This is a genomic window from Aliiroseovarius sediminilitoris (genome assembly GCF_900109955.1).
Taxonomy (GTDB): domain Bacteria; phylum Pseudomonadota; class Alphaproteobacteria; order Rhodobacterales; family Rhodobacteraceae; genus Aliiroseovarius; species Aliiroseovarius sediminilitoris.
On record NZ_FOJB01000001.1, the window covers coordinates 1587777 to 1645447 of the forward strand.

At 59.3% G+C, this 57671-nt stretch carries 51 protein-coding genes and 1 tRNA gene (2 of these 52 cut by a window edge); 28 read left to right on the forward strand and 24 right to left on the reverse strand.

Annotated features, from left to right (window positions below; all coding sequences use genetic code 11):
- On the reverse strand, window positions 1–564 hold the 5' portion of the coding sequence (locus BMY55_RS07855; protein ID WP_091432185.1) for a LacI family DNA-binding transcriptional regulator. The gene continues 477 nt to the left of window position 1, outside the view; the window shows 564 of its 1041 coding nt (coding positions 1–564); its start codon is at window positions 562–564; its stop codon lies beyond the left edge, outside the window.
- Window positions 565–868: 304 nt separating this feature from the next.
- Between BMY55_RS07855 and BMY55_RS07860 the strand changes: the two genes are divergently transcribed.
- The 6 genes from BMY55_RS07860 (at window position 869) to prfB (ending at window position 8423) form a co-directional block, all read left to right on the forward strand.
- Window positions 869–2221 (forward strand): ABC transporter substrate-binding protein, encoded by a 1353-nt coding sequence (locus tag BMY55_RS07860; protein WP_091429704.1) that lies wholly within the window; start codon window positions 869–871, stop codon window positions 2219–2221.
- An 83-nt stretch (window positions 2222–2304) separates the two neighbouring features.
- Entirely contained in the window at window positions 2305–3300 is a 996-nt protein-coding gene (locus BMY55_RS07865; RefSeq protein WP_091429706.1) for a carbohydrate ABC transporter permease, read from the forward strand.
- Window positions 3297–4433 carry a carbohydrate ABC transporter permease gene (locus tag BMY55_RS07870; RefSeq protein ID WP_091429708.1) on the forward strand — a complete coding sequence of 379 codons (1137 nt, stop codon included), beginning with the start codon at window positions 3297–3299 and terminating at the stop codon, window positions 4431–4433. Before BMY55_RS07865 ends, BMY55_RS07870 begins: the two co-directional genes overlap by 4 nt.
- A 3-nt stretch (window positions 4434–4436) precedes the next feature.
- Window positions 4437–6095: an alpha-amylase family glycosyl hydrolase gene (locus BMY55_RS07875; protein ID WP_091429710.1), complete on the forward strand. Its 1659-nt coding sequence runs from the start codon at window positions 4437–4439 to the stop codon at window positions 6093–6095.
- Window positions 6096–7205, forward strand: coding sequence for an ABC transporter ATP-binding protein (locus BMY55_RS07880; RefSeq protein WP_091429712.1), 1110 nt, complete (start codon window positions 6096–6098; stop codon window positions 7203–7205).
- 90 nt (window positions 7206–7295) lie between these two features.
- Window positions 7296–8423 carry a peptide chain release factor 2 gene (gene prfB / locus BMY55_RS07885; protein ID WP_091429714.1) on the forward strand — a complete coding sequence of 376 codons (1128 nt, stop codon included), beginning with the start codon at window positions 7296–7298 and terminating at the stop codon, window positions 8421–8423.
- On the opposite strand, the gene BMY55_RS07890 is transcribed toward prfB, so the two are convergent.
- The gene (locus BMY55_RS07890) at window positions 8424–9170 is read right to left on the reverse strand and encodes a lytic murein transglycosylase (protein ID WP_177179379.1); all 747 of its coding nucleotides are present in this window, start codon (window positions 9168–9170) and stop codon (window positions 8424–8426) included. It abuts the gene before it with no gap.
- Between the two features lie 261 nt (window positions 9171–9431).
- Here BMY55_RS07890 and BMY55_RS07895 point away from each other — a divergent pair, with 261 nt between their 5' ends.
- On the forward strand, window positions 9432–10220 hold the full coding sequence (locus BMY55_RS07895; protein ID WP_091429718.1) for a DUF2189 domain-containing protein: 789 nt from the start codon (window positions 9432–9434) through the stop codon (window positions 10218–10220).
- 90 nt (window positions 10221–10310) lie between these two features.
- Here the strand turns inward: BMY55_RS07895 and BMY55_RS07900 are convergent, their stop codons facing one another.
- From BMY55_RS07900 to bcp, 4 genes are all read right to left on the reverse strand, one after another.
- Complete coding sequence (locus BMY55_RS07900) at window positions 10311–10823, reverse strand: bactofilin family protein (RefSeq protein WP_091429720.1); 513 nt, start codon at window positions 10821–10823, stop codon at window positions 10311–10313.
- Window positions 10813–12117 carry a M23 family metallopeptidase gene (locus BMY55_RS07905; protein WP_091429721.1) on the reverse strand — a complete coding sequence of 435 codons (1305 nt, stop codon included), beginning with the start codon at window positions 12115–12117 and terminating at the stop codon, window positions 10813–10815. Before BMY55_RS07905 ends, BMY55_RS07900 begins: the two co-directional genes overlap by 11 nt.
- Before the next feature lie 203 nt (window positions 12118–12320).
- On the reverse strand, window positions 12321–13193 hold the full coding sequence (locus BMY55_RS07910; RefSeq protein ID WP_091429723.1) for a ferritin-like domain-containing protein: 873 nt from the start codon (window positions 13191–13193) through the stop codon (window positions 12321–12323).
- Window positions 13190–13672: a thioredoxin-dependent thiol peroxidase gene (gene bcp, locus BMY55_RS07915; protein WP_245744683.1), complete on the reverse strand. Its 483-nt coding sequence runs from the start codon at window positions 13670–13672 to the stop codon at window positions 13190–13192. Before bcp ends, BMY55_RS07910 begins: the two co-directional genes overlap by 4 nt.
- A 117-nt stretch (window positions 13673–13789) precedes the next feature.
- Here bcp and BMY55_RS07920 point away from each other — a divergent pair, with 117 nt between their 5' ends.
- The 5 genes from BMY55_RS07920 (at window position 13790) to lpdA (ending at window position 22148) form a co-directional block, all read left to right on the forward strand.
- On the forward strand, window positions 13790–17455 hold the full coding sequence (locus BMY55_RS07920) for an AsmA-like C-terminal region-containing protein (protein ID WP_143064307.1): 3666 nt from the start codon (window positions 13790–13792) through the stop codon (window positions 17453–17455).
- A gap of 61 nt (window positions 17456–17516) precedes the next feature.
- A complete protein-coding gene (gene queA / locus BMY55_RS07925; protein WP_091429728.1) occupies window positions 17517–18578 on the forward strand; it encodes a tRNA preQ1(34) S-adenosylmethionine ribosyltransferase-isomerase QueA in 1062 nt (353 codons plus the stop codon).
- Window positions 18579–18679: 101 nt separating this feature from the next.
- Window positions 18680–19927: an MFS transporter gene (locus BMY55_RS07930; protein WP_091429730.1), complete on the forward strand. Its 1248-nt coding sequence runs from the start codon at window positions 18680–18682 to the stop codon at window positions 19925–19927.
- 70 nt (window positions 19928–19997) lie between these two features.
- Window positions 19998–20588, forward strand: coding sequence for a DUF924 family protein (locus BMY55_RS07935; protein ID WP_091429732.1), 591 nt, complete (start codon window positions 19998–20000; stop codon window positions 20586–20588).
- 150 nt (window positions 20589–20738) lie between these two features.
- Complete coding sequence (gene lpdA, locus BMY55_RS07940; protein ID WP_091429734.1) at window positions 20739–22148, forward strand: dihydrolipoyl dehydrogenase; 1410 nt, start codon at window positions 20739–20741, stop codon at window positions 22146–22148.
- Window positions 22149–22219: 71 nt separating this feature from the next.
- Here the strand turns inward: lpdA and BMY55_RS07945 are convergent, their stop codons facing one another.
- Together BMY55_RS07945 and BMY55_RS07950 are read right to left on the reverse strand one after the other, a co-directional pair.
- On the reverse strand, window positions 22220–22648 hold the full coding sequence (locus tag BMY55_RS07945; RefSeq protein WP_091429736.1) for an SRPBCC family protein: 429 nt from the start codon (window positions 22646–22648) through the stop codon (window positions 22220–22222).
- Entirely contained in the window at window positions 22641–22964 is a 324-nt protein-coding gene (locus BMY55_RS07950; RefSeq protein ID WP_245744684.1) for an ArsR/SmtB family transcription factor, read from the reverse strand. Before BMY55_RS07950 ends, BMY55_RS07945 begins: the two co-directional genes overlap by 8 nt.
- A gap of 361 nt (window positions 22965–23325) precedes the next feature.
- On the opposite strand from BMY55_RS07950, the gene uvrA reads away from it, so the two are divergent.
- On the forward strand, window positions 23326–26208 hold the full coding sequence (gene uvrA, locus BMY55_RS07955; RefSeq protein ID WP_091429740.1) for an excinuclease ABC subunit UvrA: 2883 nt from the start codon (window positions 23326–23328) through the stop codon (window positions 26206–26208).
- A 57-nt stretch (window positions 26209–26265) separates the two neighbouring features.
- On the opposite strand, the gene BMY55_RS07960 is transcribed toward uvrA, so the two are convergent.
- Entirely contained in the window at window positions 26266–27282 is a 1017-nt protein-coding gene (locus BMY55_RS07960) for a Fe(3+) ABC transporter substrate-binding protein (protein WP_091429742.1), read from the reverse strand.
- An 81-nt stretch (window positions 27283–27363) separates the two neighbouring features.
- Entirely contained in the window at window positions 27364–28209 is an 846-nt protein-coding gene (gene mazG, locus BMY55_RS07965; RefSeq protein ID WP_245744685.1) for a nucleoside triphosphate pyrophosphohydrolase, read from the reverse strand.
- A 54-nt stretch (window positions 28210–28263) separates the two neighbouring features.
- Here mazG and BMY55_RS07970 point away from each other — a divergent pair, with 54 nt between their 5' ends.
- The 3 genes from BMY55_RS07970 to BMY55_RS07980 all read left to right on the forward strand — a co-directional run bounded on the left by BMY55_RS07970 (window position 28264) and on the right by BMY55_RS07980 (window position 31104).
- Window positions 28264–29427: a M20 aminoacylase family protein gene (locus tag BMY55_RS07970; protein ID WP_091429745.1), complete on the forward strand. Its 1164-nt coding sequence runs from the start codon at window positions 28264–28266 to the stop codon at window positions 29425–29427.
- Between the two features lie 80 nt (window positions 29428–29507).
- Window positions 29508–30470 carry an agmatinase gene (speB, locus tag BMY55_RS07975; RefSeq protein WP_091429747.1) on the forward strand — a complete coding sequence of 321 codons (963 nt, stop codon included), beginning with the start codon at window positions 29508–29510 and terminating at the stop codon, window positions 30468–30470.
- Window positions 30471–30654: 184 nt separating this feature from the next.
- The gene (locus tag BMY55_RS07980) at window positions 30655–31104 is read left to right on the forward strand and encodes a DUF1499 domain-containing protein (RefSeq protein WP_177179309.1); all 450 of its coding nucleotides are present in this window, start codon (window positions 30655–30657) and stop codon (window positions 31102–31104) included.
- Here BMY55_RS07980 and BMY55_RS07985 read toward each other — a convergent pair whose 3' ends face one another.
- Complete coding sequence (locus BMY55_RS07985; protein WP_245744686.1) at window positions 31105–31401, reverse strand: hypothetical protein; 297 nt, start codon at window positions 31399–31401, stop codon at window positions 31105–31107.
- A 70-nt stretch (window positions 31402–31471) separates the two neighbouring features.
- Here BMY55_RS07985 and prfA point away from each other — a divergent pair, with 70 nt between their 5' ends.
- The 3 genes from prfA (at window position 31472) to BMY55_RS08000 (ending at window position 34203) form a co-directional block, all read left to right on the forward strand.
- A complete protein-coding gene (prfA, locus tag BMY55_RS07990; RefSeq protein WP_091429752.1) occupies window positions 31472–32527 on the forward strand; it encodes a peptide chain release factor 1 in 1056 nt (351 codons plus the stop codon).
- Window positions 32524–33384, forward strand: coding sequence for a peptide chain release factor N(5)-glutamine methyltransferase (gene prmC / locus BMY55_RS07995; protein WP_091429754.1), 861 nt, complete (start codon window positions 32524–32526; stop codon window positions 33382–33384). Before prfA ends, prmC begins: the two co-directional genes overlap by 4 nt.
- 252 nt (window positions 33385–33636) lie before the next feature.
- Window positions 33637–34203: a DUF4167 domain-containing protein gene (locus BMY55_RS08000; protein WP_091432189.1), complete on the forward strand. Its 567-nt coding sequence runs from the start codon at window positions 33637–33639 to the stop codon at window positions 34201–34203.
- Between the two features lie 135 nt (window positions 34204–34338).
- Here BMY55_RS08000 and gpt read toward each other — a convergent pair whose 3' ends face one another.
- Complete coding sequence (gene gpt / locus BMY55_RS08005; RefSeq protein ID WP_091429756.1) at window positions 34339–34842, reverse strand: xanthine phosphoribosyltransferase; 504 nt, start codon at window positions 34840–34842, stop codon at window positions 34339–34341.
- A 12-nt stretch (window positions 34843–34854) separates the two neighbouring features.
- Complete coding sequence (gene fabI, locus BMY55_RS08010) at window positions 34855–35673, reverse strand: enoyl-ACP reductase FabI (RefSeq protein WP_091429758.1); 819 nt, start codon at window positions 35671–35673, stop codon at window positions 34855–34857.
- 156 nt (window positions 35674–35829) lie between these two features.
- Between fabI and pdxH the strand changes: the two genes are divergently transcribed.
- From pdxH to BMY55_RS08040, 6 genes are all read left to right on the forward strand, one after another.
- Window positions 35830–36435: a pyridoxamine 5'-phosphate oxidase gene (gene pdxH, locus BMY55_RS08015; RefSeq protein ID WP_091429761.1), complete on the forward strand. Its 606-nt coding sequence runs from the start codon at window positions 35830–35832 to the stop codon at window positions 36433–36435.
- 114 nt (window positions 36436–36549) lie between these two features.
- Window positions 36550–37089, forward strand: coding sequence for a cold-shock protein (locus BMY55_RS08020; RefSeq protein WP_091432190.1), 540 nt, complete (start codon window positions 36550–36552; stop codon window positions 37087–37089).
- A gap of 1 nt (window position 37090) precedes the next feature.
- Window positions 37091–37591, forward strand: a complete 501-nt coding sequence (locus BMY55_RS08025) for a DUF192 domain-containing protein (protein ID WP_091429763.1) — start codon at window positions 37091–37093, stop codon at window positions 37589–37591.
- An 80-nt stretch (window positions 37592–37671) separates the two neighbouring features.
- Window positions 37672–37748: transfer RNA gene (locus tag BMY55_RS08030), tRNA-Pro, on the forward strand.
- Between the two features lie 809 nt (window positions 37749–38557).
- Window positions 38558–42265, forward strand: coding sequence for a vitamin B12-dependent ribonucleotide reductase (locus tag BMY55_RS08035; protein ID WP_091429764.1), 3708 nt, complete (start codon window positions 38558–38560; stop codon window positions 42263–42265).
- Between the two features lie 429 nt (window positions 42266–42694).
- Entirely contained in the window at window positions 42695–42982 is a 288-nt protein-coding gene (locus tag BMY55_RS08040; protein ID WP_143064308.1) for a hypothetical protein, read from the forward strand.
- 100 nt (window positions 42983–43082) lie between these two features.
- Here the strand turns inward: BMY55_RS08040 and ilvN are convergent, their stop codons facing one another.
- The 7 genes from ilvN to BMY55_RS08075 all read right to left on the reverse strand — a co-directional run bounded on the left by ilvN (window position 43083) and on the right by BMY55_RS08075 (window position 49158).
- On the reverse strand, window positions 43083–43649 hold the full coding sequence (gene ilvN, locus BMY55_RS08045; RefSeq protein ID WP_091429766.1) for an acetolactate synthase small subunit: 567 nt from the start codon (window positions 43647–43649) through the stop codon (window positions 43083–43085).
- A 13-nt stretch (window positions 43650–43662) separates the two neighbouring features.
- A complete protein-coding gene (locus BMY55_RS08050; RefSeq protein WP_091429768.1) occupies window positions 43663–45417 on the reverse strand; it encodes an acetolactate synthase 3 large subunit in 1755 nt (584 codons plus the stop codon).
- A gap of 351 nt (window positions 45418–45768) precedes the next feature.
- The gene (locus tag BMY55_RS08055; protein WP_091429770.1) at window positions 45769–46620 is read right to left on the reverse strand and encodes an arginyltransferase; all 852 of its coding nucleotides are present in this window, start codon (window positions 46618–46620) and stop codon (window positions 45769–45771) included.
- A gap of 123 nt (window positions 46621–46743) precedes the next feature.
- Window positions 46744–47232, reverse strand: a complete 489-nt coding sequence (locus BMY55_RS08060) for an RDD family protein (RefSeq protein WP_091429771.1) — start codon at window positions 47230–47232, stop codon at window positions 46744–46746.
- Between the two features lie 95 nt (window positions 47233–47327).
- Complete coding sequence (locus tag BMY55_RS08065) at window positions 47328–47855, reverse strand: DUF2852 domain-containing protein (RefSeq protein WP_091429773.1); 528 nt, start codon at window positions 47853–47855, stop codon at window positions 47328–47330.
- 180 nt (window positions 47856–48035) lie between these two features.
- Complete coding sequence (locus BMY55_RS08070; protein WP_091429774.1) at window positions 48036–48566, reverse strand: cytochrome b; 531 nt, start codon at window positions 48564–48566, stop codon at window positions 48036–48038.
- Between the two features lie 112 nt (window positions 48567–48678).
- Window positions 48679–49158, reverse strand: a complete 480-nt coding sequence (locus BMY55_RS08075; RefSeq protein WP_091429776.1) for a YbaK/EbsC family protein — start codon at window positions 49156–49158, stop codon at window positions 48679–48681.
- Window positions 49159–49290: 132 nt separating this feature from the next.
- Between BMY55_RS08075 and BMY55_RS08080 the strand changes: the two genes are divergently transcribed.
- Together BMY55_RS08080 and BMY55_RS08085 are read left to right on the forward strand one after the other, a co-directional pair.
- Complete coding sequence (locus BMY55_RS08080; RefSeq protein WP_091429778.1) at window positions 49291–52092, forward strand: [protein-PII] uridylyltransferase family protein; 2802 nt, start codon at window positions 49291–49293, stop codon at window positions 52090–52092.
- Window positions 52093–52123: 31 nt separating this feature from the next.
- Window positions 52124–52396: a hypothetical protein gene (locus BMY55_RS08085; RefSeq protein WP_091429779.1), complete on the forward strand. Its 273-nt coding sequence runs from the start codon at window positions 52124–52126 to the stop codon at window positions 52394–52396.
- Between the two features lie 54 nt (window positions 52397–52450).
- On the opposite strand, the gene BMY55_RS08090 is transcribed toward BMY55_RS08085, so the two are convergent.
- From BMY55_RS08090 to cobA, 4 genes are all read right to left on the reverse strand, one after another.
- Window positions 52451–53155 carry a class I SAM-dependent methyltransferase gene (locus BMY55_RS08090; RefSeq protein ID WP_091429781.1) on the reverse strand — a complete coding sequence of 235 codons (705 nt, stop codon included), beginning with the start codon at window positions 53153–53155 and terminating at the stop codon, window positions 52451–52453.
- A 160-nt stretch (window positions 53156–53315) separates the two neighbouring features.
- On the reverse strand, window positions 53316–54542 hold the full coding sequence (locus tag BMY55_RS08095; RefSeq protein ID WP_091432192.1) for an MFS transporter: 1227 nt from the start codon (window positions 54540–54542) through the stop codon (window positions 53316–53318).
- 78 nt (window positions 54543–54620) lie between these two features.
- Entirely contained in the window at window positions 54621–55904 is a 1284-nt protein-coding gene (locus tag BMY55_RS08100) for a cobyrinate a,c-diamide synthase (RefSeq protein ID WP_091429783.1), read from the reverse strand.
- Window positions 55904–56773, reverse strand: coding sequence for a uroporphyrinogen-III C-methyltransferase (cobA, locus tag BMY55_RS08105; RefSeq protein WP_091429785.1), 870 nt, complete (start codon window positions 56771–56773; stop codon window positions 55904–55906). The genes BMY55_RS08100 and cobA overlap by 1 nt, the downstream gene beginning before the upstream one ends.
- A gap of 97 nt (window positions 56774–56870) precedes the next feature.
- Between cobA and BMY55_RS08110 the strand changes: the two genes are divergently transcribed.
- A protein-coding gene (locus BMY55_RS08110; protein WP_091429786.1) for a cobalt-precorrin-5B (C(1))-methyltransferase crosses the window boundary here: on the forward strand, window positions 56871–57671 show its 5' portion. 252 nt of this gene lie beyond the right edge of the window; the window shows 801 of its 1053 coding nt (coding positions 1–801); the start codon lies at window positions 56871–56873; its stop codon lies off the right edge, out of view.

Below are 57671 nucleotides of genomic sequence, written 5' to 3' on the forward strand. Positions count from 1 at the left end.
CCCGTTGACCAGGGCGATACGCCGATGCCCCAGATCCAGCAGAAACTCTGTTGCCCGCTGAAAGGCGCGCTTGTTGTTCACATCCACCCAGGCATAGGCCGCGTCCGTGTTGGAGCTGCGCCCATGCACGACATAGGGCAGCCCTAACGCGTTCAAAAGTGGTATGCGCGGGTCGTTCAGGGTGGGGGCGTGCAGGATGATGCCGTCCACATTCCGTTTGGTCAGGAAACTGCGATAGGCATCGTCTTCATCCGCATCCGGGACAACAGACAGCAACATGTCATATCCGTTGCGGGAATAGACCTCGCCCGCGCCGGCGATGAAGTCACCGAAGACGGGGTTTACCATTTCATGCTTCGAACTGATGGGGATCACATGACCGATGGCCATGGCGCGGCCAGTTGCAAGAGATCGGGCCCGCGTATTTGGCGCATAACCATGTTCGCGCGCCGCGGCTGCAACCCTTTTTCGCGTGGCTTCCGATACTTCCGGATACCCGTTCAACGCACGGCTGACGGTGGTGGGGGACAAGCCCAGAATATCCGAGAGTTCTTTCAGTGTCATCGTGGTCGCGCAGTGTTCCAAAGCGGTTTGAATATCGTCTACGTTACGCAGATGCGGCGACAGCGTCAAAGGAAGAATTACATTTAACATTGAAAATAAGGAATATCCGCCAAAATTGGTTTGCGCTAACAGCAATGTTGACAGGTGACGATTTCTGCGCGACTTTGAAGCATTCAAAGCGGTTTGGAGGAATGGCGAATCTGTTATCCAACGGTTTTGGTGAATTCATCAGGCGCAGCAGGCGCCGGGGTCGTTTGGACGGCTTCAAAACCTGGGAGGTCCATCTGGGCCATTGGGAGGAATAATGAAACACGTATTTTACGCAAGCGCGGCAGCGTTGGCGCTGACGGCTGGCATGGCGCATGCCGATGGTCATCTGAAATTCGCACCGGGCGAGGGCGCGTTCAGCTGGGACAGCTTCGAGGCCCTGAAATCCATGGATCTGTCGGGCGAGAAGATCTCGATCCTGGGTCCGTGGCTTGGCCCGGACAAAGAGCTGATTGAAAGCGTCATTTACTATTTCGAGGACGCGACTGGTGCGGATGTCGAATATTCGGGGTCAGACAGCTTCGAACAGCAGATCGTCATTGATACCGAGGCAGGCAGCCCGCCCAACATCGCCATTTTCCCGCAACCGGGTCTGGCGGCCGATCTGGCTTCGAAGGGCTTGTTGGCACCATTGCCTGCGGAAACCGCTGATTGGATACGTGACAACTATGCCGCTGGACAAAGCTGGGTTGATCTTGGCACCTATGCGGGCAGCGATGGGACCGAGGCGCTTTATGGCTTCTTCTACAAGGTCGATGTGAAGTCGCTGGTCTGGTATGTGCCGGAAAACTTCGAGGATGCGGGCTATGACGTGCCGCAGACGATGGAAGAACTGAAGGCGCTGACCGATCAGATCGTGGCCGATGGCGAAGTGCCATGGTGTATCGGTCTGGGGTCCGGCGGGGCGACGGGCTGGCCCGCGACCGACTGGGTCGAGGATATGATGCTGCGCATCAACACGCCCGAAGATTATGACGCCTGGACGACGAACGAGTTGCCCTTCGACGATCCCAAAGTGATCGCCGCGATCGAGGAATTCGGCGCGTTTGCGCGCAATGACGCCTATGTGTCCGGCGGGGCCGGTGCGGTTGCGACGACCGATTTCCGCGACAGCCCGCAGGGCCTGTTCGCCTCGCCGCCGCAATGTTACATGCACCGTCAGGCCAGCTTCATCCCGACCTTCTTCCCGGACGGCACCGAAGTGGGCGTTGATGCGGATTTCTTCTATTTCCCGGCCTATGCCGAAAAAGACCTTGGCAAACCCGTTCTGGGCGCAGGCACGGTCTGGGGTGTGACCAGCGATTCCAAAGGGGCGCAAGCCTTCATGGAATTCCTGAAATCTCCGATCGCGCATGAGATATGGATGGCCCAAAAAGGCTTCCTGACCCCGCATAAGGGCGTCAATACCGACGTCTACACCGATCCGACCGTGGCCAAGATGAACGATATCCTGCTGAATGCCGACACGTTCCGGTTTGATGGGTCGGACCTGATGCCTGGGGCCATCGGGACCGGTGTGTTCTGGACAGGCATGGTGGATTACGCGGGCGGCAAAGACGCCGCCGAAGTCGCTGCGTCCATCCAGGCCACCTGGGAGTCGATCAAGTAATCATCTTCGATCGTCGCCCCGGCACCTGAACCGGTGCCGGGGCAACCACTTTACGCACCGCTGGGCGGTGGAAGGAGGGGGCTATGGACCAGTTGCTTTTCGCGGTTTCGACCATCATCGTGGGTGTCTTTGGCTGCGTCGCCTACTTCTATTTCTCGAACATTATTTTGGATCGGGTGTATCCGGCTTCAGGCCCGAACGCAGGGGCCAATATCAACAAGGCCAACGCGATCCGGCCATGGTTGTTCGTTTTTCCCGCACTGTTGGTTCTGGCGCTCTATCTGGTCTATCCGGTGTTCTCGACCTTCTTCCTGTCGATGCGTGACTCGCGCGGCGCATTTGTGGGGGCAGACAACTACACATGGCTGGCGGGGGATGACAAGTTCCGCGAAAGCCTTGGCAACAACCTGCTGTGGCTGGTCATCGTGCCCGCGGCGTCGACCTTTTTCGGGCTGGTTGCGGCCGGGCTGACCGACCGCATCAGATGGGGATCAATCGCGCAGAGCCTGATTTTCATGCCGATGGCGATCAGCTTCGTGGGTGCCTCGGTCATCTGGAAATTCATCTATGACTATCGCGGTGACAATCAGGGCGAACAGATCGGTCTGCTGAACGCGATTGTCGAAGCGTTGGGCGGCACAGCGCAGACCTGGATCACGCTGCCGTTCTGGAACAATATCTTCCTGATGATCATCCTGATCTGGATCCAGACGGGCTTTGCCATGGTGATCCTGTCGGCGGCCCTGAAGGGCATCAGCGAAGAGACCATCGAAGCGGCCTATTTGGACGGCGCAACCGCATTACAGATCTTTTTCAAGATCAAGATCCCGCAAATATGGGGCACGATTGCGGTGGTCTGGACCACGATCACCGTCACCGTCCTGAAAGTGTTCGACATCGTCTTTGCCATGACCAACGGCCAGTGGGGCACGCAGGTTCTGGCCAACCTCATGTATGACTGGATGTTCCGCGGAACCCCGGATTTCGGGCGCGGGTCAGCGATTGTCATGGTGATCATGCTGCTGGTGACGCCGGTCATGGTCTGGAACATATCAAACGCCCATAAGGAGACCCGCTGATGGAAATGGCTGGCACACGATCCCGTCTGACATGGGCGGTCAACCTTTCGGTTGGGTTTCTGGTCCTGCTGTGGATTATCCCGACCTTCGGCCTTCTGGTCAGTTCGTTTCGGGATCGAGACGCGATCTCGACCTCGGGTTGGTGGACGGCTTTGTCTGCTTCGGAGCAGAATGTCATCGTGCGCGCGGATGCGCCGGACAATGCGGTTCAGGAGGGCACCGTCTGGGTCGTGTCGGGCAATGTGTTCGACAGCGGTGCTGGTGATGTCACCGCTTTCGGCATCACCTCGCGCGAGCCCGAGGCCTTTGCCCCCGGCGAGGTCGCGACTCACGCAAGCGGCCAGCAGATAACGGTCGAGTCCAATGGCGACTATCGTATCACCTATGCCGAGCAACCGTCGGGCAATCGCGGACAGCGCCTGTTTGTGCGCGCCGAAAGCCCACCTGGCTTCACGCTGGACAATTACCGGGAGGTGTTGTTTGCCGAAGGCATGGGCAAGGCGCTTCTGAACACGCTGACGGTCACGATCCCCGCGACGATCATCCCGATCCTTGTCGCAGCCTTCGCCGCCTATGCGCTCGCGTGGATGGAAATGCCGGGACGCGCGCTGTTGATCGCGGGCATCGTGGGCTTGCTGGTTGTGCCCTTGCAGGTCGCGTTCATCCCGCTTCTCAAACTCCACAACACCGTCGGGATCGGAAAGGGATATATCGGCATCTGGTTGGCCCATACCGGGTTCGGATTGCCATTGGCGGTGTTCCTGCTTCGAAACTATATGGCCGGGCTGCCGGGCGAGATCATCGAAAGTGCGCGCGTAGATGGCGCCTCTGATTTTGCAATCTTCCGCAAGATCATCCTGCCGCTCAGCTTTCCGGCGTTGGCCTCGTTTGCGATCTTCCAATTCCTGTGGGTCTGGAATGACCTGCTGGTGGCCAAGGTGTTCTTGGGAACCGGCGAGGATCAGGTTGTGATGACCGGGCGCATCGTCGACCTTCTTGGGTCGCGCGGCGGGGATTGGGAAATCCTTGCGGCCTCGGCCTTCGTTTCGATTGCGGTGCCAATTGCCGTCTTCTTCTCGCTGCAACGTTATCTTGTGCGCGGCCTGTTGGCCGGCTCGGTCAAAGGGGGCTGAGACATGAATGCTACTGTCGCGAAATGCGATTTGACCTATCTGGACAAACGGGCTGACTGGTGGCGCGGCGCGGTGATCTATCAGATCTATCCGCGCAGCTTTCAGGATGACAGCGGCGATGGGGTCGGGGATCTGCGTGGGATCACGCGCCGCTTGCCCTATATCGCCAGCCTGGGCGTCGATGCGATCTGGATCTCGCCCTTCTTCACCTCGCCGATGAAGGATTTCGGCTATGACGTGTCCGATTATCGCGACGTGGATCCGATGTTCGGCACGCTTTCTGATTTCGATACGCTGGTTCAAACCGCGCATGGGCTGGGTCTGAAAATTATGATCGACCTTGTGTTGAGCCACAGCTCGGACCAGCACCCGTGGTTTGTCGAAAGCCGTGCGGATCGCGACAATGATAAAGCCAACTGGTATGTCTGGTCCGACGCCAATCCGGACGGAACGCCGCCCACCAACTGGTTGTCGATCTTTGGCGGCTCGGCCTGGACGTGGGACGCGCGGCGCTGCCAGTATTACATGCACAACTTCCTTGTGTCACAGCCCGACCTGAATTTCCACGAACCCGCCGTGCAAGAGGCATTGCTGGACGTGGCGCGCTTCTGGCTGGAACGTGGTGTGGATGGCTTTCGGCTGGATACGATCAATTTCTATACCCATGATGCCAAGCTGCGCGACAACCCCCCGCTGCCACCTGAAAAACGCAACGCTTCGATCGCGCCTGCGGTGAACCCCTATAACCATCAGGAACACCTTTACGACAAAAACCGTCCCGAAACGCTGGACTTCCTGCGCAAGCTGCGCGCGGCGATGGACCCCTATGGTGCCGCCGCCGTGGGCGAAGTTGGCGATGCCCAACGCGGGCTGGAAATCATGGGCGAATACACTGCCGGGGACGATCTGGTGCAGATGTGCTACGCGTTCGAGCTGCTGTCGGGCGATCGTCCGGATGCGGCCAGCATTGCCGATCTGATGGATCATGTCGCGCGAGTGGCCAAGGATGGCTGGGCGTGCTGGGCCTATTCCAACCATGACGTGATGCGTCATGCAAGCCGCTGGAACCTGACCGAAGACGCACAAAAACTGTTTGCGACGCTTCTGATGTGCCTGCGCGGTTCGGCCTGTATCTATCAGGGTGAGGAACTGGGGCTGACCGAGGCAGAGCTGTCCTTTGATGATCTGCAAGACCCTTACGGGGTCGAGTTCTGGCCCGAGTTCAAGGGCCGCGATGGGTGCCGCACGCCCATGGTTTGGGAGGCGTCGAACAGTCAGGGCGGCTTTACAACAGCCGTCAAGCCGTGGCTTCCGGTCGCGCCCGAACATCTGCGCCATGCGGTGGCTGTGGCCGAGCAGGATGAGACATCTCTGCTGCATCATTACCGCCATGTCATCGCTTTGAGAAACGCCCATCCCGCGCTGGCACACGGGGTGATGGAGGCACTGCTGATCGACGGCAGTGCCCTGAGCTTTTTACGCCGGACCGAAGATCAAACGCTGTGGTGTGCGTTCAACCTCAGTGACGAAGATCAGGCCGTCACGATGCCGGACGGCAATTGGTGCGTGGTGGATGGTGCGGAAACCGCCGTGACGGGTGGGGCGTCTTGCGTTCTGGGTGCGTGGCAGTCGTTGGTGATGAAACCCGAGGGGGACAAGTAAATGGCCGATCTGAAACTGACGGATGTCGTGAAGACCTACGGCAATGTAAACGTTCTGGGGGACATCAACCTCGACATCAAGACCGGTGAACTGGTCGTATTCGTCGGCCCCTCGGGCTGCGGCAAGTCCACGCTTCTGCGCATGATTGCAGGGCTTGAAAAGATCACCGATGGCACGCTGACCATCGACGGCCAGGTGGTCAATGACGTGCCGCCCAGCCAGCGGGGGATCGCGATGGTGTTTCAATCCTATGCGCTTTATCCGCACATGACTGTGCGCGATAACATGGCATTTGCCCTGAATATCGCCAAGAAACCGAAGGCCGAGATAAACGCGGCGGTCGATAAAGCCGCCAAGGCCTTGCAGTTGGAACCCTATCTGGACCGTCTGCCCAAGGCATTGTCGGGTGGGCAACGTCAGCGGGTGGCCATCGGACGGGCGATCGTGCGCGACCCCAAGGTCTATCTGTTCGATGAACCGCTCTCGAACCTCGATGCAGCTTTGCGTGTCGCGACAAGGATCGAGATTTCGCAGCTGAAAGAGGCGATGCCCGACAGCACGATGATCTATGTGACCCATGATCAGGTCGAAGCGATGACGCTGGCCGACCGTATCGTGGTGCTGGCCAATAAAGGCATCGCGCAGGTCGGCAGCCCGCTGGAGCTTTACGAACGTCCCCGCACCGAGTTCGTGGCGCAGTTCATCGGCTCGCCCGCCATGAACCTGCTGCCCGGCAAGATCACCGCAACCGGCGCACAGACCGAGGTGACGCTGGACGCAGGCGGCGTGGCGCGCACCGATATTGCTACGACCGAGGCCGATATGGGCAAGCAGGTCAATCTTGGCATCCGGCCCGAGGATTTCGTGCAGACAGACGGTGACGCGATTTTCACCGGCAGGGTCGAGATCGTCGAGGCGCTGGGCGAGGTCACATTGCTTTATATCCCTTCGGAAATGTCGGTGGGCGAGGGGGCGGATAGCGCCAATCAAACCCACCTGATCGCCAAGGTGCCCGGCATCCATGCTGATCTGAAGAACAAGACGGTGAAGCTGACCGCCGACCCGTCGAAGCTGCAAATTTTCCATGACGGCGTGACGATGCGGGGATGACCCTTTCGCCTGTCCGCACGCGGCCACGTCTTGCCCATCCGCGCCCCTGTTGATATTGCGGGGGCAGGTTTTCGGACAAGGGACGCACCGATGCGGGCAGAGGCTCAGAACAACGTTGACGCAATCGAAAAATCCCTGGCGCTGTTGCGTCAGCGGATCGGTTGGGACACGGCGGAACATCGGTTGGAGGAATTCAACGCGATGACCGAAGACCCGGATCTGTGGAACGACCCGGACCGCGCGCAAAAGCTGATGCGTGAGCGGCAGGGGCTTCTGGATTCTGTCAACAGTTACAAAGCTATGGCGCAGGATCTTCAGGACAATATCGACCTGATCGAACTGGGCGAAATGGAGGAGGATGCCGAGGTTGTCGCGGATGCCGAAGCCGCGCTGGCCAAGCTGACCAAGAAAGCCGCCGCCGCCGAGCTTGAGGCGCTGCTGGACGGCGAAGCGGATGCGAACGACACGTTTCTTGAGATCAATGCAGGTGCCGGCGGCACGGAAAGCTGCGACTGGGCGTCAATGCTGGCGCGCATGTATGTCCGCTGGGCGGAAAAGCAGGGCTATAAGGTCGAATTGCAATCCGAAACCTCGGGCGATGAGGCGGGGATCAAATCAGCAGCCTATAAGATTTCCGGGCACAATGCCTATGGTTGGCTGAAATCGGAAAGCGGTGTGCATCGTCTGGTGCGTATTTCGCCCTATGACTCGGCGGCCAAGCGGCACACCTCCTTCAGCTCGGTCTGGGTCTATCCGGTGGTGGACGACAATATCGAGATCGAGGTGAACCCATCCGACATCCGCATCGACACCTATCGGTCGTCCGGTGCGGGTGGGCAGCACGTGAACACGACCGATTCTGCGGTGCGGATCACCCACATCCCGACCGGCATTGTGACCACCAGTTCGGTAAAGTCTCAGCACCAGAACCGCGATATCGCCATGAAGGCCCTGAAGTCGCGATTGTACCAAATGGAGCTGGACAAGCGGAACGAAGCGATCAACGCCGCCCATGAAAACAAGGGTGATGCGGGGTGGGGCAACCAGATCCGGTCTTATGTCTTGCAGCCTTACCAGATGGTGAAAGACCTGCGCACCGGGCACGAAACCTCGGACACCAAGGGCGTGCTTGATGGTGATCTGGATGCGTTCATGGCCGCCGTTCTGGCGCAGGATGTGGCGGGCAAATCGCGGGCCGAGGCCAACGCGGACGAATGATCAGCCGTCGATCCGCGCGGCCATGATCGCAATCGCCTGCTGATAAACGGTTGCCGCATTCCATTGCCGGATCACTTTGAAATTGGTCTGACCTTCCTGATAGCCTTTGCCCGGTTTCCAGCCCTTTTTGCGCAGGAAATTCGCGGTCGAGGCCAGCGCATCGGCAAGGTTGTAAAGATCGACCCGACCATCGCCGGAGGCATCCACGCCGTAATTATAGGCATTGCCTGGCAAGAACTGCGTGTGGCCCAATTCACCGTGTTTCGCGCCGCGTGTGTTGGCCGTGATCGTTCCCCGATCCACCAGTTTCAGCGCCCCAATGGCATGGGGGGTGAAAAACTGCGGGCGGCGGCAATCATAGGCCAGCGTGGTGATCGCGGACACCACCGGCGTATCACCCATAAAGCCGCCAAACCCGGTCTCCATCCCGTGGATGGCCAACAAGACACCGGCAGGCACGCCATAGGCTTTTTCAAGCGCCTGGTAGAAACCCGGATTGCGCGCCTTGCGTTTGCGGCCTTGGGCCACAATCGTGTCGGCTCCACGCACCTGCATGAATTTTGACAGTGAGTATTTGAAAGATTTCTGATTGCGATCAGCGCGGATGGTCGAGCTTGAATATTGCGCGGCGGCCAGCGCCTGTAACCCACGCTGTCCAACCCCTGCCGCCTTGGCGTCCTTGGCAAATGCGGCCTTCCAGCTTTCGAACCCGCTGGCGTTATTGCCGCAGGTGGCACCAATGGCCATGCCAGTGCCCAATGTGAAGATAAATCCGGCTGAGGTAAGCGTTCTGAAAATAGACATGAAGAAAATCCTTCGTTCGGTTCTTTCAATAGTATGATTTTTACCTTGTTGGTAAAGGCTTTGCTTGCGTGATGCTGGTGCTGAACAGTGCGATGTGGGGGGAACCCGACGTTTAACACATTCAGAAACTTGACGGATCGTGCGCTAGTCGCAACACTCATTCCACGCGCGAAAGCAGAATAACCACAGGCGCATGGAGGTGATATGTCTGACTCAACTCATTTGGAGGCCTCTGCGCCGCCGAATATCGAAATCATCGGCTTCAAAGATGTCATTGCGGCGTTGAAAGCGGGGATGCGGGACTTTTCGCGTGCACCAGCCTTTGGACTGTTTTTCGCAGGTTTCTATGTGATCATGGGGATCGTGATATATCTTCAGCTGGACGTTCTGGACCAAAGCTACTGGATCATTCCGGTTGCCCTGGGGTTTCCACTGCTGGCCCCGTTCCTTGCGGTTGGTCTGTACGAGGTCAGCCGGCGCTTGGAGACCGGAGAACCACTGGACTGGGCACAGGTGCTGGGGGTCGTGTTCAATCAGAAAGATCGGCAGTTTCCGTCCATTGCCATGGTGATCATCATGATCTTCATGTTCTGGGTGTTCGTGGCCCATCTGGTGTTCGCGATCTTCATGGGGCTGGAGCCTCTGACCAATATCACCTCGAACTGGCAGGATGCGCTTTTGAACCGAAACGGCATCACGATGATGGTGGTGGGCACGGCGGTCGGAGCGGTGCTGGCGTTCTGTCTGTTTTCGTTGACCGTGACCAGCCTGCCGCTGCTTCTGGACCGCGAGTTGGATTTCATCACCGCGATGATCTTTTCTTTCCAGTCCGTGCTGCAAAATCTGGTGCCGATGGTGGGTTGGGGGCTTATGATTTCGGGTCTCATGCTGCTTGGGATGTTGCCGTTTTTCCTTGGCTTGTTCGTGGTGCTGCCGGTTCTGGGTCATGCCACGTGGCATCTTTATCGTCGCGTCATGAGCTTCGAGGATTAAGCGGATCGTCAAACGCCCTCGTTAGACAATGCGCACAAAATTGAAGGCCGCCCATTGGGCGGCCTTGTCGGGTCCACAGTAGAAACCAGATCAGCTGTTGCCTGATTTCGGCGTTGCCGGAGCTTGCGGTGCGGGTTTTGCGCCACCCAAAGGATCGTCCTGACGTTGCACGGAGCCTTCGAAATGTGCACCGCTTTCGATGGCGATGGTCTTGTGGATGATGTCGCCTTCCACACGGGCCGATGAGGTCAGGCGCACTTTCAAACCGCGCAGACGGCCAATGATGCGACCATTGATCACAACGTCATCGCCGATGACTTCACCCTTGACGGTGGCGGTTTCGCCAATGGTCAATTGATGGGCGCGAATGTCACCTTCGACGGTGCCTTCAACCAGAATGTCACCTGTCGACTTGATATCGCCCTTGATGACAAGGTCCGAGGACAGGGTGGATACCGGCGGCTTGACTTTTGCGGCTGCCGATGATGGTGCGGGTGGAACGGCCGGGGCAGAGGAAGTTGGCTTGTCAGCCTTTGCCTCGGTTTTGGTTTCCTTGTCACCGGTTTTGGGGCCGGGTTCATTGATCCTGCTTTTAGAGAACATCTTTTGCTGCCTTGATATAGACCATCGGGTTGATGGGCTTGCCACCGACGCGCACCTCATAGTGAAGATGCGGTCCGGTTGATCGCCCGGAGTTTCCAATATCACCAATTCTATCCCCGCGCGAGACCCTTTGTCCCTTTTGTACATTTAAGCGCGATTGATGGGCATAACGCGTCTCGATACCAAACTCGTGCTGGATCTTGACAAGCCGCCCGTAGCCTGAACTCCAGCCGGCGCTGATCACGACGCCGTCCGCAGGGGCATAGATCGGGGTGCCTATAGGGGCCGCGAAATCCGTGCCATTGTGCATACGGCCCCAACGCGATCCAAAGCCCGAGGTAAAACGGAACCCATCTTTCACCGGCATCCCAAATGGCATCTTCTGCGCGGCGATGCGATACAGGTTCATCTTGTCCAATTCGCTCAGGATATTGTTGGCGCGTTCTGCATCCGGGTCGGGGCCTTGACCACGTGTCGACAGGATCATCGGCGTCAGCGGACCACCCTGACCGGAATAGCCACGACGGACCTGATCAAGGATACGATCGACCGACATGCCTGACTTGGCGAACATTTTGTCCAGCGGTTCCAGCGAGATCGTCACGGCGTCCTCAAGCTGGCGGAAAATCTGATCGTTACGCTCGTCACGCAAGCGGGCCTCGTACAGCATGTTCTGAGCAAACTGTTCGGCTTCCACGGCATTCTGCGCGACAAGGTCACGCTCGGCGGCGGTGCGCGACAGCTCGGATGTCAGAAAGGCAAGCGTCGTATCGGCTTGAACGGGGGCTGCACCAGGCCGACCTGTGGCCTGATCCTCCTTGGCCTCGGCCAGCATAGTTTCAAGGCTATCTTTGGCGTCATCACGCTCACCCATCGTGCGACGCAATGTGGATTGGATCACCCCGATGCCCGTCTCGAACTCCTTGCGGCGCTCTTCCGATGCCAACAATTCGCTTTGCATCTCGGAAATCTCGCCAAGCGCGAGGTTGAACCGTTCCTGCGCGGCGGCGGCTTCGGCGGCGCGGGCGTCGCGTTCTTCGGACAGGGTTTGCAGACGTTGCTCATACAGTCGTTTATCGCGCTGCGCCTGATCGCGCATGTTGCCGGAACCGATGGAATCCATCAGCAATACAGCGGTGGCAATAATTGACCAGGCAATGAACGCGGCTGAGCCAGTCCAGCCAAGTGCCTGCGTCAACGGAGACAACCGGATAAACCGCGTGCCCGTTTCGGACCGCAGGAACAACCGCTGTTCCGGGAATACGCGTTCTAGTAGGTGGTTAACCTTATACATCAAGCTGATATGCAAGTCTGAAGCCCCGAATTCATCCCTTTGATCCCTTGTCTGCGGGCAGTCCAGCTTCTCGTGGCGACCCCCCTCAGACCCGAGGTGATTAACGCGGGTGATACATTCACGCAAGGAATTTTGAAATTCCTCAACAATTGTCGTGGTTTCGAGCGAGATTTTGCCGACGGGTGCCGGATCAGCGATGCGGATCAGTCTGGCGTGCCGCGTGATTGGGTTGCGGTTCTTTCGGCCAGAGGCCAGTAAAAATCAGGTGGCAATCCTGCTTCGGCGCGCTTTTCTTCGTTAAAGGGCGGCTTCAGTGCACCGCGGAAATAGGTGCGCACAAGGCCGTGAAATGTCTCTTTCGGGTCCAGCTCGTGACGCCCGCAGAGAAAGTGGAACCATTTCGATCCATAGGCGACATGACCAACCTCTTCGGCATAGATCACCTTGAGGGCGGCCACCGTGTCGTCCAGTTTGGCGTTGCGAAAAACCTCGATCATGCCCGGTGTGACATCCAGCCCGCGTGCCTCAAGCACCATGGGGACGACGGCGAGCCGCCCCAGAAGATCGCCCGCTGTATCCTCGGCGGCGCGCCACATGCCAGCATGGGCGGCCAGCGCGCCATAGTGACTTCCCAATGCTTCAAGACAATCGCTTACAAGATTGAAATGTTTTGCTTCTTCGTCCGCTGCGTTCACCCAATCGTCATAGTAACCCAGCGGCATCGGCGTGTCGGTGAACCGCGCGATGATGTCCCAATGCAGATCGACCGCGTTCAGTTCGATATGCGCGACAGCGTGCAAAAGCGCGATCTGACCCTCGCGGCTGCCGGGGCGGCGGCGGGGCACGTCGCGCGGGTCTTTCAACTCGGGCCTGTCAGGGCGGGCGGGGAAATCAGGCGGTGTGGCCGCCCCAATGATCTGATCGCGGTTGGTCAGCGGTGCGATGATCGCACCGGCTTGGCGCGCCGCGAACCATTCGGCTGCGTGTTTGCGCGCCAGCGCGGTCTTTTCGCGTCCGTCTGCCGTACGCAACACCGCATCTGCCATTTCGGCCAATGGGCGGGACAGGCCCGTCATTGATTGACCAATGCCCGCGTGGCCGCCAGAACCTCGTCCGCATGGCCTTTTACCTTTACCTTGTCCCAGACCTGCACAATCTTGCGGTCAGGCCCGATCAAAAACGTGGCGCGGGTGATGCCCATATACGTGCGACCATAGTTCTTTTTCTCACCCCAGGTGCCGTAGCGTTCACAGACATCACTGTCGGCATCCGACAGAAGCGGCACGCTGAGCTCCTGCTTGGTGCGAAAGTTCTCGTGCTTTTTCAGGCTGTCTTTCGAAACACCGAAAACCTTCGTGCCAAGCGCCCGAAATTCGGGCAGAAGGGCCGAGAAATCAAGCGCCTCGGTGGTGCAGCCGGGCGTGTTGTCCTTTGGATAGAAATACAGCACCACCGGCGCCGGGGCGAGTTGTGACAATGCCACGGGCGCTCCGCCATCCTGTGGCAGCGTGAAATCCGGCGCAATATCGCCTGCCTTCAGCATGTTATCCGTCATTCTCTTGGCATTCCCTGTGCTGTGTCACTAGTGTTTCCCGAACTTTCCTTCTATGCCGTTTCGCATCAGGATGAAAGGCACGAGGCCGCGCGGCCAAAGGGCATCTGGGCGATCTGCATGGACAAAGACGACAAGCCAACGGGACAAGAGGACGCCGACGAGGTGCGCCCCGTCCGTGATGGTGACATGTCGTCCAAGCATGTTGACCCGGTCGAACCGGATGCCGAGGATGAATTGTCGGTTGATCGGGCCGGTGAAAGCGTGACAGACGGCGGTGCCTCGAATGACCGCGAGACGGATGAGAGCGACCAGGACGACGCCCCGGAAAATGCCCCCCCGGCGCAGGACGAGTTGGCTGCCCCCGATGAGACAGAGGCGGATTCAGCAGCCTTGGTCGCCACCGCCCGGTTCCCGCGTCGGCGCAAGGCCAAAGGGTTGGAGAAACACGAGGTTCCCCCTGAATTGAGGGCGCGTCGTCGCAAACGGCTGAAATGGCATTTCGGCATCTGGTCTTTCGTGATGATTGCCTTGGCGGCGCTGTTTCTGGCGCTCTTGTCAATGTCGGTGACGGGGCATGTCTTTGTCCTGCCGAAATGGGCAACCGAACGGATTGAACAGAAGATCAACAGTCAGACAAATCGTGTGAAACTATCCCTGTCTCAGGTCGAACTGGGCGTGACACGGTTGGGTCTGCCACGATTGCGGCTGGTCGATCTTGGTGTGCGGGATGAAACCGGGTTGGAGATCGGGCGGTTGAACGCGGTCGAAGGGTCGCTGTTGTTGCGGCCTGTCCTGTCTGGCCGGGTCGAGCCTGCCAGCCTGTCCTTGCGCGGCGCACAGATCACCATTCGGCGCAGTCGGGACGGTTCATTTGACCTGAGCCTGGGTCAGGGGATCGGAGCGAGCGGCGATCTGGCATCGGTTCTCGATCGCATCGACACCGTGTTCACAACCGGCATATTGGCCAAGTCCGAACGCATAACAGCTTCGAACCTGACCATCACGCTCGAGGACGCGCGGACGGGGCGTTTGTGGCAAGTGACCGATGGAGCCCTGACCATCAGCCAAACCGCGCAAGAAGTTGATATGACGCTGTCTTTCGACGTGTTCAACCAAACCGAGGAGCTGGCCGAAACGGTGCTTGGCTTCCGATCGGTCAAGGGCAGTTCCGCGGCGCGTCTGACCGCGACGTTCAAGAATGCACGTGCGCGTGACATTGCGGCGCAGACCCCGTTGCTGACATTTCTGGGACTGGTCGACGCCCCGATTTCCGGGGCGCTGCGAACCGTGATTGACGAAACCGGGCAGGTGTCAGGGCTGGCGGGCACCCTGGAATTTGGCGCGGGCAGCCTGTCGCCGGATCCAGCGGCCAAGCCCGTGGAGTTCACCGGCGGCAAAGTCTATCTGGATTATGACCCGGAGCGCGAGCGCATGAATTTCGCGCAAGCCTCGCTGCAATCTGACTGGGGCGAGATACAAGCCGACGGGCATTCCTATTTGCGCGGATGGTCCGGGGGCTGGCCGACTGAATTGCTGGGGCAGTTGAATGTCACCCATGCACGGATCAGCCCGCCGGATGTGTTTGAAAGCCCGCTGACGCTCGGGCAGGGGTCGGCTGATTTCCGGCTGAGCCTCAATCCGTTCCGGGTTGATGTGGGGCAGTTTGCGATTACCCATGATGGCGCGCTGGCGACGGGCACTGCGCGGATCGGCATCGGCTCTGAAGGTTGGTCGGTGGCGATCGACGCTGCCGCCGATCAGATCAGCCCCGAACAGGTCACGGCCTTCTGGCCGTTGACCAACGGCCAGCGCACTCGCATCTGGGCGCGGGACAACGTGACCAAGGGGCGGTTTACCGATGTATCCGTTGCCTGGCGGAAAGAGCAGGGCATCCCGGCGCACACGGCGCTGAGCGCGGCCTTTGACGGCGTGACCGTGCGGGCGGTCAAGGAAATGGTGCCCATCGAGAACGCGTCGGGCCAGTTTACCATTGATGGGCGGCGCCTTGTGGTCACGGCAGATCATGGCGTGCTGCGCCCGCTGGATCGGTCGGGAAAGGTTGTCGGTGTGTTGGATGCTGCTGGCACCAGTTTTGTGATCCCGCAGATGGCGCGGCGACCCGAAGACCCCTCGGCGCCCCGTCCGCCGGTGCCTGCCTGGGTGGATCTGTCTGTCACCGGCCCGCTGAAAGCTGCGCTGCATTTGCTGGATGACAAACCGTTTCGCATTTTCCGTCAGAACCCTGAAGGAGCAATTGGACCGGATATGGCCAGCGGACGCGTTGCGCTTGGCGGGCGGATCGACATTGCGATGCAGCCCAAGGTGCCCCGCAGCGCCATCGACTATCGCCTGGCAGGCACACTGAGCACCGTCAAAAGCGACACCATCGTAAGCGGGCGGCTGCTGGAATTGCCCCATGCCGATCTGGCCGTCAGCACGGAAGGCGTCAGTATCAGCGGGAAGGGCCGGTTGTCAGGTGTGCCTGTTACCGGAACGTGGGCGCAAACCTTCGAAGCGGGAGCGTCATCGGGCCGTTCGACCGTTACTGGCGAGATGACGTTGGATCAGGCCTCTCTTGATGCGTTCTCGATCGGGCTGCCAAAGGGTAGCGTGACCGGATCGACGACAGGGAATTATGAGATTGCCCTTGCGCGTGGTGAAGCCCCACGCATTTCGCTAGAGGCATCTCTGGGCGGTGTTGGTCTCAGCATTTCGGCACTTGGTTGGTCGAAGTCGCAAGGGAGCAAAGGATCGCTGAGCCTGTCTGGCAAGCTGGGGTCGGCCCCTTTGATCGAAGAGCTCAAGTTGCGCGCGCCGGGACTTGACGCCAATGGCAGCGTCATCATGGCCGAAGGCGGTGGGCTGGTCGCCGCGCAGTTCGACCGGGTGACGTTGGGCGGATGGTTGGATGCACCCGTGACCTTGACCGGGCGTGGCGCGGGGCAGCCGGTGTCAGTCACGGTCAAAGGCGGGACCGTGGACATGCGCAAGGCCACATTGGGGTCCGGCAAAGGCGGCGGTGCCGGCGGGCCGCCTGTGCCCATTTCGCTTCTGCTGGACAGGCTCATCATATCGAAAGGGATTACAATCACCGGGTTCGATGGCGATTTCACCCAGACAGGCGGTGGGTTGAACGGCACGTTTCGCGGCCAGATTGGCGGTGGACCAACGATCAGTGGCACCGCCGCACCCCAACCCAAAGGCACGGCGTTTCGGCTGACCAGCAAGGATGCAGGGGGTGTTCTGCGGGCCGCGGGAGTCCTGAAATCTGCCCGAAACGGCGATATGGAGTTGATCCTGGCCCCCGGCGGCAGCAAGGGCGTTTATGACGGCAATCTGAAGATCAAGAACATTGATGTGCATGATGCGCCCGCAATGGCCGAACTGTTGTCGGCGATTTCCGTGGTTGGCCTGTTACAGCAGTTGGGAGGGCAAGGCATTCCCTTCACCGACGTGGATGCGCGGTTCCGGTTGGACCCCGACAAGGTCACGGTTTACGAAGGGTCTGCGACAGGCCATTCCATGGGCATTTCGATGGACGGGTATTACTTCCTTGGGTCGGGGCAAATGGACATGCAGGGCGTGATCTCGCCGTTCTATCTGGTGAACTCGGCCGGGCGCATTTTCGCGCGCAAGGGCGAAGGGCTGGTGGGGTTCAACTATACCCTCAAAGGCACCGCGTCTGACCCCAAGGTGGGGGTCAATCCGCTGTCCTTGTTCACACCGGGCTTTTTCCGCGACATTTTCCGCCGCAACCCGCCACCGCGACCGCAAGCAGAATGATCGGCCCGCGATCCGTAGGAACCCGTTGACGCGGACGGACAAGCCGCCTACACGCGCCGCCATGAAGCTGAGTGATTTCGATTTCAATCTTCCAGACGCGTTGATCGCGACGCGCCCTGTGCGGCCGCGCACGGCAAGCCGTTTGCTGGTGGCAACGCCGGATCAGATCACCGATGCCCATGTCAGCGATCTGACCCGTTGGCTGAGCCCCGGCGACCGGCTGGTTCTGAACGACACGAAGGTCATTCCCGGTCGGCTGTTCGGCACCCGCACACGGGCCGGGCAAGCCCCGGGTGAAGGGGTCGCCAAGATCGAGGTGACGTTGTTGTCGCCAGACAGCGCCGGACAATGGCACGTGATGGCGAAACCTCTGCGCAAGCTGCGCGACGGGGATGTCATCATCTTTTCGGATGATCTGTGCGCCCAATTCGTCGGGCGGGACGGCGAACAGGCGGTGATCTGCTTCAACCTTGAAGGCGCGGCGTTCGACGCCGCGCTCGCCGCCGCGGGGAACATGCCGCTGCCGCCCTATATCGCCGCGAAACGCGCGGCGGATGCGCAGGACAACGAAGACTATCAGACGGTGTTTGCCCGCCACTCGGGTGCGGTGGCTGCGCCGACCGCGTCGCTTCATTTCGACGATGGATTGCTTGACCGAATTGCTGCGATGGGCGTCGGGCTGACCCATGTCACGCTGCATGTGGGGGCGGGGACGTTTCTGCCCGTGAAAGTTGATGACATTGCACAGCACAAGATGCACGCGGAATGGGGCCGGGTCAGTACGGTCGCCGCGCATGAGATCGAGGCGACCGTCGCAGCCGGGGGCCGGATCATTCCGGTCGGCACCACCGCGCTGCGCCTGATCGAAAGCGCAGCGACAGCACCGGGCAAGATCCGCCCCTGGCAGGGGGACACGGACATCTTCATCACGCCCGGCTTTCGGTTCAACATCACCGATGGGCTGATGACCAATTTCCACCTGCCGAAATCAACCTTGATGATGCTGGTGTCGGCGCTGATGGGAACAGACAGGATGCGTGCGGTCTATGATCACGCCATCGCGCACCGCTATCGCTTCTTTTCTTACGGCGACAGTTCACTGCTTCTGCCCAATCAGCCATAAAGGCAAAGTCGGGCCGGTGCCGGACGCTCACATGTCGCGAAATGTCGGTGGTCTGACACAACGGCTTGCTAAACTGACCATAACGCAAACAGGAGATCTCCATGCTACAAGTCTTGTCGAGCTCTTGGGCGCTGCTTCTTGGTATGATGCTGCTTATGGTGGGCAACGGTGTGCAGGGCACGCTGTTGGGGATTCGGGGCGGGCTTGAGGGGTTTTCGACATTCGAGCTATCGCTCGTAATGTCGGGTTACTTCGCGGGCTTCCTGTTTGGGTCGCGCATGGCACCGATCATGATCCGCAGGGTGGGCCATGTGCGCGTCTTTGCGGCGCTTGGTTCGTTTATCTCGGCGGTGTTGATCCTGTATCCCACCTTTACCGACCCATGGGCCTGGACCGCTTTGCGCGTGATCGTCGGCTTCTGTTTCTCGGGCGTGTATGTCACGGCGGAAAGCTGGCTGAACAACGCGGCTGACAATGAAAACCGTGGCAAGGCGCTGTCGCTTTACATGTTCGTGCAGATGGTGGGCATTATCGCCGCGCAGGGCCTTCTGGTGATCGGCGATCCCGGCGGGTTCATCCTGTTCATCCTGCCCTCGGTGCTTGTTTCGATTGCCTTTGCGCCCATTCTTTTGTCGGTGAATCCAACCCCGGCCTTTGAAACGACAAAGGGGCTGAGCCTGCGGGAACTCTTCCATATCTCGCCCATGGGCTGCGTGGGATTCATGCTATTGGGGGGCGTGTTTGCCGCCCAATTCGGCATGGCGTCGGTCTTTGGCCAGCAGGTTGGCCTGACGGTGGGACAAATTTCGGCCTTCGTGTCGGCGCTCTATATTGGCGGGTTGGTGCTGCAATATCCCATCGGCTGGATTTCAGACCGGATGGACCGGCGTGTGCTGATCCTGATTGTCACTGCAATTGCCGCCGCGGCGGCTATGTTGCCGGTTGTGTTTGGCACCCGATACGAGCTTCTTCTGCTGGCTGCGTTCTTCCTTGGTGGGATGACGAACCCGCTTTATGCGCTTCTGCTGGCCTATGTGAATGACTTCCTTGAACCTGACGACATGCCTGCCGCCTCGGCTGGTCTGATCTTTATCAACGGGATGGGTGCGATTGCCGGTCCTGTGGTCACAGGTTGGGTCATGGGGGTGATGGGACCGCTTGGGTTCTTCGGCTATATGGCGCTTTTGTTGGTGGGTTTCCTGATCTATGGCCTGTGGCGCATGACCCAACGGTCCGGTCCGGCACCCAAAGACACGGGTGCCTACATGACCATGTCGCCAGCCGCCTCGCCGGTCGCTGTGGATATGGCACAAGAGGTCTGGGCCGATGAGGCGGAAGAGGACGAGTAGCCTTCCACCTGCGTCCAGCCTTGAACTGCTTCCCACACCCGTTAGGGTAAAGAAAACGGGAGGCGCAACCATGAGTGAACCGCACGAGATCATCACGTTCTGGATCGACGAGGTTGGACCGAAGGGCTGGTATGAAGCGTCGGACAAGCTGGACAACACGATCCGTAAACGGTTCATGGCAGATTACGAGGCTGCGCGGGATGGCACATTGGATGGCTGGCGCGATACCCCGCAGGGGGCATTGGCGTTCCTGATCCTGACGGATCAGTTCCCGCGCAACATGTTTCGTGGCGATGCGCGATCTTTTGCGACCGATCCGGCGGCACGGACCTGCGCGGATCATGCAATCGCTCGCGGGTTGGACATGCAGATACAAATACCCGACCGGCAGTTCTTTTACCTTCCCTTCATGCACAGCGAAGCAATGGAAGACCAGGACCGCTGCATCGCGCTAATGGCCGAACGGATGGCTGACACGCCGGGGCAGGGCGACACGCTGCACGCGCGCGTCCATCGAGCGATCATTGAACGCTTTGGACGCTTTCCTTACCGCAACGACGTGTTGGGGCGCGACACAACGGACGAAGAACGCGTATTTATCGAAGACGGCGGATACACCGCGCTTCGCAAGAAGTTCGAAGTTAGGGAAGGAAAAGCATAAGCGTCGTGGGGGGGGGTCATACGACCATCCCCTGAAGGTCTCAACTGTGCCGGGTTTCGCCCAGCGACTAGCGGGTCTTCCCTAGCGTCATTGATCCGTTGAACTAAATAGTTTAGTGCCAAACTATCTTGAAGATGAGGAGGAGTCCCCATGGCGGGAAAGGCTTTTGATACGGTTGTGGTTGGCGCTGGACCCGGTGGTTACGTGGCGGCAATTCGCGCGGCCCAGCTGGGCCAGAATGTTGCCATTGTCGAACGCGAGCATCTGGGCGGCATCTGCCTGAACTGGGGCTGTATCCCGACCAAGGCGCTGTTGCGCTCGGCCGAGGTGTTTCATTTGATGCACCGTGCCAAGGAGTTTGGTCTGTCTGCGGGCAAGATCGACTATGACCTGCCCGCCATCGTAAAGCGTTCGCGCGGTGTGGCCGCGCAACTGTCTGGCGGCATTGGTCATCTGATGAAGAAAAACAAGGTGACGGTCTTCATGGGTGAGGCCTCGATCCCCGCCAAGGGCAAGGTCTCGGTCAAGACCGATAAAGGCACCGAGGAACTGACCGCCAAGAACATCGTTCTGGCCACGGGCGCGCGCGCCCGCGAATTGTCGGGGCTGGAAGCTGACGGCGATCTGGTCTGGACCTATAAGCACGCGTTGAACCCGCCGCGTATGCCGAAAAAGCTGCTGGTGATCGGATCGGGTGCCATTGGCATCGAATTTGCCAGTTTCTTCAACACTCTGGGCGCGGATACGACTGTCGTCGAGGTGATGGACCGCGTGTTGCCCGTCGAAGACGCAGAGATTTCCGCGTTCGCCAAGAAGTCCTTCGTCAAGCAAGGCATGAAGATCATGGAGAAAGCCATGGTCAAACAGTTGGACCGCGCGCCTTCCAAATCCGGGGGCGGCAAGGTCACGGCCCATATCGAGGTCGGCGGCAAGGTTGAGAAACATGATTTCGACACCGTCATTTCCGCCGTCGGCATCGTCGGCAACGTGGAAGGGCTGGGGCTGGAAGCGTTGGGCGTCAAGATCGACCGCACCCATGTAGTTACGGACGCGCATTGCCGCACGGGTGTGGACGGCCTTTATGCGATCGGCGATATCGCCGGGGCGCCGTGGCTTGCCCACAAGGCCAGCCACGAAGGTGTGATGGTGGCCGAACTGATCGCGGGCTTGCACGCCCACCCGGTGAAACCAGAAAGCATCCCCGGCTGCACCTATTGCCACCCGCAGGTCGCCAGCGTCGGTCTGTCGGAAGCGAAGGCGAAAGAGCAGGGGTATGAGGTCAAGGTCGGCCGCTTCCCCTTCATCGGCAACGGCAAGGCCATCGCCATGGGCGACCCCGAAGGCATGGTCAAAACCATCTTTGACACCAAAACCGGCGAGCTTCTGGGCGCTCATATGGTTGGCCCGGAAGTGACCGAGATGATCCAGGGCTACGCGGTCGGCAAAACGCTGGAAACCACTGAAGAAGAGTTGATGCACACGGTCTTCCCGCACCCGACAATCTCGGAAAGCATGCACGAAGCGGTGCTGGACGCCTATGACCGCGTCATTCACATGTAAGGCAGAAAGGCCGGGTCATTGCCCGGCCTTTTTGCATCGTGCTTGGGTGGTCTGGCAGGCCTGACTGCCTGTTAGCCCAGCACCTCATCCAGTTTGGCAAGGATCGCGGACCAACCGCCATTGTGGTTGTCGCGGCTTTCTTCGGACGGGAAGCGGATGTGATGCAGACGCAGGTCGGTGCCTCCGTCTTTCGGTGTCAGATCCAGCGTGACGATCGATTCTTCGGCGGTGCTAGCAGGCGATTCCCAAGTGAATTGCAGCCGCTTGGCGCGATCAATGATCCTGTATTCACCTTCATGTGGCAAATCGCCTGCTTCCGGCACCCGCATGATGATGCTGAAACGCCCCCCGACCGTGGCATTGACGCTTGCGTCAGGCACTGTGACGCCCGCACCGGGGATCATGAATTTCACGAGCATCTTCGGGTCCAGCCACGCATCGAACACGCGTTCAGGCGGGTAGGGGATGTGGCGGGTGATTTCGAGGGATAGATCAGTCATTGTCGTCCTCCTTCAAGGCAGCTTCGAGGGCATCCAGCCGCAGCGCCCAGATCGAACGCAATTCGGCAAACCAGTGATCGATGGCGGAAAGCGGCCCCATCTGCACTTCGATCAAGTGCTCGCGCCATTCGGTGCGCCGGGTCGCCAGTCCACAGGCTTCAAGCACTTTGATGTGCTTTGAGACCGAGTTCAGGCTGATGTCAAAATGACGCGCGATGTCTGTGACGCGCATTGGACCTTCTTGTGCCAGCAAAGTCAGGATCGCACGGCGATTGACGTCCGATGCTGCCTTGAGAACGGCGCTGAGGTGGTCCATGTCATTTCGTTCAACCATATGGGTGAATAACACCTGCGACGGAATCAGTCAACCATAGGGGTGAATGAAGGGGCGCAACTGGCAAACGATAACCTCGGGCGACAGCATTGCACGGCCCATTTTTCTCAAGCCCATCATGGTTCCAAAATGTCTTGCTGCTATCCCGATGGGAAATTGATCTGGGACATTGATATCGCAGTATTCAGATCAACGGCTGAGTCGAATGATAATTCAATAAACAGAATCTGTGACGACAGCGGATGAGCGGTGATTGCAGATGTTCCGCAAATGTTCTAACTTTCCGATTGTCCCGCCGCGCGGTTTGGCCTAACCGTTAAGCAATTGTGAACTGGGGGTCAGAATGGCCGAGTTGAAAGAAATTCAGGTTCGTGGCGCGCGCGAGCACAACTTGAAATCCATCGACGTGGATATTCCGCGTGATCGGCTCGTGGTGATCACCGGGCTGTCCGGCTCGGGCAAGTCGTCGCTGGCGTTTGACACGATCTATGCGGAAGGGCAGCGGCGCTATGTCGAAAGCCTGTCCGCCTATGCGCGCCAATTCCTTGATATGATGCAGAAACCGGACGTGGATCACATTGCGGGTCTGTCGCCTGCCATCTCGATTGAACAAAAGACGACATCCAAGAACCCGCGTTCGACCGTCGGCACCGTGACCGAGATTTACGACTATCTGCGCCTTCTGTTTGCCCGCGCGGGCACGCCGTATTCGCCTGCCACCGGCCTGCCCATCGAGGCCCAGCAGGTGCAGGATATGGTTGACCGAGTCATGCAGATGGAGGAGGGCACGCGCGCCTATCTGCTCGCCCCCATCGTGCGCGACCGAAAAGGAGAATATCGCAAGGAATTTCAAGACCTTCAGAAGAAGGGTTTTCAGCGCGTCAAGGTGAACGGAGAGCTGCACGAGCTTGATAATCCCCCCACGTTGGACAAGAAGTTCCGCCACAATATCGACGTGGTCGTGGACCGCGTGGTGGTGCGCGAAGGGATGGAGCAACGGCTGGCCGACAGTTTCCGCACCGCGCTGGATTTGGCCGATGGCATTGCCCTGCTGGAAACGGCGCCGAAAGAGGGCGAGCCGGAGATTTTCACCTTCTCGGAAAACTTCGCCTGTCCGGTGTCGGGGTTTACCATCCCGGAAATTGAACCGCGCCTGTTCTCGTTCAACGCGCCGTTCGGGGCGTGTCCGGTATGTGACGGGTTGGGCAAAGAACTGTTCTTTGACGAACGCCTTGTCGTCCCCGATGCGACACTGCAAATCTATGATGGTGCGCTTGCGCCTTGGCGTAAGGGCAAGTCTCCCTATTTCCTGCAAACCATAGAATCGATTGCCCGCCATTACGAATTTGACAAGAACACGCCGTGGAAAGACCTGCCCAAGCATGTGCAGCAGGTGTTCCTCTATGGTTCGGGCGAGGAAGAGATCAAGTTTCGTTTCGACGAAGGCGGGCGGGTCTATGAGGTCACGCGCCCCTTCGAAGGCGTCATTCCCAACATGGAACGCCGCTATCGCGAGACGGATTCGAACTGGATTCGCGAGGAATTTGAACGCTATCAGAACAACCGGCCTTGTGGTGCATGTGGCGGATATCGCCTCCGCGACGAGGCGCTCGCGGTCAAGATCGGTCCAGCCAAAGGCACGCCGGAGCAGCGCCTGCATGTGGGGCAGGTGGTCCAGATGTCGATCCGCGAGGCATTGGATTGGGTCGAGGACGCGCCAAATCATCTGAGCGAACAGAAGAAAGAAATCGCCCGCGCCATCCTGAAAGAAATCCGTGAACGTCTGGGTTTTCTGAACAATGTCGGTCTGGAATACCTCACGCTCAGCCGCAACTCCGGCACGTTGTCGGGCGGGGAAAGCCAGCGGATCCGGCTGGCCAGTCAGATTGGCTCCGGCCTGACGGGGGTTCTTTACGTGTTGGACGAGCCATCCATCGGGTTGCATCAGCGCGACAACGGGCGGCTTCTGACCACGCTGAAAAACCTGCGCGATCAGGGCAATACGGTAATTGTTGTCGAACATGATGAAGAAGCCATTCGCGAAGCGGACTATGTCTTCGATATCGGTCCCGGTGCGGGTGTGCATGGGGGTGAAGTGATTGCGCACGGCACACCTGACGATATCGCCGCCTGTGCTGACTCGATCACCGGGCAATACCTGACCGGCGCGCGCGAAATCGCCGTGCCGAGCCAGCGGCGCAAGGGCAATGGCAAGTCGGTGAAGGTGGTGAAGGCCACCGGTAATAACCTGCAAGGTGTCACTGCCGATTTTCCGTTGGGCCAGTTTGTCTGTGTGACCGGCGTGTCGGGCGGGGGTAAATCGACACTGACGATCGAAACGTTATTCAAGACCGCGTCGATGCGGTTGAACGGTGCGCGCCAGACGCCCGCGCCCTGTGAAACCATCAAGGGGCTGGAGCATCTGGACAAGGTCATCGACATCGACCAGCGCCCTATCGGGCGCACGCCACGGTCAAACCCCGCGACCTATACCGGGGCCTTCACGCCCATTCGCGAATGGTTCGCCGGTCTGCCCGAAGCCAAGACCCGCGGCTACAAGCCCGGCCGGTTCAGCTTCAACGTCAAAGGCGGACGATGCGAAGCCTGTCAGGGCGATGGTGTCATCAAGATCGAAATGCACTTCCTGCCCGACGTCTACGTCACTTGCGAAACCTGCAAGGGCAAACGCTACAACCGTGAAACGCTTGAGGTGCAGTTCAAGGGCAAGTCGATTGCCGATATTCTGGACATGACCGTCGAGGACGCGCAGAGTTTCTTTCAGGCGGTGCCGTCGATCCGCGACAAGATGGATGCGTTGATGCGCGTCGGTTTGGGCTATATCAAGGTGGGCCAGCAAGCGACAACCTTGTCCGGGGGCGAGGCGCAGCGGGTGAAGCTGTCGAAAGAGCTGTCCAAACGTTCGACCGGGCGCACGCTTTACATTCTGGATGAACCGACAACGGGTCTGCACTTCGAAGATGTGCGCAAGCTCTTGGAAGTGCTTCATGAATTGGTCGATCAGGGCAACACGGTTATCGTGATCGAACACAATCTGGATGTGATCAAGACGGCAGATCACCTGATCGACATTGGCCCGGAAGGTGGCGATGGGGGTGGTCGCATCGTGGCGACCGGCACGCCCGAGGACGTGGCGCAAGTCGCCGAGAGCTATACCGGGCATTATCTGGCGCAGATGCTCCTGCCGATGCGCAAAGCGGGCGAGTGATCCACGAAAAAGCCCGGCGGTGACGCCGGGCTTTGCTGTCTTGATTGGTAAGACCGATCAACCGTCGAAATCGGCTTCCTGCATCAATTTCAACGCATCGTCACGATAGCCGGCCACTTCCATCAGGTTTACGCCGTCCGGTGTAAAGCTGCCCCAGCCTTTCACCATGTCGTCGGCTTCGACGTCAGGCGAAATCGGATATTCGAAGTTTTGCGCGGCATAGATTTGTTGCGCTTTGGGCGAGGCAAGGAACTCCATCAGTTTGATGGCCGTTTCCTTGTTCGGGGCGTATTTGGCCAGCGCCATGCCCGACACGTTCACATGGGTGCCTGATCCTTCAAAGACCGGGAAGACAACATTGACACTGTCAGCCCATTCCTTTTGCTCGGGATCGCTGAGCATTTTACCCATGTAATAGGTGTTGCCGATCGCAATGTCGCATTCCCCGGCCCAGATCGCCTTAACCTGCGCGCGGTCGTTGCCTTGCGGTTTGCGGGCCAGGTTGGCCTTCACGCCATCAATCCAGGCCCGGGTGGCTTCTTCGCCGTTGTGGGTCAGGTAGGCAGCGACCAGCCCCAGTGTGTATGGGTGGGTGCCGGAACGGGTGCAGATGCGGCCTTTCCACTTCGGGTCGGCCAGATCTTCATATGTGGTCACTTCGCCCTCGGCCACACGCTCTTTCGAGGCATAGACAATCCGTGCACGAGAGGTAAGGCCGAACCATTCATTGCCGGGATCGCGATAGGCGGCAGGAATATTGGCGGCCAGAACCTCGTTTTCGACCGGTTGGGTCAGATCGGCTTCGACCACGGCGGCCAGCCGGGCGAAATCGACCGTCATGATCAGGTCGGCCGGGCTGCGTTTGTCTTCGGCTTTCAGACGTTCGATCACGCCGTCCTTCAGGAAGGCCACGTTGACCGGAATGCCGGTTTCTTCGGTGAAGGCATCCATCAGCGGCTGGATCAGCTCGGGCTGACGATAGGAATAGACGTTGACTTCTTCCGCGCTGGCGGCAGCCGGGATAAGGGTTGCGGCCAGAATTGAGGCGGTGGCGAAAGTGCGAACTGTGTTCATCACGTGGGTCTCCTTGTTTCGTTGTCGCGCTTAAACCTGAGTCTTTTGCTTTGGTCAATACCCGATTAAAACAATCAGAAATTATTTGCCACCTGATCGTTCCGCTGTCTTCTCTGCTTCCCAATGGGCGTCCATCTCGGCCAGGGACGCGTCAGTGGGTGCGCGCCCTACGGCGGCCAATCGCCGCTCGATGCCCTGAAACCGACGCTCGAATTTGGCGTTGGCATGGCGCAGCGCCTCTTCGGGGTCGACCTTCAGATGGCGCGCCAGATTGGCCACCACAAACAGCAAATCTCCGATTTCCTCGCGCAGTTCGTCCGGACCCAGCGTGTCCCGGGCTTCGGCAACCTCGCGGGCCTCTTCGGTGATCTTATCCAGCACAGGGCCGATATCGGGCCAATCGAACCCCACGCGGGCGGCCCGTTTTTGCAGCTTGACCGCCCGCAGCAGGGCCGGCAAACCGATGGCGACACCATCCAGCACGCCTTGCTGGGCCTTGTCCGCGCGTTCGGCGGCCTTGATGGTCTCCCAGTCACGGGTCTGCTGTTCGGCGGATTTGTCACGTGATTCGTCGCCGAACACATGCGGATGGCGCGCGACCATCTTGTCGGACATGGTGTCGGCCACTTCGTCGAAGCTGAACAGCCCGGCCTCCTCTGCCATCTGGGCGTGAAAGACGGACTGAAACAGCAGATCACCCAATTCGCCCTTCAATTCGTCCCACGCCCGACGCTCGATTGCGTCCGCCACCTCATAGGCTTCTTCGATCGTGTAAGGCGCGATGGTGGAAAAACTTTGTTCGATGTCCCACGGGCACCCGTTTTGCGGATCGCGCAGGCGGCGCATGATCTCGCGCAGGCGATCCATCCCCCCTTGCGGGTCGTGAACCAGATTGTCTGAGGGGGAACGATCGTGGGTTTTGCTCATTGCATCATGGTCCAAATCAGGATTGTTTCGTCTCACCCTTGATAGGAGGAAGTCATGGCAATCATCAACCGCATTGGCGAATTTGCAGGCGACATGAAGACATGGCGGCGCCATTTGCATGCCCACCCTGAACTGGGGTTGGCGTGTCACGACACTGCGGCCTATGTGGTGGATCACTTGCGCGACTTTGGGGTGGACGAGATTCACGAGAAGATCGGCGTGTCAGGTGTTGTGGGCATCATCAACGGTCAGGGCGACGGGCCGACCATCGGCTTGCGCGCCGATATGGATGCGTTGCCGATGCAGGAAATGACAGGACTTGACCATGCCTCGACCGTGCCCGGACGGATGCATGCCTGCGGCCATGACGGGCACACCACCATGTTGCTGGGGGCTGCGCGTTATCTTGCGGAAACGCGGAATTTCCGGGGCCGCGTCGCGCTGATCTTTCAGCCGGCCGAAGAAATAGACGGCGGCGCGAAATACATGTGCGACGAGGGGATGATGGACCGGTTTGGTATCGCCGAGGTCTATGCCCTGCACAACATGCCCGGGCACGATGTGGGCACGTTTTATACCACGCCCGGCCCGATCATGGCGGCGGTCGACACCTTGCGAGTCAAAGTGACGGGCCGTGGTGGCCACGCGGCTTATCCACAGGATACGGTCGATCCGATCATGGCCGTGGTGTCGATGGTGCAGGCGGTGCAATCCATCGTCAGCCGAAACCTGTCACCGATGGACAATCTGGTGGTCTCGGTCACGATGATTGGCGGCGGCACGGCGGACAATATCATCCCCGAGGACGCGTGGTTTGCCGCGACTGTCCGATCCTTCACCCCAGAGGTGCGCGAGATGGTGCAACGTCGTCTGCGCGAGGTCATTGAGGGGCAGGCGGCCAGTTTCGGCGTTACGGCCGATATTGATTATGAGCTGGGCTACCCGCCCACCGTGAACGACCCGGACGCCGTCAAGAAAGCCGCCGCAGTAGCGCAAGAGATCAGCGGTGCAAACCGTGTGCAGGCCAATGAAGGGCGTGAGATGGGCGCCGAGGATTTTGCCTACATGCTGGAAGAACGCCCCGGCGCATACTTGTTTCTGGGGCAGGGTAAAGATGGTGCAGGTGTTCATCACGCGGCCTATGATTTCAACGACGAAGTCGCCCCCTATGGAGCAAGTTTCTTCGCACGTCTGATCGAGCGGTTGAATCCGGTTTGAGGTCACGCCTCGAATTTGATCAAATTATCTGGCCAGACCGCGCAACCTGTGCTAACCGATCAGAAACAGGGGAGGCTCCTATGGCACTGGAAGACGCAAAAACACAGGTCGACACCGCATTTACGCGCGATGGGTTCAAGGGCTTGGCCTTTGAAAACACGTTTGGGGGGGCCTTGTCGTTTCTGCGCCGAACCTATTCCAAAGATCTGCGCGGCGTCGATATTGCCGTCACTGGCATCCCTTTCGACCAGGCTGTCACCAACCGCCCCGGCACCCGGCTTGGCCCGCGCGCCATCCGCGAAGCGTCGTGCCTGCAATCGCCCGATCAGGCCTATGGCTGGGATTTCGATGTGATGAGCGAGTTTGCCATCGCCGATTATGGCGATATGCCGTTCGATTACGCCCATATCGATAAGTTCCCCGCCGCGCTTGAGGCGCATATCACCAGCATTCTGGATCAGGGCGCTGCCTGCCTGACGCTGGGCGGCGATCACTATATCACCTTCCCGATCCTGCGCGCGCATGTGAAGAAGCACGGCCCCCTGAGCCTGTTGCAGTTTGATGCCCATACGGACACATGGACCGACGATGACATGACCCGCGTGGATCACGGCACGATGTTCTACAAGGCGGTGAAAGAGGGTCTGATCGACCCCGCGCGCTCGGTCCAAGTGGGCATCCGCACTCATAACGACGACACGTTGGGCGTGAACATCATCGACGCGCGCGAGGTGCATGAAACCGGCCCTGTCGCGGTGGTTGACAAGATCAAGTCGATCCTGGGCGACCACAAGACCTATCTGACCTTCGATATCGACGCGCTGGACCCGGCATTTGCTCCGGGCACCGGCACGCCGGTCTGGGCTGGCCTGACCTCGGCGCAGGTGTCGATGATCTTGCGCGACCTGGCCGGGATCAACATTGTCGGCGGCGACGTTGTTGAGGTGTCACCGCCCTATGACACAACCGGAGCGACCGCCATTGCAGGAGCGCATGTGGCCATGGAAATCCTGAATCTATGGGCAGTTACGCGGCGCAGTTGATTTTTGAAACGGTTGCACTGTGAAACATCAGCATCGGTTAATCCGTGCTGCACGTCTCTGTGCGATGGCATTCGCGCGTCGCAGACCCTTGCAGGATTAGGCTTGCAGCGTTTGGCCGGCTCATCTATCGCTACCAATAGTTGATGGGTCACGATCCGCGGGGGCGGAGGGTGAGGGGGCGTGTGTGAATTATTTTGTCACTGCATTTCTGGGTATCCTTTTTCTGGCCGTTCTCGCGCTTGGCTGGGTGCGACTGGCCCCCTTGCCGACCGAGAGGTTCTCGGCCCGACCGGGACCGAACAATCCCGGGACGCACCGGCTGCCGGGTGGGGTGAAATACGTGATTCCATTGCGCATTCTGCCTGAGGGTGCGTTGGACCATCTGGCATGGATCGCGTTGGAAGCGCCGCGCACGCATCTGCGCTATCAGGAAGACGATTTGTTCGCGGTGGTCACCCGCTCGCGCCGGATCGGCTTTCCCGACATCACGGTCGCCTGGGTCGCCGGGGACGCACTGCATATTCATGCCCATCTGGTTTATGGCAAAAGCGATATGGGCGTGAACGAACAACGGGTCGACGCCTGGCTCGAGAAGCTCAGACATCTTGATGATGACATGGACGACGAGTTCTGATTAAAGCGCAGGCGGTTCGGCGGGGGCCTCGCTGCTGGGCAGTGTCTTTGGGCTGCCAGCTTGTGCCGAAACGCAGCCTTCGCCCGTGTCACGCCACATCGGCACGTTCAGGCTCATCTCGCAGCGGGCCATGAAGGCGCGCCCCCCCACGAACAGGCAAATGCGTTCGCCCAGTTCGACCCGGCTGCCGGACGTGTCGGTGCAATAGCAGTCAATGACCTTGCCACCCGGCGTGGTGACATCGGCCAGCGTCGGTTCCGCGAACAGTCCGCCCGCGACGAAGAAAAGGGGCAACATCCTGAACATGCCTTAGTTTAGCACAATCGCGCCTCTTGACCAAACCCCTGTGATAAGGGACACCGCCACAATGGTTCCTATGGAAAAACTCTCTGCGATCACGGAACGGTTCGAGTTCCTGGAAGCCCGTATGGGCCAGGGCCTGTCGGGTGATGAAATCGCGCAGGTCGGGCGCGAATACGCCGAACTGAAACCGGTGGTCGAGGAGATTGCCGCCTATCGACGCCTGCTGGATGACATTGCCGAGGCCGAGGCGATGCTGGACGACCCGGACATGCGCGAACTGGCCGAAGAAGAACTGCCCGCGCTGAAAGAACGGCTGCCCGCGGTCGAACAGGCGATACGGCTGGTTCTGCTGCCCAAGGACGCCGCCGACGCCCGCCCCGCGATGATCGAAATCCGCCCTGGCACCGGCGGGGATGAGGCGTCGCTGTTCGCCGCCGATCTTCTGCGCATGTATCAACGCTATGCCGAAGCGCGGGGCTGGAAATTCGAGATCATGGAGCAGAGCCTGACCGAGCTGGGCGGCATCAAGGAAGTCGTGGCTCATGTGAAAGGCGAAGGCGTCTTTGCGCGCCTGAAATATGAAAGCGGTGTGCATCGGGTGCAACGCGTGCCGGAAACCGAAAGCGGCGGGCGCATTCATACCTCGGCGGCGACGGTCGCGGTGTTGCCCGAGGCCGAGGACGTGGATATTCAGATCGACCCCGGTGACATCCGCATCGACACGATGCGCGCCTCCGGGTCGGGCGGGCAGCACGTGAACACCACCGACAGCGCGGTGCGCATCACCCACCTGCCCACGGGCATCATGGTGACGAGTTCCGAGAAAAGCCAGCACCGCAACCGCGAGATCGCGATGCAGGTTCTGAAAACACGGCTTTTCGATCTGGAACGCCAGCGGGTGGACGACGCGCGCGCCGCCGACCGTAAGGCGCAGGTGGGGTCGGGCGATCGGTCTGAACGCATCCGCACGTATAATTTTCCGCAAGGCAGGATGACGGATCACCGGATCAACCTGACGCTTTACAAGCTGGACCAGATCATTGCGGGTGATCTGGACGAGGTGATCGACGCGCTCGTTTCCGAAGATCAAGCCGCACAGCTGGCCGCTTTGGACGGATGACGAGCGGCGCGCAGCTTTTAGGCGCGGCCACGCGGACGCTGCGGGACGCGGGTGTGGATGATCCGGTCCGCGATGCACGGGTGTTGCTGGCCCATGTTCTGGGTGTTGATCGCAGCCGTTTGACTGTGGTTCTGCCAGACAAGATTGCAGATCACGAAGCCGCCGCCTATGAACGAGCCATTGCGGCGCGGGCCAAGCGCCAACCTGTCGCCCAGATCACCGGCACACGCGCGTTTTATGGCCGGGACTTCATCGTGACCGGCGACGTCTTGGACCCGCGCCCGGACACCGAGCTTCTGATCGACACCGCGCTGTCAGCTTCGTTTGATACCTTGCTGGACCTCGGAACGGGAACGGGCTGCATCCTGTTGACATTGTTGGCCGAACGGCCCGAGGCGCAGGGGCAGGGGGTGGACCTGTCCGCCGATGCGCTGTCGATTGCCCGATCCAATGCGCAAGTTTTGCAGGTCGCGGATCGCGCTGAGTTTACGGAAGGGTCCTGGTTCGAGATGGTCGACGCCGACAAGCGGTTTGACCTGATTGTCTGCAACCCGCCCTATATATCGGACGATGAGATGGCGACCTTGGCCCCCGAGGTGCGGGACTGGGAGCCGCATCTGGCGCTGACCCCCGGCGGTGACGGACTTGCAGCTTATCGCCAGATCATTTCCGAAGCGCCGCAACATCTGGTGCCCGGTGGACGCTTGATTGTCGAGATTGGCGCCGGGCAGGGCGCGGCGGTCAGGAACTTGTTTCAAAGGGCCGGATTCGTTGCAATCCAGTTGCTGAAAGACCTGTCCCAGCACGACCGCGTCGTCATCGGCAACTGGACGTCCACGCGGAATTTGTCCAGCTAACTGGTGTAAAACAGCCGTTAAATAGTCCGAAACCCGGCAAATTTCCCCGTTTCCATCAGTTTTTGCCAGATAAGGCTTGTGTTTCGGCAATCCACGTGACAATCAGGCTTTAGCAGTGTCGCAGTCCTTGTGACAGCCGCTGTTGGTAAGCCCTACAATTCGAGCGATGTGGCACAGATTGGTGTCTTGTTCGAAAACACAGCGCGGCAATTAAACCGCGCGTTGGAAGCTAAAAGCTGGAAAAACAAGCTTATGAGATCGCCGAAATCACGTTCGCGGAATAACAAGTCGAACCGAAACCGGAACAATCCCGGTAACATCATAAACCGCGTCTATGACAGCTCGGGCCCCGAAGGCAAAGTGCGCGGGACGCCCCAGCAGATCATCGACAAATATACCCAGTTGGCGCGCGATGCGTTCTTGTCGAATGACCGGGTTGCGGGCGAGAACTTCCAGCAACACGCGGAACATTACACCCGACTTCTCGGTGAAGCCCAGCGTGAGATGGAAGCCAGGCGGTTGCAGTCGGAACAGCAAAACCGCGAACGTCAACAACGCGAAAAAGAAGAGCGTGAGGCGCGAGCCGAGCGCAAATCGCCGCAAGGTGCCGCAGGTGAGGGCGATCAGCCCGACATCACGCCGCAGCCTGACACGATGGATGAGGGCGCGGAAAGCGGTCTGGTCGAAACGCCGGAAAGCAAGCCGAAGAAGGCGCCCGCACGGGCCCGCAAGCCCCGCAAACCGGCGAAATCAGATGCCCCGACCTCTGATGATGATGCGACAAGCGGCGCTCCGGATGCGCCCGAAGCAGCCGAGTAAGCTGCTCGCTCAGGTTATGTTGAACCCGGCCTGCGAAAGCTGTGCCGGGTTTTTTCACGCCGATTGGTCGTCACGGATACGAAAAAGCCCCACCACAAGGGGCAGGGCTTTCAGTTTTGTTTCCGAGGGACTGGCTCAGTCCGTACCGCGATACGGCTCGACATATTGCAAAGCCATGTCCCATGGGAAGAAAATCCACGTGTCCTGACTGACCTCGGTGATGAATGTGTCCACCAGTGGGCGTCCTTTGGGTTTGGCATAAACCGTGGCGAAATGTGCTTTGGGATACATGTTGCGCACCAGTTCCAACGTTTTGCCGGTGTCGACAAGGTCGTCAATGACCAGGATCCCCTCACCATCGCCCATCATGGCCGCATCCGGGGCTTTCAGAAGCTCGGCTTCGCCCTGCGACTGGTGGTGATAGGATTTGACCGAAACGGTATCAACGGTGCGAATGTCCAGCTCGCGCGCGACGATCATGGCCGGTGCCAGCCCGCCACGGGTGATCGCAACCACTGCGCGCCAGCCAGTGTCTTTTGGGCCCTGGCCATCCAGCCGCCACGCCAAAGCACGACTGTCGCGGTGGATCTGATCCCAGCTGATGTGGAAACCTTTTTCGTGGGGCAGACGGTCGCTCATGTGGAATGCTCCTTATTTGCGTCCAGTGGCCACGTCGATGTCGGGGGCGTCAACCGCCTTCATGCCGACAACGTGATAGCCGCTGTCCACATGATGGGTCTCGCCCGTGACGCCCGACCCAAGATCGGACAGCAGATACAGGGCGGAGTTGCCGACATCCTGAATGGTGACATTGCGGCGCAGCGGTGAATTCAGTTCGTTCCATTTCAGAATGTAACGGAAATCACCGATGCCCGAGGCCGCCAGCGTCTTGATCGGCCCGGCAGAGATCGAATTCACGCGAATGCCATCCTTGCCCAGATCCTCGGCCATGTAGCGCACAGATGCTTCAAGCGCCGCCTTGGCCACGCCCATCACGTTGTAATGGGGCATGACTTGCTCGGCACCATAATAGGTCAGCGTCAGAAGCGATCCACCATCCGGCATCATATCCGCAGCGCGTCGTGCGACGGCGGTGAAGGAATAGACCGAGATGTCCATCGTCACCCGGAAGTTTTCCGGGCTGGTGTCAACATAGCGACCCCGAAGTTCGTTTTTATCAGAAAAACCAATGGCATGGACGACGAAGTCCAACTTTCCCCATCTCTGCTGAAGTGTGCTGAACAATGCGTCAATCGACTCTTGATCCGCCACATCGCATTCAATGATGACATCCGAACCCAACTGGGCGGCCAGCGGATCAACGCGTTTTTTCAGCGCTTCGCCCTGATAGGAAAAAGCCAGTTCGGCTCCAGCGTCGGCACAGGCTTTCGCGATCCCCCATGCGATGGACTTGTCATTGGCAAGTCCCATAATCAGGCCGCGTTTGCCCTTCATCAATTCGCTCGACATTCTGGTTCCCCGTCCCGAGATACTCCGTTAAGTCCGTTTAGGCGATTGGCCCTGTCTCTTCAAGTCTGTGGGTCATGTCCTGTTAAGGTATTGTAACAGAGTTGGCACGGAACCGCGCAGGCCATATGTTTGGAAAGTAACGAAAAGGAGGCCGGGATGTCAGAACGTGGCGGGATATTTGCAGGCGACGATCCGTTTGTCATCGCGCGAAACTGGCTGGCCGAGGCCGAGAAAACGGAGCCCAATGATCCCAATGCCATCGCGCTATCGACAGTCGATGCAGACGGGCTTCCAAATGCGCGGATGGTGTTGTTGAAGGACATCGAAGATGATGCCTTCGTGTTCTATACGAATTACGGGTCGGCCAAGGCGCAAGAGCTGGACCAATCCGGCAAGGCGGCATTTGTCATGCATTGGAAAAGCCTGCGCCGCCAGATCCGGGTGCGTGGCATGATCGAGCGCGAGGAGGGACCTCAGGCGGATGCCTATTACGCATCGCGATCGCTGAAAAGCCGACTGGGCGCCTGGGCGTCGCATCAGAGCCAACCCTTGGCGTCACGCGCAGCGTTGATGGCCGAGGTGGCGAAGGTGACGGCAACGCATGGCACCAACCCGTCGCGCCCGCCATTTTGGGGTGGATACCGCATTTGGCCGACTGAAATCGAGTTCTGGGCCGATGGCGCGTTCCGCCTTCATGACCGGTTTCGTTGGAGCAAGGGGGAAAAAAATGACTCGTGGTCAGTTACTCGACTAAACCCTTAAAAAAACTGAATTTTCGTGCTATACCTGCCTAAAAGTATATGTGTTTAAGGCTTGCACCCGGATTTCAAACACCCCAATAGTATGATCGGGGGCGCGAATTTTTTGAGGACAGAAATGGCGCAAGAAACAGACGCGCATGAGCCAATCGTGCTGCGTGGCCAGGTCAAATGGTTTGACCCGAGCAAGGGGTTTGGTTTCGTGATCGCAGATGAAGGCGGGGCGGATATTCTGCTTCATGCCAACGTGCTGCGCAATTTCGGCCAAAGCTCAGTTGCCGATGGGTCCATCATCGAAATTTCCGTTCAATCGACCGAACGGGGACGTCAGGCTGTCAACGTCTTGTCGATTCAGCCGCCCGCGGCTGATTCCGAACACCAACTTGAAGAATTCGTTGAAGGTGTCGTTGATCCCGACAGTGTTGGTCCGTTGGAGCCTGCGCGGGTCAAATGGTTCGACAAGGCCAAGGGATTTGGCTTTGCCAATGTGTTTGGACGGTCGGAAGACGTGTTTATCCATGTCGAGGTTCTGCGCCGGTCAGGTCTTGCCGATTTGCAACCGGGCGAAGCGATCGGCCTGCGAACAGCAGCGGGCAAACGCGGCTGCATGGCAGTCAGCGTGTCGTCGTGGGATGCGGCCACCGATCATAAGGATTGATATGCATAGCCAATTCAACAAGGTTCTGAGACTTGGGGCGTCCGTCATCTGCGCCTTTTTACTGTCTGGTCCTGCATTTGCCGGGACATGTGGTCCTGATCATGTTGACCTTCGTGGCGACTGGGGAAAAGCGCGGTTCACGGTCGAGATCGCCGACGATCCCGGCGAACGTGCGCAAGGTTTGATGAACCGCGAAAGCTTGCCGATGTCTCATGGCATGTTGTTTCTGTTTGATAAGCCGCAACCGGTCAGTTTCTGGATGAAAAACACGCTGATCCCATTGGATATGCTGTTTCTGACCGCCGATGGAACGGTGGCGCGGGTGCACGAGAACGCCATACCGCTTGATCTGTCGCCCATCCCCGGAGGGTCGGATATCCTTGCAGTGCTTGAGGTGAACGGCGGCATCGCCGAGCGGTTTGGTATAACCGAAGGCACCGAACTACGCCATCCTTTGCTGGATCAGAGCATCGCGTCATGGCCCTGCGCGGCAGCAGAATAGACAAGGTAGATCATGAAGATCGGGCAGGTTGTCAATTTGCCCTTTTCTTCGTCCATCACCCCCGTTAAGGAGAGGGCGTTCGGGGCGTAGCGCAGCCTGGTAGCGCGACGGTTTTGGGTACCGTAGGTCGCAAGTTCGAATCTTGCCGTCCCGACCACCACCATTCCACCATGAACCAGATCGACGCGGGTCGCCTTATCCCGACGACGCATGACCGCCATATCCGGTGATCCGGCACCCATCGCGACCGGTCAGCGCCAAACCATCTGCGTCCCGCGTCTCTCTCGGTTCCGGCCACTAAGGCAGGGGTGGTGACGAACCACCTAAGAGATATGTTCAACGAGAAATGTGATTCTTTTCCGACGTCATTTTTACGCGATGATGACACTTTGCCTGACGTATCAATGCCACACCTGACCGTCCTAACAGCTTGTTTGTCTGAAGATGGTGAGATTTCTCTGTTTTGCCGAGAGATCTTTTGAATTGCGTTCTCGCCCGAACGATCTGCCGTGGTGCGCCCCATGTGCTTGATGGTTCTGAATTGAGGTATCACTTTCCCTTTTTGGCATAAGTCCGGTGATCAAATAGCAAAATCAGAAACCATCCACAGACACCCTCTGACGAGGAATCAATTGGTTAATTCGGGACTTGCCCAAACCACGATTGAGGTCAACGCAAAAGAGTTGTGGATAGACCAGAAGTTTTTGTTGACCTGCTAGGGGTCGATACGTCACCTTGTGCGTGCTGGTCATCAAGCCACAACATATAGTGGCGGCAGGTTACAGCGGGACAGTGAAATATATATGGCGCGACCTGATGGGTCGAAACCAAACCGGGTCCGCGTAGGGCGTGTTTCGGGGCGGAATTCCTGTGTCAATTTCGGTCCTTGCGATCAGCTAAATTTTGAAGGGTGAAGGCGTGCCCAGACACGCAACACCACAGCGCACGAAGGATCGACGGGGCACTATGAAAATCGAACGCAAATTCACCAAAGCCGGAGCAGACGCTTATTCCGAGCTGGATTTCATCACCACTACATCTGAAATCCGTAACCCGGATGGCACAATTGTCTTCAAATTGGACGCTTGCGAAGTCCCGGCGGATTGGAGCCAGGTTGCCTCGGACGTGATTGCGCAGAAGTATTTTCGCAAAGCGGGCGTGCCGGCGGCATTGAAGCGCGTGAAAGAAAAAGGTGTTCCTGAGTTTCTCTGGCGCTCGGTCCCGGACGACAAAGCACTGGCAGAGCTGCCGAAAGAAGAGCGTTACGGTGGCGAGACCTCGGCCAAGCAAGTGTTTGACCGTCTGGCAGGGGCGTGGACCTATTGGGGTTGGAAAGGTGGTTACTTCACCACCGAGGCTGACGCGAAAGCCTATTTCGACGAAATGCGCCACATGTTGGCCAGCCAGCGCGCGGCCCCGAACTCGCCGCAGTGGTTTAACACCGGCCTGCATTGGGCCTATGGCATCGACGGTCCGGCGCAAGGCCATTACTACGTCGATCACAAGACCCGCAAGCTGACCAAATCCAAATCGAGCTATGAGCATCCGCAGCCCCATGCCTGTTTCATCCAGTCGATCGGTGACGATCTGGTGGGCGACGGCGGCATCATGGACTTGTGGGTGCGTGAAGCGCGCCTTTTCAAATACGGCTCAGGCACCGGCACCAACTTCTCGTCCCTGCGTGCGGCGAATGAGCCGCTGTCGGGTGGTGGTAAATCATCTGGTTTGATGGGTTTCCTGAAAATCGGCGACCGCGCGGCGGGCGCAATCAAGTCGGGCGGCACCACACGCCGCGCGGCCAAGATGGTGATCGTGGACAGCGACCATCCGGATATCGAGGAATACATCAACTGGAAGGTCAAGGAAGAGCAGAAAGTGGCCTCGCTGGTTGCAGGTTCGAAGATGCACGAAGAGCATCTGAACCACATCTTCGCCGCGATCCGCACATGGGATGGCGCCGAAGAAGACGCTTACGATCCGAAGATCAACGAGTCCCTGAAAGACGTCATTCGTGCTGCGAAAAAGGTCGCGATCCCAGAGGTTTATGTAAAACGCGTGCTGGATTATGCCAAGCAGGGTTATGGCGCGATCGAGTTCCCGACCTATGACACCGACTGGGATTCGGAAGCATACGCGACCGTATCGGGCCAGAACTCGAACAACTCGGTGCGTGTGACGGATGCGTATCTGAAAGCCGTTGAAGCAGATGCCGATTGGGAACTGATCCGCCGCACCGATGGCTCGGTCGCCAAGACCATCAAGGCGCGCGATTTGTGGGACCAGATCGGCCACGCCGCCTGGGCCTGCGCCGATCCGGGCATCCAGTATCACGACACGGTCAACGCCTGGCACACCTGCCCGGAAGACGGCGAAATCCGCGGCTCGAACCCGTGTTCGGAATATATGTTCCTGGATGACACGGCCTGCAACCTGGCCTCGATGAACCTGCTGACCTTCCTGGAAGACGGTGTGTTCCAGGCCGAAGATTACATGCACGCCACCCGCCTGTGGACGATCACGCTGGAGATTTCAGTGATGATGGCGCAGTTCCCGTCGAAAGAGATTGCCGAGCGCAGCTATGTCTTCCGCACGCTGGGGCTGGGTTATGCCAATATCGGCGGGCTGCTGATGAATATGGGCTTTGGCTACGACTCGCCCGAGGGCCGGGCGATGTGCGGCGCGCTGACGGCGATCCTGTCGGGTGTATCTTACGCGACCTCTGCCGAAATGGCGGGCGAGCTTGGGGCGTTCGAAGGGTTCGAGCGTAACAGGAATCACATGCTGCGGGTGATCCGCAACCACCGCACCGCTGCCTATGGCGCGACCGAAGGGTATGAGGGTCTGTCGATCAAGCCACTGGCGCTGGATCACGCAAACTGCCCCGATGCCAAGCTGGTCGATCTGGCCATGGGCGCGTGGGACGAGGCGCTGGCGCTGGGGGAAAAGCACGGCTATCGCAACGCGCAGGTGTCCGTGATTGCACCTACCGGTACCATTGGTCTGGTGATGGATTGTGACACCACCGGGATCGAGCCTGACTTCGCGCTGGTGAAGTTCAAGAAACTGGCCGGCGGCGGATACTTCAAGATCATCAACCGCTCGGTTCCGGCGGCGCTTGAGAAGTTGGGCTATGCGTCGTCAGAAATTGAAGAGATCATCAGCTATGCCGTGGGTCACGGCACAATTGGTAATGCGCCGGGGATCAACCACACGACGCTGATCGGTCACGGTTTTGGGCAAAACGAGATCGACAAGATCGAGGCAGCGCTGCCGTCCGCGTTCGACATCCGCTTCGTGTTCAACCAATGGACGCTGGGTGAAGAGTTCTGCACCAACGTGCTGGACATCCCGGCCGAGAAGCTGAACAACCCCGATTTCAGCCTGCTCAGCCACTTGGGCTTCACCCGCCGCGACATCGAAGCTGCCAATGACCACGTCTGCGGCACGATGACCCTGGAAGGGGCGCCGCATCTGAAAGAAGAGCATTACAACGTCTTTGACTGCGCCAACCCGTGCGGCAAAAAAGGCAAGCGTTTCCTGAATGTTGACAGCCATATCTATATGATGGCCGCGGCGCAGAGCTTCATTTCCGGCGCGATCTCGAAAACCATCAACATGGCGAATGACGCCACGATCGAGGATTGCCAGAAAGCCTATGAACTGTCGTGGAGCCTCGGGATCAAAGCGAACGCGCTCTACCGCGATGGCTCGAAACTCAGTCAACCGCTGGCCGCGGCACTGGTCGAAGATGACGAGGAAGCCGAAGAAATCCTTGCCGCGGGTTCGCCCCACGACAAAGCGGTGACATTGGCCGAGAAGATCATCGAAAAAATCGTCGTCAAAGAAGTTGCGCGTGGCCGTGAGAAACTGCCTGAGCGTCGCAAAGGCTACACCCAAAAAGCCATCGTTGGCGGACACAAGGTTTACCTGCGCACCGGCGAATACGAAGATGGCAATCTGGGTGAGATCTTCATCGACATGCACAAGGAAGGCGCTGGCTTCCGGGCGATGATGAACAACTTCGCCATTGCCGTGTCCGTGGGCTTGCAATACGGCGTGCCGCTTGAGGAGTTCGTGGACGCTTTCACCTTCACCAAGTTCGAACCGGCCGGGATGGTGCAGGGCAACGATTCAATCAAGAACGCAACCTCGATCCTTGACTATATCTTCCGCGAACTGGCTGTCAGCTATCTGGATCGCACTGATCTGGCGCATGTGAAACCAGAAGGGGCCAGTTTCGACGATCTGGGTCGCGGCGAGGAAGAAGGCGTGTCGAACGTTCAGGAAATGACTGAAACTGCGGCCTCCAAGTCATTGGAAGTGTTGAAGCAAATCAGTTCGACCGGATACTTGCGCAAGCGGATGCCGCAAGAGCTGATGGTGCTGCAAGGCGGCACCGACGCAGGGGGAACGGTTCTGACCGGAACCGATCCGGTGGGCGTGCTCAACACGTTGGTGCCGGAGACGGCAGGGATGAAAACCACCGTGACGGAAACACTGGTGAGCGAAACCGCGGTATCGACGGGCACGATCAACAAGATCGACGCGCGCACCAAAGCCAAGATGCAGGGCTACGAGGGCGACCCCTGCGGCGAATGCGGCAACTACACGCTGGTCCGCAATGGCACCTGTATGAAATGCAACACCTGTGGGTCGACCACGGGCTGTAGCTAAGAGACCGCCGGGCCCGTCCACGTCCCAAGGGATGTGCCCGGCTGACATGGGAGGGAGCGTGCGCAAGTGCCGCCTTCCATCTTGACACGGGGCGGGTGCGCTCGCCCCCTGACGTGGATAAGGCCGCAGGCAAAAACAACCGGGCGGTATCAAGGATGAGCCTTATCAGCGAAACTGGGGTGCCTTCGGGCGCCCCATTCTTTTTTGCAGGTTTGGCAGGTGCGATTTCATCCTTCTGCTGCAAGTGATTCTGTGCCGCAGAATGTGCTGGTTGACGTCACGGCATCAATACGCTCTGAGGACTGCGATTGAAGCGGAAAAACAACCGGACACCTGTAATAAGTTAAGGCTTTCTTGCCATGGGCGAACATTTGCCCTGTTCCTGCCATATCCAGCCGATAAAATATCCACCAGAAGTGGAGAAAGAACATGTTGGGGATAATCCTATGGTACAACGCCGATAAGAGCGTTGGCTTGGTCTGGTGTGAAGATCAGGGGCCGCTGGCGTTCATCGGTCCCGAGGTCGTCGCGCCGGAAGGTGTGGGCAGATTGCAGCGCGGATCGCAGATTTGGTTTGACTATGACGAGGCCAATGGCTTTCGCACGGTGTGCCGTATCGAAGAGGTTGGCGTGGTCATGGGAGGCGTGGACCCGGCCGAGGTTCTGAGCAACTATGACAAGCCGGACACACGGTCGGTTCTGCGGGTTGTGGCTTGACCCGTGTCAAGATCGGCAGACACGCCTAACCCGTTGCACGTGCAGAAATAAGCGCCCGCAAATGGCATTGACGGGCGCGGCTTTCGTCGTGATGTCGGGCCTATTCTGTCGCGCCCCGCGATAGAGCGGCAACTCCGGTACGCGCCACTTCGATCAAGCCCAGCGGACGCATAAGTTCCGAAAATGCAGAGATTTTTTCTGTGGTGCCGGTGATTTCGAACACGAAACTGTCCAACGTGGAATCGACCACATTGGCCCGGAAAATATCGGCAAGCCTGAGCGCCTCGACCCGTTTGTCGCCAGAGCCTTCCACCTTGAACAGCGCCAGTTCTCGTTCCACGGCGGGCCCTTCGACCGTCAGGTCGTGCACATCATGCACCGGAACGATCCGGCCCAGTTGCGCTTTGATCTGTTCAATCACGGCAGGCGTGCCGGTGGTGACGATGGTGATCCGCGACAGGTGGCCCAGATGGTCCACCTCGGCCACGGTCAGGCTTTCGATGTTATAACCACGGCCCGCGAAAAGCCCGATCACACGGGCCAGAACACCGGCTTCGTTGTCGACGATGATCGCCAGTGTGTGCCGCTCGATCACGTCCGAATTGGGGTCGCGCAGGTCATAGGCCGATTTGCGCGACGAGCCTTTTTTGATCTTCAGTGCAGACATATCCAGACCCTCCTTAAACCAGCGTCGCGCCCGAGGAACCGATAACGCCCTGCGTTTCGGCTTCGCCCAGAAGCATCTTGTTATGTGGCTCGCCCGACGGGATCATCGGGAAGCAGTTGGCGTGTTTTTCGACCAGAACGTCCAGAATAAACGGGCCGTCATAGTCCAGCATTTCCTGAATGGCGTCGTCCAACTCGGCCGGGTCAGACACCTGTCGGCCTTTGCAGCCGAACGCTTCAGCCAATTTCACGAAGTCTGGCAGGCTTTCCGACCAGCTGTGTGAATAGCGTTCACCGTGCAATAGCTCCTGCCACTGGCGCACCATGCCCAGACGTTCATTGTTCAGGATGAACTGCTTGATCGGGGCGCGGAACTGAACGGCAGTGCCCATTTCCTGCATGTTCATCAACCAGCTGGCATCACCGGCCACGTTGATCACACAAGCGTCCGGATGCGCGATCTGCGCGCCAAGCGAGGCGGGCAGGCCATAGCCCATCGTCCCCAACCCGCCCGAGGTAAGCCAGCGGTTGGGATCGTTGAAGCCCAGGAATTGTGCCGCCCACATCTGGTGCTGGCCCACTTCCGTGGCGACATAGCGATCCTTGTCCTTGGTCAACGCTTCCAGCCGTTCCATCGCGTATTGCGGTTGGATGACCTTGTCGTCCGGTTGATAGGACAGGCAGTCGCGCCCGCGCCATTCGTCGATCTTGGCGACCCAGGTGGCCAACGCCGCTCCATTCGTCTTGCGCCCGCGCGCTTTCCAGATTTTCAGCATGTCTTCAAGCACATGGCCCACATCGCCAATGATCGGAATCTCGACATGGATGACCTTGTTGATCGAGCTGGGATCAATGTCGATATGCGCTTTTTTCGATCCGGGGCTGAACGCGTCGATCCGTCCGGTGATGCGGTCGTCAAACCGCGCGCCGACACAGATCATCAGATCGCAATCATGCATCGCCATGTTGGCTTCATACAGCCCGTGCATCCCCAGCATCCCCAGCCAGTGCTCGCCATTGGCCGGGTAGGCTCCCAACCCCATCAGGGTCGATGTGATCGGGAAGCCGGTGGCATCCACCAGCTCGCGCAGCAACTGGCAGGCGTCGGGACCGGAGTTGATTACGCCGCCGCCGGTGTAAAAGATCGGTCGCTTGGCCGTTTCCATCGCCGCGACCAGTTCGGTGATCGCCTCGATATCGCCTCGCACCTGCGGGGTATAGTGGTTGGTTTCCGCCTTTGCGGGCGGGGTATAGTCGCCGGTCGCGAACTGCACATCCTTGGGAATGTCCACCAATGTCGGACCCGGGCGCCCTGCGGTGGCCACGTGAAACGCCTGATGGATCACATCGGACAGTTTGTCGGTCTCTTTCACCAGCCAGTTGTGTTTGGTGCAGGGGCGGGTGATGCCCACTGTGTCGGCTTCCTGAAACCCGTCCGTGCCGATCATGAAGGTCGGCACCTGACCGGTCAGCACCACGATGGGGATCGAATCCAGCAACGCATCGGTCAGACCCGTCACCGCATTGGTCGCGCCGGGGCCGGAGGTGACAAGGACAACGCCGGGTTTGCCGGTCGAGCGGGCATAGCCTTCGGCCGCGTGCACCGCGCCTTGTTCATGGCGTACCAGAATGTGCCGGATGTCATTTTGTTGAAAAATCTCGTCATAGATCGGTAGGACAGCGCCCCCCGGATAGCCGAATACTGTGTCGACACCCTGATCCTTCAGGGCTTGCACCACCATTTTCGCTCCGGTCATTTGACGTGTCATCACTCTCTCCGTTCCACGTGCGTTTTTCACAAAAAAGCCCCCGATTTTCGGGGGCGCATGGGGATCCAATATGGTTCCGTTACCGGCCCATGCGCCATTTCCTTACAAGTACGAGGACGCTGCTCATCGCAACATATTCCTTAACCTTGCCCACTTGGTTCGCTGGTGGGGCTTTTGACAATAATGGCGCGACATTATGAGGGGGGCAGAAGGGCGTCAACCGGGAAATGAGCGAATAAAGTGTCGCAGTCGACGTTTTTTTGAAATTTTCAGAATATTATGGGGTGGTGTGGCGCAATTAATGACAAAGCAGAGGTCAGATTTCGGGGTTGCCGCCTGATTTGGCTGTCCCTAGCCGCCACGGGAGCGCACCGTATCGGGCAGCGTTATGCTGGCGACCTGCTCGGCGATCGGGTCAGTGGAAAGCGGGTGAAGCTCGGACGCGTAATCCTCGTCCCCCTTCAACGATGTCCATTCCCCCTGACGATATATCTCCAGCGCCGAGAACTTGGCCTTGTAGTCCATCTTCGGACTGCCCGGCACCCAATAGCCAAGATAGACGTAAGGCAGACCGGCTTCGCGCGCGATCTGGATGTGATCCAGGATCATATGCGTGCCAAGCGAAGTTTTGGTGCGGGCCGGGTCATAGAAGGAATAGACCATCGACAAGCCGTCATCCAACACATCGGTCAGGCACACCGCGCGCAAAGGGCCGGTGGGTTCGTCGCCCGGTTCCTGACCCTTGCCGCGTTCGGAATACTCGATTACGCGGCTTTTGATCGGGGTCTCTTCAATCATCGCGGCAAATTCGAACACATCCATATCGGCCATACCGCCATCAGCGTGGCGGGTGTCAAGATAGCGGCGGAACAGTTCATACTGATCCTCGCTGGCCCACGGGGCGCGGGCGCGGCGTTCCAGATCGTCATTGCGCTTCATCGTGCGGCGCTGGCCTTTGGTCGGCACAAAGTCCGCCACGCGGATGCGGGCGGACAGGCAGGCCGAACATTCGGCGCAGGACGGACGATAGAGCACGTTCTGGGATCGGCGGAACCCTTGCTTTGACAGCGTGTCATTCAGCGTGCTTGCGTGTTCGCCTTGCAGCGCAGTGAACAGTTTGCGTTCCATCCGGCCGTTCAGGTAAGGACACTCCTGCGGCGCGGTCACATAGAACTGGGGTGCAAGCGGTAATGTATGGCGCATGACACTTTCAAGATTGCTCAAGTGATCAAAAGTTAGCCCGGACTGCCAGATCGGGCAAGTCCCCGTCAGTCATAAGGTAAACTTGGCGCGTAGCGGCACCACATAGCTTGCAAAAGGGATGGCTCAGCGGCCAGCGGCACGGTTTAGCGCAGCAGTGCCCAGCATCATGTCAACCAAACCTTGCCCGCGCGGCGTGGTGAACATCATCACGATCGAGATCAGTTGCACGACAAAGGTCGACATCGACACGAAATACCCCAGCGTGTGCAGGGCGGCGGTGGTGCGGTCGAACCGTTCACCGCGGTGATTGCGAAGCTCGATCGCGGTCAGACGCATCCCCAATGTTGCAGACGCGTTCGACAGGGTGGTCACGCGATAGACAAAGCTGACTGCCAGATAGATCAGTCCCCACAGGAAAAAGCCTATGCCGAAGGTCAAAAGGCTGATCAGTACGCAGATTGCAGCGATCAGCACCACATCAATGAACCAGGCAAACAGGCGCTTCAGGGTGACGTCGGTGTAGAACTCGGCCTGTGTGTCAGGGTCAGGAAGACCCCAATAGGCGCGTCGGCCGTCTTCTTCGCGATGATGCGCATGTGGGAAATCAGACATGGTCGGTCCTGTGTGCTTGTGCAGGTTGGCAGAGAACCCGGCCCAATAATTCGGGCCGGGTGGGGCTGTCACTTATGTATGTGTCAGCTGTCGGATTACGACTTTTTCTTTTTCTTCTCGCGGGCGGGTTCGTCCAGAACCTCGACATCGTCCACATCGTCGTCGGCATAGTCATCTTCATATGCTTCGTCGCGAGTGGCCTGGGCGGCATTGGCGCGTTCATCCATGAACTGGTCGAACTCGGACTTGTCCTTGGCGGCGCGCAGGCGTTCAAGAAAGGCTTCGAACGCTTCCTGTTCGCTCATCAACCGGCGCAGGGTTTCCGCCTTATAGGCGTCGAACGCAGTGTTGCCCGAGGTCGAGAAGCCGTGGCGGCGCGCGTAACGTGCATCTTTCCATGCGGTGGTTTCGGTCGAACGGCGATGGCTGCAAGATTTCGAGAACATGCGTTTGCTCCAGATCATATAGGCAAGAAGGGCCAGCCCGATGGGCCAGAAAAAGATGAAGCTGATGACCATGGCGGCGATCCACGCGCCTTTGCCGCGCTCGTCAAGCCATGCTTCGCTTCGCGAAAACCAGCCACGCGGGGTGGCGGGGAAGTCGGTTTGAGCGGCGGTGTTCATGGTAGGTCTCCGTAGTTGGCGTTCAATGTGAATGTCTTTCACATGATTAGGATGTGGGAATTTTTGGTCTGCCATCAAGAGTTAATGTAAAACTTTTTTACATTGTTTGAACAAAGCGTTGATTCTAATTATAAAAAATTGCCGATAATTGATGATTTTTCGGCGCGGTCTCGTGGTGATTCAGGCGCGCGGACCGAACCACATGCGCCGGATCAGACCGTCTTTCAGCACATATTGGTGATACAGCCACCCTGCGATATGTGCGACGATCGTCAGCGCGAGAAGGGTTGCGGTGATCCCGTGCAGCACGCGCGGGGTCAAATCATCGAAAGTTTCGGGCAGGGGGGTGCCAGACCCACCGAATACGATTGCTGGCAGACCTGCGGTGATCGAAATTCCGATACCGCTGACCACCATCAACAGCACCAGCACGTAAAGCCCCCAATGTGCGGCGCGCGCGCCGATGTTCAGAAGGCCATTTCCCGCATCGGCTTTGGGCGGGTGCGGGGTCCTGAGCCGTGTGACCAGCCGCAGCAGCATCAAAGTGCCAATCACCAGACCGACCGTCATGTGGGCCCATAGGCTGAACATTTTGTCCGGGCTGTCATTGGGCAGGGGGGCCAAAACCTGGCTTCCCATGACCAGCGCGCCGATGATCAGTCCGGCTAGGATCCAGTGCAGGGCAACCAGAAGGGGGTGATAGCGGGCCATGGCGGTCTCCAGTTCGGGAATGCCTGGTTCATATTAGTTGCATTTGCAAGATTGGCAAGAGAGGGCTTGCAAATGCAAGCTATTGTGGCAGGCTTGGGCAAGACGCACTGTGTCAGGCTGGGCCTGTCACAAAATCGCCCTCCTCCGCCGATGCCGCCCTGATCAATGCAGATGGTGGGGCAGGAAACACATGACGCGGAGTGCCCGCCGCCGCCCAGACCGTATCGAAGGCCAACAGGCGCGGGTCATAATAGGCGCGCACGGACTGGATCAGACCAACCGGAGAGACGCCCCCGATGGCAAAACCAGTTTCGGCACGGATCAGCTTGGCATCCGCCTTGCCCAACGGCTCGCCCGCCAGCGCCGAGGCTTTTTCCGCGTCCACCTGATTGCCGCCTGCGGTCAGGAACAGCACGACATGTCCGCTGTCCTCGCCGCGAAAGATGATCGACTTGGCGATCTGATCCAGCGCACAGCCCACCGCGCAAGCCGCATCTGCGGCGGTGCGGGTGCCATCTGACATCTCACGGATTTCCGTGTCGATCCCAAGGTCCATCAGGGCGGTCCGCACCCGCTTCAGGCTTTTCGACATATGTCCGTCCTTGTCGTGCTCGTATTGCAGCCACGTTATCCCATCCCCTGCACAGCACAAGGCGCGCGACTTAATTGCCGCAGGTGTAACTCGCCAGTTGACCCGCTCAGACCCGCAGCGCAATTTGCCCGCATGATCCAGGAACCCTTTGCTGCCCGCATCACCCGCTGCCCGATCCCCTTTGAGGCCGAACCGGCAGATGAGGTCGTCACGCTGTTTGCCGACCAACCGCCCGAACTGCGCGAGGTGCTGAAAGGCACTGCTGGTTGTGCGCCCTATCTGAAAGGCCTGATGGAGAAGCAGGCAGATTGGTTGCGAGCGGCGTTGGTCGGGGCACCGGAAGATGCGATTGCTACGGTTCTTTCCGATATATCGCCACAAGCGGATAGCGACAGCGCCCTGCGCGCCACGTTGCGCATAGCAAAGCAGCGGGTCGCCTTGTTGGCGGGGCTGGCCGATCTGGCCGGTGTTTATACTCTGGAACAAGTGACCGGCGCGCTGACCGATCTGGCTGATCATGCCACAAACACGGCGATGCAGTTTCAGGTCGCGCAGGAAATCCGGCGGGGCAAATTACCCGGAATGACCGAAGATGACATTGCGACGGCAGGCGGCATGGTGGCCATGGCGATGGGCAAGATGGGCGCGCATGAGCTGAATTTTAGCTCGGACATTGACCTGATCATGCTGTTTGATGACAGCAAGTTCGAAGGGACCGATTTCCATGACGCCCGCGCCAGTCACATCCGTGCCACCCGCAAGATGAGCGCGATGCTGTCCGAGTTGACCGCCGACGGCTATGTGTTCCGCACCGATTTGCGCCTGCGCCCCGATCCGGCGGTGACGCCCGTCTGCGTGTCGATGGAAGCGGCCGAGCGCTACTACGAAAGCCTCGGCCGCACGTGGGAACGCGCGGCCCATATCAAAGCCCGGCCTTGTGGCGGGGACATCGCGGCAGGCGATGCCTATCTGACCCGGCTGCGCCCGTTCATCTGGCGCAAACATCTGGACTTCGCCGCCATTCAGGACGCTCATGACATGCGCCTGCGTATCCGCGAACACAAAGGCCTGCATGGCGATATTACCTTGCCCAGCCACGACATGAAACTGGGGCGCGGTGGCATTCGCGAGATCGAGTTTTTCACCCAGACCCGCCAGATCATCGCGGGGGGAAGAGACGAATCCCTGCGGTTGCGCGGCACCGTCGACGGGTTGGCGGCGCTGGCGGGCAAGGGGTGGATCCCCGGCGACGTGGCCCGGACGCTGACCGATCATTACCGTTTCCACCGCGAGGTCGAACACCGTGTCCAGATGATGCGCGACGCGCAAACGCATAAACTACCATCGACCGACGAAGGGTTTGACCGTCTGGCGCGGATGATGGGGGAAGGGGACACGGATGGCCTGAAAATGCGTCTCCACGACGCTTTGTCCGAGGTGCATACAGTCACCGAGAGTTTCTTTGCCCCCGATGGCTCGGCCGCCGGCACCCGCGAACTGGACGAGACCGAGGCCGAGATTGTCCACCGCTGGGAAAGCTATCCCTGCCTGCGCTCGACCCGTGCGGTCGAGATTTTCAACCGGTTGAAACCGGACCTGCTGGCGCGTTTGGCCGAAGCCCCGCGCCCGCATCAGGCCTTGATCCATTTCGACGGTTTCCTGTCGCGTCTGCCTGCCGGTGTGCAGCTCTTCTCGCTGTTCGAAGCCAACCCGACGCTTGTTGATCTGATCGTTGACATCGCCGCCACGGCACCGGCACTGGCTGCGTATCTGGGCCACAACGCGCAGGTGCTGGATGCGGTGATCGGCGGTGGGTTTTTCGAAGATTGGCCGGGTGCAAAGGCGCTTCAGTCGCAACTTGAACACCGCTTGCAGATTCTGCCGGATTACGAGGCGCGGCTGGATGGAACGCGCCGCTGGATGAAGGAATGGCATTTCCGTATCGGTGTGCACCTTTTGCGCGGGTTGATCACGGCACGCGAGGCGGGCACGCAATACAGCGACCTTGCCGATGCCGTGATCCGCGCGATCTGGCCGGTGGTGGTCGAGAACTTCTCGGCCAAACACGGCAACCCACCGGGGGCGGGGGCGGCGATCATCGGAATGGGCTCGCTGGGTGCACGCAGCCTGACGGCAACGTCCGATCTTGATCTCATCATGATCTACGACCCCGAGGGCAAAGAAATCTCGGATGGCCGTCGCCCGTTGGCGACCCGCACCTATTACGCCCGTCTCACACAAGCCTTCCTGACCGCTCTATCCGCCCCGATGGCCGAAGGGCGTCTATACGAGGTTGACATGCGTCTGCGTCCCTCGGGTCGTCAGGGGCCGGTGGCAACTTCAATCGACAGTTTCCGTGCTTATCAGAAAGATGAAGCCTGGACGTGGGAGCATCTGGCCCTGACCCGCGCGCGCGTCGTGACCGGTCCAGCGAGTGTGACCACCGCTTATAACGACGCCCGCGCCGAGGTGATGGGGTTTGATCGCGACCCGGCCAAGGTGGTGGCGGACGTGATCGACATGCGTAGCCGGATCGCCGAGGCGAAATCCGGCGGCGGCGCACTGGATGCCAAGCTGGGTGTCGGGCATTTGCAAGACGTGGAACTGGTCGCGCAGGCCGCTGCGCTTCTGTCCCACAACACCGCACGCGATCCGGCTGCGCAGATCGAGCAAGGCGTGGCGCTTGGCTGGTTTTCACCCGCACAGGGGCAGGCGATGGCCGACAGCCACGACCTGATGTGGCGGCTCCAGGCGGTCTCAAAACTTCTGTCAGAAGGGCCGTTGGACCTTGACGCGCTGGGGAAGGGCGGTCAGGACTTGCTCTTGCGTGAAACCGGTGCCGAAAGCGAGGCGGCGCTGGTCAAGGATTTAGAGACCAAGGCAAGGGCCGCCGCCCACGCCATAGACAAGGTGCTGGCGTCACCCCCGGTTTAACCCACCCGGACCGCCACACCGTGGAGGCATCATGACAGACCTCATCAAAGCCATCGACCCGCGCGGCCTGATCCGCGAAAGCTACCGCATCGAAGGGATCCGGATCGAGGAATGCCGATCCATCTTTTTGGACTGGGCGCTGTTTGACGATCACGAGATGGCGCAGGCCGAGCGAATTACGACGTTGCTGGACCACTATGGCGCGGACGCGCCGGACCACCCGATGACACAGGTGATGCGGCTGGCACTGGACGAGGCCGCAACCCCGAAGCGGCGCGGGGGGCGAAAGGGCAGAGTGGGGTAAACGGTATGCAAGGTGTGACTTCGGCACCTGGGTTGGCAATGATGAAGTTCGTTCTCAATAGTCGACATAGTGGCTTTGAATGACCTGTTTCGGGTCATCATCACGCTTTTTCTTTTGAACGACATAGAAAATAAACTGCGGCTGGTCGTAGCGGTGCACGCCGCCGCGCGGATTTCCGGTCGGATCTTCAATCGGGCGTGGCGGGTGTTGTCCCTTTCTTGAGAACGTCCAGCATCCCAACATATCGTAGCCCAGACTTGCCACCCAATATCGCCAGGGAATATCCGGTCCGATCTGATAGAACCCGTGGCCGAACCAACCATCCGCGCCGACGCATGAAATAAAAATTCCGTTTTCGGAAAGCATGGCGTCCACGTTGCGGAAGGCCTGCGCAATATCGAAGACATGTTCGGTCGTGCCACCGTCATAGATCAGGTCGAACCTGGACCTCAACTCGTCCGTTATCGGTTCGCCCAGGTCATGAACATACTCGGCCCCCTCGATGTCGGAAAAATCAAGACTTTCCAGTGAAGGCCAGCCAATCGTCTTAAGGAAGGTTTCACAAAAATCATCATCCTGGAAGATGTCATCGGGCGTGGCCTCGATGCCCATCTCCTTGAGGGAATTTATCAGGCGGGGCGTCCACCCGGACGGCTTGAAGTGCATTTTCTGCCGCCCCAGCATGATACCATTCCTGCACCCGGTCAGCAGAGGCGCAACGCGTGCAAGATGTGTCGCGATATTGATACTAATTCCCATGCCGCTTCAAACCTCGCCGCGATAAATCTATCCGACTTGTGACCGAAACGCGGACCATATTCAACGTCGGCGCGATCGTTTGTTGTCAACGGGCGTTCGTGATCCGCGGGTGATCTTTCGACCGGATCAACACGGCAATTGCTTGCGGCCAAGGTCTGCCTTAGACCACTTTGTCCTGTGGTCGCAGTATCAGCCAGATCAGCGACGCACCCGCAAGAACCAGGAACGGCACCATCGCGATGTTGACAGCGTTCCAGCCTTCGATCGTCGAACCGCCGGAACAGTTCATCAAGCCGCCCGAGGCAAGCGATGCGATGGTGACACAGCCGAAGACGATCATGTCGTTCATGCCCTGCACGCGGCCGCGCTCTTCCGGGGCGTGGGCACCGGCCAGCATGGTGGTGGCGCCGATGAAGCCGAAGTTCCAGCCAACGCCCAGAAGGACAAGAGCGAGGAAGAAGTTCTCAAGCGCGACACCTTGCAGGGCGACAATACCTGCCAGCCCAAGGATTGCCAAACCGGTCGCGATCACCTTGCGGGTTCCGAAGCGCGCGATCAGGTGGCCGGTGAAAAAGCTGGGCACGAACATCGCCAGCACGTGCGCGGTGACGACATTGCCGGCCATATCCGTCTCAAACCCGCAGCCAACGACCGCGAGCGGGGTCGAGGTCATCACAAGGTTCATCAGCGCATAGGACACCATGCCGCAAATGATCGCCACCGCTATCACCGGGTCGCGCAAAAGCTCGCGGCGGGTGCGGCCTTTGGGGTCGTCAACCTGTGGCTTCGGTGGCTTGGGAATGTCCAGCCCGAAGAACAGAAACGCGCCCAGCACGTTGATCGCGATGATCGTCAGGTAGGCCCCAAGAAACGGTACGACAAGCGCGTCATTGGTGGCATTGAACAATTGCGGGCCGATAACGGCCGAGGCCAAGCCACCTGCCATAACATAAGAAATCGCCTTGGGCCGAAAGGCCGGTGACGCCGTATCAGCGGCAGCGAAGCGATAGAACCCCTGCGCGGATTGATACAATCCCATCAGGAAAGACCCCATCAGGAAGACCCCGAAATCTGCCTGAGTCAGGGCATAGGCGCTGATCGCGGCGCCCAAAGTGCCGCCCAGCGTGCCCAGCCAGAACCCGACCCGGCGGCCATAGGTTTGCATGATCCATGACACAGGGTTGGCAAAGACCATCGAGCCGCCCACCATCAGCGAGATCGGCAGCGTTGCCCAGCATGGGTTGGACGCAAGCGATTGTCCCGCCAGACCCGCCATCGTGAAGATCATGGGCATCTGCGCACCCAGAAGCGCCTGCGCCAGAACAAGGATGGTCACGTTGCGCTTGGCGCGGCCGTCATCGGCTGGGTGCAGGATCGCATCACTCATGCGCATATGCGTATCTGTAGGGGGCAGATTTGACCAGAAGGAAAAACCGGTCGGGACGCGGGATTCGATAGCCGGACGTCAGGCCCGGTCGATCAGGTGGGCAAAACTGCCCGACACATGCCCGTTCACCAGCCCCATGGGCGGCAGGGCGTTGCCCTCGGCGTCGGTGGCGTCGAAAAGCGCGGTTCCCTCGGTCCGCACGGTGGTGGCATAATGGAACTCATGCGCCGCCCATGTGCCGGGAAAGGGGCCTTGCGTCGCAGTGAGCGACCGGTAGCCCAGATGCAGTTTCCGGGTGGCAAAGCTGGTTTCCAGATCCAGCAGCCCCAGCATTTCATGCCGCGTGCCGTCCTTGTCGGTGATTGCGTGGCCCAGGGTCATATAACCTCCGCACTCTCCATAAATCGGGCAGGTCGAGGCGCGCATTCCGGCTTTGAAGGTCTGCGCGGCGGCGAGTGTTTCGGCGTGCAATTCCGGATAGCCGCCAGGCAGGAAGATGAAATCAGCGTCGCGGGCCGGGGCTTGGTTGGCCAGCGGCGAGAAGGGCAGGACGGTCGCGCCGTCGGCCTGCCAATCGGCCAGAATATGCGGATAGGCAAAGGCAAAGGCGCGGTCCGAGGCGATCGCGATCCGCTTGCCCGGTGCTGCCAGACGCGGACTGCTGGTTATTTGCGTCCTGATCGGTTCCGCCAGTGCCGCCAGCGCCGCAAGATCAAGGGCGGCTTCAACCGCATCGGCGACCCGGCCCAGATAGGTCTGCAAGTCCGGGTGTTCACCCGCCTGAACCAGCCCCAGATGTCGCGAGGGATGCTCCATACCCGGCTGTCGGTGGACGGCCCCCAGCACCGTGACCCGGCTGCCCCGCAAGGCGGCGCGAAGCATCATTTCGTGGCGCGGGCTGCCAACATTGTTCAGGATGACCCCCGCGACGCGAACTCTGGGGTCATGCGATGCAAACCCCTTGACCAATGGGGCCAAGGAATGGGCCAGCCGCGCGCAGTCCACCACCAGCACCACGGGCAGACCAAGTTGTCGGGCAAGATCGGCCGTCGCGCCTCGTCCGTCTGGCGGTGCGCCATCGAACAGCCCCATCGCGCCTTCGATCAACAATAGGTCCGCACCCGATGTGGCGAGGGCTTCTATCCGTGCGGGGTGCATCGCCCATGCGTCCAGATTGGGACAGTCCCGCCCACAGGCGGCGGCGTGAAATCTCGGGTCAATATAGTCCGGGCCGGACTTTGCGCCGCTGACATCTGCGCCCCGGCGGGACAACGCGTGCAAAATGCCCAAGGTCAGCGTGGTCTTGCCGCTGCCCGAGGATGGTGCGGAAAGGATCAGACCTCTCTGTCCCGGGCGGGGCATCAACGATCCTCGGCCGGACGTCCGCGCCCCAGCGGATCGGTGTTTCTTGGCTGCATCCCCGCCGCCAACGCCTGCCAATCCAGCGCCTGCCGCATCAGAACGGCGCGGCCCACGCAGATAATCGCCGGGGCGTCGATGCTGTCGCGGGCGGCGTCCTCGACGCAGGTGTCAAGGGTCGTTTCCAGAACCCGCTGGTCGGGCGTCGTCGCGTTGGATGTGATGGCGACGGGTTCATCCTTCGGGCGACCGGCATCCATCAGGGCGGTTCGAATCCGGTCCAGATGCTTCATGCCCATGTAGATCACGATCACCTGCGACCCGCGCGCAATCGCGTCCCAGTCCAGCGATCCGGGGGTATCACCCGACTGATCATGGCCGGTCACAAATGTCACGGACTGGTTCACGTCGCGGTGGGTGACGGGGATGCCCGCATACGCCAGCCCACCGATCCCCGCCGAGATACCGGGAATGATACGGATCGGCACACCGTGCTGCACCAGCGTCTGGCCTTCTTCGCCCCCGCGCCCGAACACAAAGGGATCGCCACCTTTCAGGCGCAGCACTTTCTTACCCATGCGTGCCAGATCGACGAGCTGCAACGAGATATCGCGCTGCTTGGCCGACGGCTTGCCGCCCCGCTTGCCGGCATAGATCACCTCGGCCTCGGGCCGCGCCCAGGACAGGATGTCCGGCGCAACCAACGCATCATGCACGATCACGTCGGCTTGCGACAGTGCATTGACCGCGTGGATGGTCAACAGGCCCGGATCGCCGGGGCCAGCACCGACCAGCCAGACCCAGCCCGGCAGCATCTGCGGCCAGTCATTGCCCGGCAGTTTGGGGGTGGTAAATGTCTGCGAGTCGCTCATGCGCTCCTTATGCACTGGCACGCGGGCGACGAAAAGCGCCGATACGACCTCACAGCGTGGATTGGCGGCGCGCAATGTGCAGCCTATAGTCAGCGCGATGAACAGTGATTTGCCCCCCAAACTGAGACGCGGATGGACCACAGGCGCCTGCGCCACTGCTGCGGTGAAAGCCGCGCTGGAGGGGTTGTGGGGTGCGGGCGTGCCGTCACAGGTCACGATCACTTTGCCCAAAGGCGAAACGCCAACATTCGAGATTGAAGCGGCGGCGCGGGATGACGGCTGGGCCGAAGCCGCGATCATCAAGGATGCGGGCGACGATCCCGACGTGACCCACGGCGCACTGATCCGCGCGCGTGTCGCAACGGGCCAGACCGGGCAGGGCATCCGCTTTCTTGCAGGTGACGGCGTAGGTATCGTCACCAAACCAGGTCTTCCGATTCCACCGGGCGAACCCGCGATCAACCCCATGCCGCGCCAGATGATGAAATGGGTCATCCATGAAGCAGCGGATATATTTGGAAAAAGCGCGGATCTGGACGTCACGGTATCGGTTAAAAACGGCGCGGAACTGGCTGAAAAGACGTGGAATCCGCGACTTGGGATCAAGGGAGGCCTGTCGATCCTTGGCACCACTGGCATCGTGCGCCCGTTTTCCTGCGCGGCATGGATTGCATCGATCCACCGGGGCATCGACGTGGCGCGCGCCGAGGGCTTGACCCATGTGGCGGGCTGCACCGGGGCGACCTCGGAACGTGTTGTGCAGGCGCTTTATGGCCTACCGGATGGCGCCATGCTTGATATGGGGGATTTTGTTGGGGGAATGTTGAAATACCTTGCGCGCCACCCGATCCAGCGCGCAACCATTGGTGGAGGCATTGGCAAGTTGACGAAACTGGCC

Bases quoted from the DNA above. Each gene is read 5' to 3' on its own strand.
- BMY55_RS07860 (WP_091429704.1), top strand. From the start codon at position 869: ATGAAACACGTATTTTACGCAAGCGCGGCAGCGTTGGCGCTGACGGCT.
- BMY55_RS07865 (WP_091429706.1), top strand. From the start codon at position 2,305: ATGGACCAGTTGCTTTTCGCGGTTTCGACCATCATCGTGGGTGTCTTT.
- BMY55_RS07875 (WP_091429710.1), top strand. From the start codon at position 4,437: ATGAATGCTACTGTCGCGAAATGCGATTTGACCTATCTGGACAAACGG.
- BMY55_RS07880 (WP_091429712.1), top strand. From the start codon at position 6,096: ATGGCCGATCTGAAACTGACGGATGTCGTGAAGACCTACGGCAATGTA.
- prfB (WP_091429714.1), top strand. From the start codon at position 7,296: ATGCGGGCAGAGGCTCAGAACAACGTTGACGCAATCGAAAAATCCCTG.
- BMY55_RS07890 (WP_177179379.1), bottom strand. From the start codon at position 9,170: ATGGCCATTGGTGCCACCTGCGGCAATAACGCCAGCGGGTTCGAAAGC.
- BMY55_RS07895 (WP_091429718.1), top strand. From the start codon at position 9,432: ATGTCTGACTCAACTCATTTGGAGGCCTCTGCGCCGCCGAATATCGAA.
- BMY55_RS07900 (WP_091429720.1), bottom strand. From the start codon at position 10,823: ATGTTCTCTAAAAGCAGGATCAATGAACCCGGCCCCAAAACCGGTGAC.
- BMY55_RS07905 (WP_091429721.1), bottom strand. From the start codon at position 12,117: ATGTATAAGGTTAACCACCTACTAGAACGCGTATTCCCGGAACAGCGG.
- BMY55_RS07910 (WP_091429723.1), bottom strand. From the start codon at position 13,193: ATGACGGGCCTGTCCCGCCCATTGGCCGAAATGGCAGATGCGGTGTTG.
- bcp (WP_245744683.1), bottom strand. From the start codon at position 13,672: ATGACGGATAACATGCTGAAGGCAGGCGATATTGCGCCGGATTTCACG.
- BMY55_RS07920 (WP_143064307.1), top strand. From the start codon at position 13,790: ATGGACAAAGACGACAAGCCAACGGGACAAGAGGACGCCGACGAGGTG.
- queA (WP_091429728.1), top strand. From the start codon at position 17,517: ATGAAGCTGAGTGATTTCGATTTCAATCTTCCAGACGCGTTGATCGCG.
- BMY55_RS07930 (WP_091429730.1), top strand. From the start codon at position 18,680: ATGCTACAAGTCTTGTCGAGCTCTTGGGCGCTGCTTCTTGGTATGATG.
- BMY55_RS07935 (WP_091429732.1), top strand. From the start codon at position 19,998: ATGAGTGAACCGCACGAGATCATCACGTTCTGGATCGACGAGGTTGGA.
- lpdA (WP_091429734.1), top strand. From the start codon at position 20,739: ATGGCGGGAAAGGCTTTTGATACGGTTGTGGTTGGCGCTGGACCCGGT.
- BMY55_RS07945 (WP_091429736.1), bottom strand. From the start codon at position 22,648: ATGACTGATCTATCCCTCGAAATCACCCGCCACATCCCCTACCCGCCT.
- BMY55_RS07950 (WP_245744684.1), bottom strand. From the start codon at position 22,964: ATGGACCACCTCAGCGCCGTTCTCAAGGCAGCATCGGACGTCAATCGC.
- uvrA (WP_091429740.1), top strand. From the start codon at position 23,326: ATGGCCGAGTTGAAAGAAATTCAGGTTCGTGGCGCGCGCGAGCACAAC.
- BMY55_RS07960 (WP_091429742.1), bottom strand. From the start codon at position 27,282: ATGAACACAGTTCGCACTTTCGCCACCGCCTCAATTCTGGCCGCAACC.
- mazG (WP_245744685.1), bottom strand. From the start codon at position 28,209: ATGAGCAAAACCCACGATCGTTCCCCCTCAGACAATCTGGTTCACGAC.
- BMY55_RS07970 (WP_091429745.1), top strand. From the start codon at position 28,264: ATGGCAATCATCAACCGCATTGGCGAATTTGCAGGCGACATGAAGACA.
- speB (WP_091429747.1), top strand. From the start codon at position 29,508: ATGGCACTGGAAGACGCAAAAACACAGGTCGACACCGCATTTACGCGC.
- BMY55_RS07985 (WP_245744686.1), bottom strand. From the start codon at position 31,401: ATGTTGCCCCTTTTCTTCGTCGCGGGCGGACTGTTCGCGGAACCGACG.
- prfA (WP_091429752.1), top strand. From the start codon at position 31,472: ATGGTTCCTATGGAAAAACTCTCTGCGATCACGGAACGGTTCGAGTTC.
- prmC (WP_091429754.1), top strand. From the start codon at position 32,524: ATGACGAGCGGCGCGCAGCTTTTAGGCGCGGCCACGCGGACGCTGCGG.
- BMY55_RS08000 (WP_091432189.1), top strand. From the start codon at position 33,637: ATGAGATCGCCGAAATCACGTTCGCGGAATAACAAGTCGAACCGAAAC.
- gpt (WP_091429756.1), bottom strand. From the start codon at position 34,842: ATGAGCGACCGTCTGCCCCACGAAAAAGGTTTCCACATCAGCTGGGAT.
- fabI (WP_091429758.1), bottom strand. From the start codon at position 35,673: ATGTCGAGCGAATTGATGAAGGGCAAACGCGGCCTGATTATGGGACTT.
- pdxH (WP_091429761.1), top strand. From the start codon at position 35,830: ATGTCAGAACGTGGCGGGATATTTGCAGGCGACGATCCGTTTGTCATC.
- BMY55_RS08020 (WP_091432190.1), top strand. From the start codon at position 36,550: ATGGCGCAAGAAACAGACGCGCATGAGCCAATCGTGCTGCGTGGCCAG.
- BMY55_RS08025 (WP_091429763.1), top strand. From the start codon at position 37,091: ATGCATAGCCAATTCAACAAGGTTCTGAGACTTGGGGCGTCCGTCATC.
- BMY55_RS08035 (WP_091429764.1), top strand. From the start codon at position 38,558: ATGAAAATCGAACGCAAATTCACCAAAGCCGGAGCAGACGCTTATTCC.
- BMY55_RS08040 (WP_143064308.1), top strand. From the start codon at position 42,695: ATGTTGGGGATAATCCTATGGTACAACGCCGATAAGAGCGTTGGCTTG.
- ilvN (WP_091429766.1), bottom strand. From the start codon at position 43,649: ATGTCTGCACTGAAGATCAAAAAAGGCTCGTCGCGCAAATCGGCCTAT.
- BMY55_RS08050 (WP_091429768.1), bottom strand. From the start codon at position 45,417: ATGACACGTCAAATGACCGGAGCGAAAATGGTGGTGCAAGCCCTGAAG.
- BMY55_RS08055 (WP_091429770.1), bottom strand. From the start codon at position 46,620: ATGCGCCATACATTACCGCTTGCACCCCAGTTCTATGTGACCGCGCCG.
- BMY55_RS08060 (WP_091429771.1), bottom strand. From the start codon at position 47,232: ATGTCTGATTTCCCACATGCGCATCATCGCGAAGAAGACGGCCGACGC.
- BMY55_RS08065 (WP_091429773.1), bottom strand. From the start codon at position 47,855: ATGAACACCGCCGCTCAAACCGACTTCCCCGCCACCCCGCGTGGCTGG.
- BMY55_RS08070 (WP_091429774.1), bottom strand. From the start codon at position 48,566: ATGGCCCGCTATCACCCCCTTCTGGTTGCCCTGCACTGGATCCTAGCC.
- BMY55_RS08075 (WP_091429776.1), bottom strand. From the start codon at position 49,158: ATGTCGAAAAGCCTGAAGCGGGTGCGGACCGCCCTGATGGACCTTGGG.
- BMY55_RS08080 (WP_091429778.1), top strand. From the start codon at position 49,291: ATGATCCAGGAACCCTTTGCTGCCCGCATCACCCGCTGCCCGATCCCC.
- BMY55_RS08085 (WP_091429779.1), top strand. From the start codon at position 52,124: ATGACAGACCTCATCAAAGCCATCGACCCGCGCGGCCTGATCCGCGAA.
- BMY55_RS08090 (WP_091429781.1), bottom strand. From the start codon at position 53,155: ATGGGAATTAGTATCAATATCGCGACACATCTTGCACGCGTTGCGCCT.
- BMY55_RS08095 (WP_091432192.1), bottom strand. From the start codon at position 54,542: ATGAGTGATGCGATCCTGCACCCAGCCGATGACGGCCGCGCCAAGCGC.
- BMY55_RS08100 (WP_091429783.1), bottom strand. From the start codon at position 55,904: ATGCCCCGCCCGGGACAGAGAGGTCTGATCCTTTCCGCACCATCCTCG.
- cobA (WP_091429785.1), bottom strand. From the start codon at position 56,773: ATGAGCGACTCGCAGACATTTACCACCCCCAAACTGCCGGGCAATGAC.